This window comes from Acinetobacter sp. I-MWF, from assembly GCF_025433935.1.
Lineage (GTDB): Bacteria > Pseudomonadota > Gammaproteobacteria > Pseudomonadales > Moraxellaceae > Acinetobacter > Acinetobacter guillouiae.
Window position 1 is genome coordinate 564,512 of the sequence record NZ_JAMBAR010000001.1, and the last position, 56,449, is coordinate 620,960.

Below are 56,449 nucleotides of genomic sequence, written 5' to 3' on the forward strand. Positions count from 1 at the left end.
TAACTTTGCGGTTGACCATGTATTAAATGCATTTATTCAGTGGGCACCACAACCAAAAGCGCATCCAACACATGAACGTACTGTTGAAGCAACGGAAGAAGGCTTCAGTGGATTTGTATTTAAAATCCAAGCCAATATGGACCCAAAACACCGTGACCGTATTGCCTTCATGCGTATTTGTTCAGGTAAGTATGAGAAAGGTTTAAAGATGAATCATGTGCGCATTGGTAAAGATGTGCGTATCAGTGATGCATTGACATTCCTTGCGGGTGAACGTGAGCAACTTGAAGAAGCTTGGCCTGGCGATATCATTGGTTTACATAACCACGGTACCATCCAGATTGGTGATACATTCACTTCTGGTGAAAAGCTCCATTTTACGGGGATTCCACACTTTGCACCTGAAATGTTCCGCCGTGTACGCTTAAAAGATCCATTGAAATCTAAACAATTGCAAAAGGGTTTAAAAGAGCTTTCAGAAGAAGGTGCAACGCAGGTGTTTATGCCGCAAATCAACAATGACTTGATTGTTGGGGCTGTAGGTGTACTTCAGTTTGATGTGGTGGCGTATCGTTTGAAAGAAGAATACAAAGTAGATTGTATTTATGAGCCAGTGAACATCAACACAGTGCGTTGGGTTTCTTGTGATGATGAAAAGAAATTTAATGAATTTAAGAAAAAGGCACATGACCAACTTTCTGTCGATGGTGGTGGGCATTTAACTTATCTCGCACCAAGCCGAGTGAATCTACAATTAATGCAAGAGCGTTATCCGGATATTCAATTCCGTTCTACACGTGAGCATTAAGTTCAGCTAACTTATTGCAAAATGTAAAAACAGCTTCCTTGTGAAGCTGTTTTTGTATCAAAATACAATGCTTTTTGTCCAAAGGGATTTATGCAGTGCAATTTTCAAAAAAAATAATTTCAGTGCTTTGCTTAAGTACAATGGTTTTGGTTGCATGTGATTCTAAAAAAGATCAGGACAAAGATGGTTCTGTATTACAACCCAAACAAGAAGCCGCTGAAGTCTTACCTTATTTAAATATTCAAGAAACCAAAGCTGATTATGCCTTACCGTTTTGTGAAAAGAACAATTGCATTGAAATTGATATTCAAACCATTAAAACTCAAGATAATTGGTTAAATCAGTGGATTGCAAATAGTCAGTCCAGCGTGATTCAGGCACAGATTGATTTAAAACAGAATATGACCTTACAACAGGCCATTAATGCTTTTGTCAAAAAGTCAGATACTTGGCAAGAAGAATTCCCGAAAAATAAAGCCTTTGAACTGCATATGCAAACGCGTATGGCTTCACAACGTAATCAGTATGTTTTGTTGCAAGTTTCAGTCAATAGTTTACAAGCGGATGTTAGTATCAAAGAACGACAATACTTTTTTGTTGCTGACCGGAAATTGAAGAAAAGCTTAAGTATTTTAGATGTGATTGATGCCAAACATCAGAACCAACTGAATACTTGGGTCCAAGAAAAATATGCGGAATGGTTGGAAAAGCAAAATAGCGATGTGAAAAAAAATGCGCCTAAAAAGTTATATTGGGGGCAAGCCGATTGGTTCTTTGATGGTGAAGGTGTTGGGTTACATTATCGCGCCAATGAAATTGTCGAAGATGGTACCCAGTTGGATATTTATTTGAGCAAAGAACAGACGCAAAAAATACTCAAGCCTGAAGTGTATCAACGCATGTTCTAAGGTGTATTCTGATCATTCTGCCAATTTTAGCGGGATTCTAAAGTAGAGCGGTTAAGATCAGTTGGTCCTTGTTGAATTGACTCAGCGATCAATAAACTTGAGCCATGTATTGCAATAACGCTTCAATTTTCATACAAATTTTGATTGAGGATTTGTATAGAGAAGAATAGGCTAATGAATATAGAGATTAAAAAAATCTTGGCTTGATTCGTTGGATAGGTTTGTGAAATGTTAAATCAAAAAAGTACTTTAGCGCTTTCAATTCTGGTGATCACTTTAGGGCTAACTGCATGTCAAAAATCTGACTCGAAAAAAGCAGAACCAACAGTTGATCAAAGTGCTGCATCTCAAGTGCCTGATACTTCAATGTTATTACAGGGCGATACAGAAAAAGTAAAATTGACATTACCTGAGTGTAATGGCAATACATGCCCTGAGTTTTCTATAGAAAGACTAAAAAGTAATCAGGCTTTTGTTGATGAAACGATTGATCAAGCGATTTTAGATAATCTGGATAAAATGCTGGATATCGCGCAATTGAGTAAAGCAAAAAAAGATGCAGATCAGCAACAAACGGCCTCACAAGCTTCAGCAAGTGAGGTGCAAGTCAATAAAACCCCTGTTCAGCAATTGCAAGAGCAGGTGCAACCTTATGCAAATTCATTCCTTGAGATGGATAAAGAGCTTAAAACATTAGGGGCAAGTGGCCAGATCACGATTAGTTTAAGTCCTAAAATTTTAAACTCAGATAAACCTTTAGCGACGGTGGTATTAAATACCAGTAGTTATTTAGGCGGTGCGCATGGGGCATCTGCGCAAACCTATTTTAACTTTGATTTGGTGAGTAAAAAACAAGTTGGCTTGGATCAAATCATTGAAGCCAATCAAAAAGCTAAATTTGAAAAATTGGCACATGATGCATTTAAAACTTGGGTTATCGATTCAAAACTTGCTGAAAGCGTCAATGAATATGAACAGGCGTGGAAGTTTACATTATCAGACAATTTCTATTTGGGTAAACAAGGTCTGATTTTACAATATGGTGAATATGATATTGGACCTTATGTTGTTGGCTTACCGCGTTTGATGATTCCTTACGATCAGTTAAAAGGCGTGTTGAAAAGTCAATATTTCCCAGCGGAGATGCAAGTTGATCAGCCAAGCAGTTCTGCACCTGTTGCAAGTGGGAAAGCGAAATCCTAATGCCTTGGCCTTTGTTTGATACACATACGCATTTTGATGTTCCTGATTTTGATCTGGATCGGGAACAATTGGCGTATCAAGCAAAAAAGGTGGGTGTAGAACATTTGATTTTGATTGGGTTTCTATATGAACGCTTTCAAGATTTGATTGACACTCAGCAATTTTTAAATCAGCTAGATAATGCGCCTCGTAGCCATCTTGCGCCGGGGTTGCATCCCTTTTATATCGAACAACACCGTCTAGAGCATTTAAATGCTTTGGAAAATATACTGAAAACTGAAGCGTGTATTGCGGTTGGTGAAATTGGCTTAGACACGTTTCTTAAACAGCATAAACAAGCTGAAATTTTTCAAAAACAACAAGATTTTTTTTCAGCCCAAATTGAACTTGCCCAGCAATACGATAAACCCATTCTTCTACATATTCGTAAGTCACATGCTGACGTGCTTGCAATGTTGAAACAGCACCAGTTTAAACATGGTGGTATTGCACATGCTTTTAGTGGCGGGATAGAGGAAGCAAAAGCCTTTATTAAATTAGGCTTTAAACTGGGTGTCACAGGACAAATTACCAATCCAAATGCCAAAAAATTGCATGCAGTTGTACAAGCGGTTGGTGCAGAACATTTAGTGCTAGAAACCGATTGCCCAGATATGACACCACTGTGTTGCCAGACGTCTGACCAGCAGCATACCCGTAATACACCAGTGAACTTGCCTTTTGTCTTGGCAGGTTTAGCAGAAAGTTTGGCAATGGATCAAGCAACACTGGCAGGGATGTTGTGGAAAAACTCACATGAATGCTTACATATAGCGATGTAAATTTGAATAAAAATAACCAATCAACAACACCTAAAATAAATATTTGTCTTAGATTTAAAGAAGTACTCCAAGTAGCCAATAAGAAAGTTAACGCCAAGCTGGAGGTTCAACCAATGGCAAAATATGGTCATATCAATCGTTTAAATTCTCTACAAGACCTAACTGTAGGGGATACAAGATATAAAATTTTTAATTTAAAACAGGTTCAAGCGAGTTTAGGTGATATTTCAAAATTGCCTAAATCACTCAAAGTATTATTGGAAAATTTACTTAGATTTGAAGATGATCAAACCGTGAGGCAAAGCGATATTCAGGCGATTGTTGATTGGCAAAAGAATAAAACTTCAGATCAAGAAATCCAATATCGCCCTGCACGGGTCTTGATGCAAGATTTTACTGGCGTACCAGCTGTGGTAGATTTGGCTGCGATGCGTGCAGCTGTACAGAAAGCCAATAAAGATCCCAATTTAATTAACCCTTTATCTCCAGTAGATTTGGTCATTGACCACTCTGTGATGGTGGATCACTTTGGGACAGATCATGCCTTCGATGAGAACGTCGAAATTGAGATGCAACGCAATGGAGAACGTTATCAATTTCTCCGTTGGGGACAGTCTTCTTTTGATAATTTTAGTGTGGTACCGCCCGGAACAGGGATTTGCCATCAAGTCAATTTAGAATACCTAGCTCAAGCAGTGTGGCTGGGTGAAAGTGATGGTGAGGTATTTGCCTTTCCCGACACTTTAGTCGGTACAGATTCACATACCACAATGATCAATGGTTTGGGTGTATTGGGTTGGGGTGTGGGGGGAATTGAAGCCGAAGCGGCCATGCTTGGGCAACCGATTTCGATGCTGATTCCAGAAGTGATTGGTTTTAAATTGACAGGAAAATTGCGTGAAGGAATTACCGCAACGGATTTGGTTTTAACCATTACTCAGATGCTACGTAAAAAAGGCGTGGTGGGTAAATTTGTTGAATTTTATGGTGATGGGTTGGCATTTTTACCGCTTGCAGACCGTGCAACCATTGCCAATATGGCACCTGAATATGGTGCAACATGCGGCTTTTTCCCGATTGATGAAATCACTCTAGGCTATATGCGTTTAACGGGTCGTAAAGAAGACCGTATTGCATTGGTTGAGGCTTATTGTAAAGAACAAGGCTTATGGCGTCATACTGGGGATGAACCTGTATTTACCGATGTGCTTGCTTTGGATATGGGAACCGTTGAAGCAAGTGTTGCTGGCCCGAAACGTCCGCAAGATCGAGTGGCATTGCCTGATATCCCACAAACTTTTAGTGCCTTAATGGCGCTGGATCTTAAACCAGCTAAAGGTGAAGAAAAAGAACGTTTAGCCAATGAAGGTGGTGCAGGTACAGCAATTGATTCAAAACAGTCTGCTCTACAAAATGAAGAACCGCATTGTGTGATTGATGGTAAACGCTATCCATTGACGGATGGTGATGTGGTAATTTCAGCGATTACTTCATGTACCAATACCTCTAATCCAAGTGTGATGTTGGCTGCGGGTTTGTTGGCAAAGAAAGCCATCGAAAAAGGCATTCAACGTAAGCCATGGGTGAAAAGCTCTCTAGCACCAGGCTCTAAAGTGGTAACCGATTATTTAGAAGCAGCAGGGCTATTACCTTATTTGGACCAGTTGGGTTATAACCTCGTTGGTTATGGCTGTACCACATGTATTGGTAATTCAGGACCTTTACCTAAACCGATTGAAGACGCTATTCAGTGCCATGACCTGAATGTTGCATCGGTACTTTCAGGCAACCGAAACTTTGAAGGGCGGGTACATCCACTGGTAAAAACCAATTGGCTAGCATCACCGCCTTTGGTGGTTGCGTTTGGTTTATTGGGTACCATTCGTAGTGACATTACCAGCACAGCATTAGGGCACGATCAACAAGGTCAACCGGTATATCTCAAAGACATTTGGCCGAGTCAAATCGAGATTGATGAGGTGCTGCAAAAAGTTAATACAGCGATGTTCCATAAAGAATATGCGGCAGTTTTTGATGGTGATGAAAAATGGCAAGCAATTCAAATCCCTGATTCTGAAACCTATGAATGGGATGAATACTCAACGTATATTCGTCATCCTCCATTCTTTGACGGTATTGATCAACCCGCGAAACCAATTAAAGATATTCTCAATGCAAATATCTTGGCCGTTCTTGGTGACTCAGTCACAACAGATCATATTTCTCCTGCGGGGAATATTAAGAAAGACAGCCCAGCAGGTCGTTATCTAGAAGCGCAAGGTGTCGATCAAAAGGACTTTAACTCTTATGGATCTCGTCGTGGTAATCATGAAGTGATGATGCGAGGAACCTTTGCTAATATTCGTATTAAGAATGAAATGCTCAATGGCGAAGAGGGTGGTAATACCCTCTATATCCCGACAGATGAGAAGTTAGCCATTTACGATGCTGCGATGAAGTATCAGCAAGATGGAACGCCGTTGGTCATCATTGCAGGTAAGGAATATGGTACAGGCTCATCACGTGACTGGGCGGCGAAAGGCACCAACCTTTTAGGAGTAAAAGCGGTGATTACTGAAAGTTTTGAACGAATCCATCGTTCAAATCTGGTTGGTATGGGGGTTTTACCTTTGCAATTTGTGGATGGTCAAACCCGTCAATCACTTAACTTAACTGGGCATGAGCAACTGTCGATTTATGGACTTTCTGATGACATACAACCACATGAAAGTTTAGATGTGGAAGTTAAACGTGTCGATGGTTCAATAGATCGTTTCAAAGTGTTATGCCGTATTGATACTTTGAATGAAGTGGAATATTTTAAAGCAGGTGGTATCTTGCATTATGTGCTGCGTAATTTAATCGCTTCATAGTCTAATCAATAAATCACGATTTATTTCAGTTCTCCAAGCCCTGTATAGAATGCAGGGCTTTTTTTATTGTGTTGGAGCAAGACACGCTATTGATAAATGAGTAAAATAGCGGGGTATTTTTGAGTTGATACTAGACATGACTGAACTTTTCCAAAATGATGAATATGAGCGCCGTTTTGCAGGCGTAGCCAAAATTTATGGAGAAGAGACATTCAATCACTATGAAAAAAGTCATGTCATGGTGATCGGTATTGGTGGAGTCGGCTCATGGGCAGTCGAAGCCTTAGCACGTACAGGGATTGGCGAGTTAACACTGGTCGATATGGATTCAGTGGCTGCTTCAAATATCAACCGACAATTGCCTGCAATGACCTCTACTTTAGGTCATGAGAAAATTGAAGTCATGGCGGAACGTTGCCGTTCAATTAATCCTCGGATCAAGATCAATTTGATTGATGATTATCTCAGCCCTGACAATGTGAAAGAAATTTTAGAAAATGTTCCCGATATTATTCTAGATTGCATCGATGACGTTAAAGCAAAATTTGCACTTATGTTACATTGTCGTTTTAATAAAATTCCTTTGATTGTTTCGGGTGGGGCAGGTGGTAAGCTTGATCCTTTAAAAATTCGTGTTGCTGATTTATCTAAAACAGAACAAGATCCGATGCTTGCAAAATTACGGAGTCAGTTGCGCGCTAAAGGCATTTGTAAGAAACCAAAAGAAAAATTTGGCATTACTTGTGTGTATTCAATTGATAATCCTTTTTCCAGCGCTGATGTATGTGCGAGTGCAGGCTTGCGCTGTGGTGGATATGGCTCGGCTGTGGTGGTGACTTCTAGTTTTGCGATGGTCGCCGTTGCAGAAGTGTTGAAAAAGTTAGATCGGATCAAATAAGCGCTTGGTATTTTTAAGTAAAAGTTTAGATGCATTTAAAAATCATAAAAATTCAGTTAAATTAAACTGAAATAAACGTAATAACAGAGAACAATCAAAATGAGTTTTTTCAAAAAGTTATTTGGAAAGAAAGAACAACAAATACAAATCAATCGAAACCGCTATGCTGAATTTTGGCAATGGTTTGAGCAGCATCAACAGGATTTCCATCGTATTGTGGATGAGTTAAATCAAGATACGATTCAGGCAGATTTCTTTGATAAATTATCGCCTGAATTGGCCAAGGTTCATGGTGGAATTTTTTTCCTTACCGGGATGCTTGACCCACAAACAGCTGAATTGATTTTAACGCCAGATGGTGTTGTGGCAAATATTGTATTTGTAGAGGAGTTGGTGGCAGCAGCCCCTGAAATTCCTGGCTGGAAATTTACCGCACTTAAACCCGCAAGTGATATTCAGCAAACCAGTATTGGTATGCATGGTTATGAATTTAGTCAAAAAACGCTATCATTTTATTTAAAAGACCATGAAGAATATCCAGATGAAACTGATCTGGTGGTTGTGCATGATCAATATAATGAAGCTCAAAAAGCTGAATTCTTACAAGCAGTTTATATCTTTTTGGATAATTATTTGGGCGAATATGATTCGATCACAAAGCTAGATCAAGTTTCGCTACAATTCAGACAAGATGCTGAAAAAGAATTAATGCCTATCGATCGTTTAAAGAATATTTTAATTTTAAAGAACAGTGAAATTTCTCGTTTAGACAAAATAACCCGTTCAAGTACTGATGACGATGAATATATCAGTTTGGAGGGAGAGACCAATGAAGGGTTGCCTTTGGTGGCGATCTTAAACAGTACACTTTTAACATGGGATCAAAAGGCTTCTCATCCGTGGATGATGCTGGTTGAAATACCTTATGCTGGCCAGAATTCAAGTGGTATGCCGTCTGCAACAGATTATGAGTTGCTTAACGCGATTGAAGAAGAATTATTAGATGAGCTCAAGGATTTTGAGGGGTATTTAAATATTGGACGAGAAACCGGTAATAACTTAAGAACCATGTATTTTGCTTGTAAAGAGTTTAGAAAACCCGCCAAAGTTATAGATCAGGTGGTTGAAAAATATCAGAACAATTTTGAAATTGATGTCAGCCTATTTAAAGATAAATATTGGCGTTGTTTAAATAAGTTTGGTCGTTAACTATGCTGAAAAGTCGTTTGAAATGCGCTATAGCATTCAGACCATAAACATGGACAGCTTAGAGAATGAAGCGGCTTTTTAATCGACCTATACCCGATCTTAAAATAACCCTATTGGCGATCCTACTGATTGGTGGGATTGCATATTATCTTTATTCAACGATTCGTCATTTTCAGGCGGTCAACCAATTGGATGAAGCTAAAACAATAATGCGCGATATACAGAACTTGTTGGGATGGTCAATCCTTCAACCTCAAGCGGATGCAATTCAAGTCTGTAATTTGCAAAATATCCAACAGATCAGCAAACAAGAAGAGTTTCAAAAGATCAAGCAACTGTTGGGCTGGAATGTCAATATTCAACAACACAGCAAATATGTTGAAAGCATAAACGTGTATGCTGCGCCTGATTTACACGGCTGTATTATACGTGCTCATTTTCGAAAAGACGCCTTTGTGAGTGATGAGCTTGCTGGCAAGTATATTACTTACCAATATGATTTTAAAAAAAGCACCACAACATGCGTCACCAATATAAAAAAGTATGCTTTAGTGAAATCTTGCACGCGCTTGTAAAAAACATACTTTATCTGTTCCGCTCAATCAGTCCTGTAAATAAATAAACTCAGGCTGTTGGGGCACTTTGCCTGTTTGTTTTGCGATAAAACCATCATAAAGATTGAGTAAAACAACAGCGCAAATAATACAAATAAAAACCAGTAATTGTTTGGATATGCTCATACTATTTCTCTCTGATCTAAGTCGCTTTAAGTAAAGTCTAGTGAAATTAAACAATCTAATCTAATATAGAAAAAAGCAGGATTGATCTAATTTTGAGATGAATATGGCGACGTTCAAACAATTTAATTATTTGATTAGAATCGTAGAGGAAGGTGGTTTTATTGCAGCTTCTGAAAAGCTGTTTATTGCCCAATCAGCTTTAAGTCGTCAGATCAAGCTTTTAGAGGACGAAGTAGGATTTGAAATTTTTGACCGCAGTGATAAAAAAATAAAACTCACTCAAGCAGGGCAGTTCTTTTATGCTCAAATTAAAAATAATTTACTGAACTTAGATCATATTATTGAAAATGCTAAAGATATTGCAGATGGACAAAATCGACTCATTAAAATTGCACACTCAAGTACTATTACCATGAGCTTAGAAAAAGTCAAAGTATTTGATCAAACCTCAAAGCATCTCAATGTTAATTTCGAGATCAACAACTTGTCATCTGAAGACCAAATTCTTGCACTGATGAAAGGAAATATTGATGTTGGTTTTATTCGCCCACCTGTTTTAAATCGCTTAGATGAGTTACATGCAACCACGCTCTACCCTGAACCTTTGTACGTTGCACTTCATCAAAATCATATGCTAGCTTCAGAACGCAGTATTAAAATCCAACAGTTAAGACATGAAAATTTTGTTTCTACACCGCATGCAGAACGGGGCGGATTAAGTTATTTGGTTGCAAACCTTTGCCTAAGTGCTGGTTTTTCTCCAAAGAAAGCGGCGGTTCAGTCCCGTAAAGTTTCACAATTGCAATTGGTGGCTGCTGAAATTGGAATTTGTATTGTTCCTGAGGAATTTAGGCATATTCTACCTAAACAGGTACGACTGATTGCTTTGGACGCTGAAAATGCATGGTCTGATGTTGTGATGGTCTGGAGTAAAAATGCAGATGGTGTCATTCAGCGATGTACTGAATACATGATCAAACAGTTTCAACGATGATCTTTAAAGACCATCGTTTGATTGAAAAGATAGCTATGGATTAAGATTATATTGAGTTGTAGAAATTTTCAGTCGTGATCAGACAGACTGTTCACGAATATAATCTTCTGTACGCTTCATGGCTTCTTTAATATTGATAATGGCATTTTCAACATCTGCAAATGTTTTGGCATTACCGCCACTTAAAGCCTGACGCCATTTACGAGCACCGGGAAGGTTTTGGAATAAGCCTAAAATATGGCGTGTAATAATCGATAGAGGTGCACCTTCTTGCATACGTTTGGCAATATAAGGCAGCATTTGATCGATAATATCAAAACGATCAGGTAAGTCTAAGTTCCAGAGTTGACCTAATTCTGCCAACAGGTAAGGGTTGTGATAAGCCTCACGCCCAATCATGACTCCATCAACATGCTTTAAATGTGTTTGCGTTTCAGCAAAAGTCTTAACCCCACCATTGATCTCGATCAGTAGCTCAGGACGCTCTTGTTTTAAACGATACACATCTTCGTAGCGTAGTGGTGGAACATCGCGGTTTTCTTTTGGTGATAAGCCTTGCAGCAGAGCAATACGGGCATGTACGATAAAATTATCACATCCAGTTTTCGCAACAGTATCGACAAAATGTAGCATCTCTTCATAAGATTGCATGTCATCAATACCGATGCGGTGTTTTACAGTAACTGGAATATCAACTGCATTACGCATTTCAGCAATACATTCTGCAACCAAATCAGGCTCTGCCATTAAGCAGGCACCAATCTTATTGTTTTGCACGCGGTCACTTGGACAGCCCACATTTAAATTGATTTCGTCATAACCCCAGTCTTGCGCCATCTTGCTACAAGTTGCAAGATCTTTCGGATTTGAACCACCGAGCTGTAGAACAATTGGATGTTCTTCATGGTTATAATCCAAATGACGATTTGCTCCACCATAGATGATGGCACCTGTAGTAACCATTTCTGTATAGAGGATAATATTGGGGTTAAACAAACGTGCAAAGAAACGATAGTCACGAGTTGTCCAATCCATCATAGGCGCAACGGATATTCTCGGAAGCCTTGATATATCTGCGTTTTGTTTAAAATCAGCCATTTAGATACCTATTGGAAACTGCAACATTCATGCACATTTAGCAACTTTCTAGTGTTAATTGTATATAACTGCAACTATACTGCTACTAAATTTTTTCATTTAAAAAATAGTAGCAAAATGGGCTATATCACAGAGCTAAAGTCAAAGACTAAAGGTACTCGCTATAAAGCAGTTATAAAAATTCGGAAGAAAGGAGTAGATTTTTTCGAGACTGAAACTTTCAGCACTCGTGCACTTGCGAAAAATTGGATTAAAAAAATTGAAGACAAATTAGAAAAGAATCCAGAGCTTTTGTCAAATAATAAACTGTCTCCCTCTATGTCACTTGGTAGCGCAATTTCAAAATATATGTTGGAAGTAACAGATTATGGCAGAACAAAAAAATCAACTCTTTTACAAATTCAAAAATTTGATATTGCAGATCTGCCATTAAGTAATTTAAAACGATCAGACTTTGGAGATCATGCACAACGAAGGGCACAAGGTTATAGCAATCATAGTTATGAATTAAAGCCTGTAGTTGGAGCAACAATTAACTTTGAATTCCAGTGCATAAAATCTGTATTAGATTATGCAGATCTAGTATGGGGTATAGAAATTGATCTTCATGAATATGAAAAAGCTGTAAAAGGATTACGGAAAGCTCGAATTATTGGTGACTCTGTAGAGCGCAATAGATTACCAACGTCAACAGAACTTCAGGACCTCACAACTACCAGTTACTACGAATTTAACTACGGTAGTCGATATGTTGGTGCACCAATGTACTTGGTAATTTGGTTAAGTATATATACTGGCCGACGATTGAATGAATTAGTCCGTTTAAAAGTGAATGATTACGATCAAGAGCAAAAAAAATGGTTTATAGAAGGTGTAAAACATCCAAATGGATCAAAGGGTAATGATAAATGGTTCGTTATTTCTGATTTTGCAGAATTAGTTATAAAAGAATTATTAAAGCCTGAGGTCAGAAAACGAATGTTACAACGTGGTGGTGGTGAACAATATTTAATCCCATTTGAAACAGATGCAATTGATAAGAACTGGCGTAGGTTACGTGATTTACTTGAAATAGTTGATTTACATTTTCATGATATTAGGCATGAAGCAGCTACACGTTTGGCAGAACAAGGTAAAACAATTCCTCAGATTCAACAGTTTACTTTACATGATGATTGGAACAGCTTAAGAAGATATGTAAATTTAGACATAATTAGAAAAAAAGTATTAGATTTTTCTGAGGCAATTGAAGTTGCTGTTAGTACTCCGATCGGAAAAATTAAAGCCCCAAAGTAGGGGCTTTATTAACTTTAGAATTTAAGTTGAATGCCTGGTCATTGCTTCATGATCTTGTTGAGCTACAGCAACTTGTTTATCTATATATTGAGCGAGATCAGATACGTTCACCATCCAAGTCGCTTTCCCTTTTTCTCCTAATCTCATAACTGGAAATGGTAATTCTTGTTTACTAGCAAGACGTTTTGCATATTCAATAGACATGTTGTTTAAATAATCAATTACAACCGTTTCAAGAGAGATTATAGGTGACATGTAACGTATAAAGAGCATTTGATAAGTATTTAGTTTAGGGACAAATTTAGCCAATTTATGCTGCTCCTTTTAACTGTTCTTCATGTTTTAAATCTTTCTCAAATCTTCTCGCTTCTTGGCGTTCCATTACAGCAATTTTTGCATGAACACCTAAACGATCACGCCCTAGTACTTCAGCAATAAAATGTACTGGATATTTATCTTCAAGCATTGAAATAAGTACTTTTTCTTCACATGGCCACCAACCGCCACGAGCAATTTTAAAAGGGTTATTTTTCATAAGTTATTTCTCCTTAAAAAGAAGTGCAAGCTTCTTTATTTACGCTTTAAAAATTATTTAAAAGATGTTTGTTGGTTGTAGTATGGATTGGTAAAAAGCCAGCATTTGACGACACGTTCACGCATTTCTGATGTCACATTTTTAACTTCATCTGCTGGGAAGTTTTTAGACTTAACCGGTTTATTCATTTCTATGAATTTATAACGTCGACTTGATCGAAGCAGCGTTCGCATTTCATTAATATCAGGTAACGATTGATAGTTACGAGCAGCAACTTTGTAGACTTCATTGAGATTGATAGCGATGCTTTGGGCATCTTGATCATGATGATTCAAACTGAATGCTGCGTTTCTACTGACATTCATATATTCGTAGGCATCCCAAAATTGTTGAACAATAGGGTGGTCGCTACTTAATTGCTCCACACGTTCCCGTGCCATTGCCTCTAAAATACGTTTAGCATCGCAAATTTCTTCTAATTCGATGACTTCTTTTAAAACGTGTTGTTCAAGTGCATCAATCATTGCTGAGACTTGTGCATGACAAAGGGCAATACGGGTATGCGTAATGCCTTTTTGATGGAATTCTTCTTCTAATGTTTGAATATTATCTGAATAGGTTTGCAGAATTTTTGCTTCATTTTTTAAGCAATGCGTCATGTAAGTACACGCATCTTCTAAGGAAATACGAGAAAGACGATCGGCAATTCTTTTCTTGTCAAGGTTATGGCCTTTTGTTGTTACTGTAATATGTAGGGTACGAGATAAAATCGCCTCTGACGCCTGTATAGGCGTATTTTGACTGATCATGATTGCGCCACGGAAAGGTGGCTCATACGTTTCATTGCCTGCTGTTTTTAAGCCCTTGGAGCGGATTGCTCGACCGTTGAATGCATCTTTCAATTCGTCCCAACTAAATTTAGCTTTTTGGACACCACCATTTTGATCATTTCGGTCGCCTTCAATCAAAACGATCGGCATATTCGAGGCTTGGGCAAAGTTACGATAAATTGCCACACTGGTAGATTTATTCGGATCAAAACCTTCATAGGCTTCTCGACCGCTAAATTTCCAAAGCAACTCAAGCAATGTTGATTTACCTGCACCTGCTTGACCAACAAATTCAAAAAAAGGATATGAGGAGTTAAGACCTCGGATCTGCTCGGCAAAATATGTTCCTGTCCACCAAGCAAGAACGATTAAGCCATTGGCGCCATTCAATGTATAAAAATCTTTCCACCAAGTTGCAGAAAATTCCTTTTTAGGATTCAGGGTAATCACTGGTGAATTTGCCAAGCTTTTTAATTCTTTTTTTCCCGTTTTGTAGAAATCATGTTCATTTTTGGGGATAACTTGCCCGTTATGCACAGCATATTTATCAAAGATATAGGCTTGATAATCTTTGCTATAGCCAATGAAATCGATAGTTTTAACTTCACGTAATTTTTCAGTTTTACGCTTAATAAAGGTTTCTAGTTGTTGGTCACTGCCAGTCCACATCGCACCTGAAAGCACGGACATTACACGAGGCTTAAATTTACTGCGTGATGCCATGTGTTCAGCGGTAAAAGTGGTCTTGGTTTCTCCCCATGGGCTTTGAAGATGAAAGTAATACCAAGATTCATCGGTAATTTCGTTTCGTTGAAAATACAACGGCTCAAGCTGTGCATTACAGATTTCTTTCGCAGAAGAACATGTTTTTAATGCCTGTATACGCTTTTCATCTTCTGAAAGCATTTGTTCTTGTTGGCTTTCCTCAACATATTGGACAGCTTTGTTATATTTTTCATAATCTAATTCCCACCAGTAGGTACGGAACTTATGATTGAAAAAGAATTTACTTAGGTTGCTACCATAAAAGTTATAGATCAATAAGCCAGCTTCTTCAGGCGTTTCAACAATTTGAAGCTTGCCAAAATGGAGGTATTTCTCCTGGTCTTTTTCAGTCAATTGTTCACGTTGAAATAGATCATTCCAATCGAGTGATTTTCCATTAATCGGTTTTGGTGGAAGGGCAGCAGTTGAAATCCAACCTTGATCGGTTGCATGTTTATGGTGTTTAGGTAAATACTTCTTGCCTGCGTTGTCATTATCCAAAGCCCAAACTAAACGAGGCTTATCTTTCTTGAGTTCATGACAGCGTTTGCTGATCGAATCTAATAATTGTGTTGGATAATTACCGCTATTCATATTGCTCAAGCTAATTATGCCTGCTTGTGCCAGCGCAATACTGTTAAATATGCCCTCAGTTATCCATATACTACCTGCATTACAGAGTTCATCTAATTCATGTACTGTCCATGCTAAGCCAGTCCATTTACCAATAAAATTGGCTTTCTGACGACCAAAACGATCAGGACGATCAATGATCCGTTCCCAATAGATTCCTTCAGCTAATTTGAAGCGTACAGTTGCACTGACTAAATTTCTATTTTTAGGCGCTTGATATAGTTCCTGTGTGTATCTGCCTTTTAAATTTTTAAGGTTAAAACCTCGACCAACCCTCAAATATGCATCTGCAGCGGCATTTGGATTCTCATGTGTTTTAGGGTGATATTCTGACCAATCTTTAAAAAATTCTTCGCAAATATCTTTGACGTATTCCTCATAACCACACTTATTGATTCGTCCGCATTTCACCATGCGTGGTGTTTCTGCATGTGTGTAAAGTTCTTTCTCATTACAACTTGGACAAAGACCTTGACGATACCATTCACCGACTCTTTTAAAGTTAAATAGTTGGTTAAGTCTGTCATCAATACGACGCTGAAGATCCATCATTAAGGCCTATATAAGTTTCATTTGTAGAAGTCGATTGCGGTAAGTCGTTGCCCTGGTCAAATCAATTGTTGACGAATGGAAGAGCGCAGAAATAAAGCCTTCTACATAATTTTTTTGGTGTTCATCAATTGAGGTTTGGAGTTCTAAACTTTCGATGTGATGTTCAAGTTCTTGCTCCCACTGGCGTTTATGCTGTGGTAATCCCGTTTGAACCTCAGGATTTGGATTGATGCTGTTCTGAATCGGTCGCACCATTTCTAAACTCGCTGCAAAACTGGCAAGGCATTGATCATTGCGACATGAAACAATCAATTCATGTAAGAGTGGTGAAGGTCTTTTTCGACTAGATACATGCATACGCATGCCACAGTGAGGGCAATAAAAACCAATTGATTTACTCATCGTTCAATTCCTTTACTGATTTTATTAAACGACTTGGAGCAATCACATTTGATATTTGAATGTGAAAATGAACCATAGTCATGCATGTCAGCTCCCGACACTCACCTACATAACCTTTGGGATTTTCTAAATAAACAACAGTCCCCAAAATTCTTAATGGCTTGTCACACACAGGACAGCAAATTTTTTCATTAAAAATGTGTCCATATATTTCAGAAAGTGCGCTTGGCATGAATTCCCCAAAACTCGTGACTTATGATGATTCTGAATTTTGAGAAGAAGTGTTTGAAAGATTTTTTTCAACAAGGTGCTTTATCCATTCGTTTAAAGTTTTGTCTTCTTTCGCTGCTTCTATACGTGCAAGTCGTTTGATTTCGGGTGTAGTGCGAAAGCTCACTTGGACTTCTTTTTGAGATTCATTAATAGCCATGTTTTTTTCCTTGTTAAATACAGTTTTGAACTGTGGTTGAGATGGAACTTTGTTAAAATGGTGTTTGTTCAACAAGATAGTATATCAATTGGAATACTATCTAAACAGGTGTATATCAAATGGTATATGAAAATATCGATCAAAAAGGGGATCGCATTCGTATAGAGCGATCAAGACTGGGGTTGTCGCAAAGTGATTTTGCATCTCTCATAAATAAACAAAAAATGGCAGTGTTTCGCTATGAAAAAGGTGAGCGTGTCATGGGACAAGATGATCTAGAGGCTTTAAATAAAGCTGGGGCAGATGTTTGGTATTTAATTACTGGAGAAAGAACTCGTTCAGATTTACTTACTGATGATGCTAAGGAATTACTTAAACTTTGGGATTCTATAGACCCAAGTCAGAGAAATACATTAATTACTTTAGTAAGGAATTTTGCTGAAAGTTTTCCAAATACAAAAATGAAAGGATAAATAATGAATAAGCGTTTGATTGATTTTGAATATGGCAGTCATGAAGATTTATCTGATTATTTACTTATTGTTGCAATGAATATTGAAGATAGTTTAATGACCGCTGGTGCAGTTCCCAACAAAGATTACACATATCTTGATTTAATTAAATTGGCGCAGCCCTTTGCTTTGGAAAAAATGAAGAGTAATGAACCATTAAGTTTGTTATATCCAAAACGAGCAGGATAGTTCCTACTCGCTTTGTATAAATTAATTATTATTCTTGCTGTGGCTGTAATCGGTTTTGTGCAGCCATAGTCATTTTAGGATGAGTCGTTGATAGTTGATCCTGTATAATAATTTGTCGAATCTGTTCCTGAATAATAAATAAAGTCGCAGCTACAGATTCGCCAGTAAGTGAGTTGCAGCTTTCAGTTGATTCAATCAATAAAGCTAAATGCTGATCTAATAAAGATAATCTTGATTGCATATCCATCTAATTCTCCAAATATCGGTTAAAATTATTCTTTATCAGATCGCTCAACTCATTGAAGAATTGGCAACTTTTTTCAGTTTTTTTAAAAAATAAAATGATATGAACAATGAAAATGAGTTTTTGAAAATTCATATGTCGTACCCCAAGCGATAGGACTGCATATAGCAGGCTTTACAACGTGCAGTCCATTTTTGAATACCATTCTTCATGCCATTTTTAAAATAGAATTCTTCGTCAAAAGGAAAATACTCATTGCACATTGGGCAACATTTTTCAGTGCCTAATTCGGTTTGTATATAAATTTTAGGCATGACTTAACCTCGTTTTTTAGAACGAAGGAATTTCAAAATTTGAATACTAAGCTTTTCAGGTTGAGCAAAATCAGGCGCATTTAAGCGTTGAATACAGAGGGTGTCTAGACATGCAGGTGCTGAATGCACACTTTTGTTTTGAGTGTTCATAACGGTTTTCTCAGTGACAAATTATAAAACCTGACAACATCCTTCCTACGGGATGGTGGCAGACTATGCAAGGTGTAGGAATACCGTTCACTGAGTACGGCCAGCACAAGGCTGCCCTGCCTAGCCTACCGTAAAGACTGTCTAAACAGTTGGCAAAAAAAATGCCGCATAAGCGACTTTGTTTTGCGCTCAGTGATAATAAAACAGGTTCCTACGCCCGTTCACAGTTTCGCTGTGATGTTTGCAATATAACGATGATTTTTTTTGAAGTCAACTAATGTAGAAAATTTCATTCTTTTATATCTCTAATACTTAATTCTATTTGTATATAGAAGAAAGTATCATTTTGACACTTTCCATTGGGTCATAATGAACCATATCATTGTGTCAATATGAGCTGATTCATAGTGTCATTTTTTAAGATAAATTAATGGGATATTTTAAAATATATACAATATTGGATTTTAGTTGAATGATATACTTAACTTTGTGAATTTGTGAGAGAATATAGAAAATTTAATATAAAAGTAGTAATTACTTAATAACTTATGACAAAGAAATTTAATTCACGATTAGTGGAATGGATAAATGAGTTTGGACAAGACCGACTCAAAGAAATGAAAATGTTAGAAAAACGAAAATTAAAAGATTCAGAAGTATTTTCTGATGCTCTAAGTTATATCCATCTTCAAAAAGATTTTGGCAATGATGACTATGAGTTAGCAAAGCTGACTTTTAATGGAATCATAAATAACTTCAAAAAATTACCCATAAAAAAATGTCCATTTTGCCAGGGGGAAATGGTCGATAATAGTGATGCTATAACTTTAAAACCATATATGGGGAGCTTTGGGCTTTCTACATTTTCTGATTCATATCTAGCCCAAGGAAGTGAACATATTTGGCTTGGGAATTATACATGGTCTTGTTATGACTGTGAAACCTTAGCTACACATCCACCTAAAGATACAGCCAAGGTTTGGCTAAACACACCAGAAATGCGAAAGAAGAAAATCTTTGCCAGTTCTGTATTTAAAAAATTCCCAGAAGTTGAAGCTATGAGTTTGGAAGGTATGGCAGGGCGTGGGTGGTTAATTAAGTTTAATGATATTTGGTATAGCAACTGTAGAGTAAAGGTTGAGCTGGTGAGTGTGTGGAAGATTTAAGCAATTATTTAATGGACGTAGTAAATTAATATATTAGTTTTTTAAATTTAATAGAGGTAAAAAATGATTTTTCATGTAAATAAAGATTTAATAGAAGAAATTGAATCTGAATTAAAGTATATATGTGTTGAAGGGTTGAATGGATTTTTAAAACATGAAATTCATTTAAAAGAGGAAGGTATAACTATTTTACATGGGCCTAATGGTTGTGGTAAAACAACACTATTGGATATGGTTATGCATTTTTATAATTCTAATTACGCAAAATTGTCGCTTGTTGATTTTGAAAAATTCACATTAATTCATGAAATAAATAATGAAGGAAGAATAGAAGAAAAAACTATAGTATTTAATAAAAATATTATTGAGTATAGTGAGGATATTAAACCAAATACTTTATTAAGTAATTTTGAAAGAAACTGTTTTAAAAATCAAATAGATTTTTATAGGTTAACTGTAAGTATAGATAATAAATCTCCAGAAACTCTATTATCAAGACCTATAGATGATTATCATGATTTTTCTTCAGAAACCAATTTCAGCAGAAAGGTTAAATTTAAATATGCTTTTGACGATGAGTTGCGTAGAGTTAGAATTGGGGAAGATTTATTTGGTGATGAACATAATTTTTATGTGGAAGAAATGGATGATAGTGGAAGACGATTATTAAATAGCAAAAAATATATGGATATAAAGCAATTATCAAGATCCTTGAAATTTTTTATGGTAAAAACACAACGTTTAATTTATATGCCTTCAGAAATTAATGAAAGAGACAAAAAAAATTATGGCAATTTAATGATTGAAAGATATGCTAAAGATATTGCACAGAAAATTGCTACATCTTTAGCAGAATCAAATGAAAAAACAGCATCTCATAATAAATCTTTTCCAGAACGACTCATTCAGAATATCAATATTATTGAAAATACTCATGAATCTGAAAATGATATTAGACTTAAATATAAAGAAACACAGGATAAAATCACTAAAATATTAAATGCAGGACTGTTATTTAGAGAAAAAAATATTGCTTTACCAGATGAAAGTTTAAATAAAGATAATGTAAAAACAGTTTTATCATTATATCTCCAAGATTTGAATGAAAAGCTTTCAGTGTATGATGATCTTCTTGAGAAAATTGAAACATTTCAGGAAATCGTAGGTCAAAAAATACGAAATAAGGATATGAAAATTCATTATGAAAAGGGTTTTTATTTTACGTCGAAACACGGAGATAAGAGAGAGCTCAAGTTATCTGAACTTTCCTCAGGAGAACAACATCAAATCGTATTATTTTATGAATTAATATTTCTTGCAGATAGTGGTACATATTATTTAATTGATGAACCAGAAATTTCACTTCATGTTGATTGGCAAAGAAGTTTTCTCGATGATATATTAAGAGTAGAAAATTTAAGAGGTCATAAGTTTATTATAGCTACGCATTCACCACAAATTATAGGATCTAGAAGAAGCCTTTGTGTTTCACTTGATGGTGGGATTTTATAAGTCATGAGCGCTATTTTTCCAACTACACAAGAATTAATTACTGAAATTGTGTCATTAACTGGAGAGACTAAACCTTGGCTAATTGTAGAAGGTGAGTCGGATGTTCGCTTTTTTGAACAGAGGTTTAATTTAAAGAGACCTATTACTTATGAAGAGAGAAAAGGGTGGGAAGGAGTAGTAGATCTACTAAAAGAGTGGAATATACTTTCTGAACAAGAGAAAAAAGGGCAGAAAGTTATTGGTGTAATTGATCGTGATTATCATGAAGTTATTGGAACAGATATACCTGATAATATTGTTATCGTGGATCATAGAGATCTAGAAATATTTATGTTTGAATGCGATGAAGCATTACATAAGGTAATTTCAGAGCTAGGTTCTTTTGAAAAGTTACCTCATATAAATGGTAAGCTAGATTTAAATCAAGTTAGACAAGTAATTTATAAATTGGCTTATCCTCTTAGTAAGTTAAGATTTTTCAATGCATTAAAATCAGAAGTTAATCTAACTTTTAAGAAGCCCTTTGACTTTAAGAAAATTGTTGATTTAAAACCTTTAAATCTAGATTCTAATGAATTAATTCGTAAGATATCTATTGATAGTTGTTGTCAAATTGAAATTCTTGCAAATTTGATTACTGAAGATGTTGAAAAACCATGGAATAGCCATCAAAAAATCTCTAATGGACATGATGTTATGTGTTTATTAGGTAAAAGCCTTCAAAAGCATTTTGGTACAATCAGTGATTCGAAATTTGTTGAGGGGGATAGGATAGAAGGTTTATTTAGAATGGCTTATCCTAACAATGAATTTGAGAATTCTAAATTTGGTATAGAGCTAATGATGTTATTAGGTTTAATTGAACAGAAAGAAAGTATGGTCGCTTAATAAACTAGATTTAAATATGTCTTTAGTTTTATCACTAAATTGATGTATTTGCCTCTAGATCTAGTAGAGTAGTCAATCCGCCACTTTTAGCATAGCTATGAGTGGCTTTTTCAACAATCCATCTCAATCGATCAATCTCATTTTTAAAACCATCTAGTTTGACAGGACACTCTGTACTGATTTCAGGTATTCCATAGGCCAGACTAATGCTGAATTTGGCCATTTGCCGTTTTATCTCATCCATTTTTGCATCTGCAGCACGTTGAGCATCCTCTTTACTCGCAAATGTCCCTTTAATTACTTTTGTCTTGGTTGTTGGATCATTGCCACCACCACGTTTTTCGGGATTACCTGAAGTTACACGCTGTCGTTTAGCTTTTCCTAAATCTTGATAGCCTGCAGAAACACTGGTGTAATCTGATTTCCGATCTTGCTCGATATAACGGAATTGATCGCCAGTGCTCCTGGTCACAGTAATTGATGACAAATCTTGACCTGAAGCGGATTTAGCTGTGCCAGCCTTAAAAATAAGTAAACGATCTTTTTTGACTGCCATTTCTGCGCCATTGGTCTTTGCTAAACGTGCCAATAGGTTGAGATCCGATTCATTGGTTTGATCGATATGATTTAAATTTATGGCTTTTAAATCGGCAGTCATGATCAGTTCTAATTGATGGTTTTTCGCAATTTCATTTGCAATCTCACCAAAAGATTTGCGGTGATATGATTTTGACTTGGCAACTTTAATGCTGCTCTTGAAATTAGCGCTCGAGGCTTTTAAGGTGATGGCGTCTGCAGGACCTGACCATTCAGCCTCATCGACAATGAAATCACCTTTATCGTGAAGTTCTTCACCAATGAACCCCATTTTACAATTCAGTCTTACTCCTCGTTTTGGTAATTCTAAAGCTCCATCACTATCATCAAGTATAATGCTGAGTTCATCTGCTTCATTGGCTCGATTGTCGGTTACAGTTACGCTAATGATTCGACTTAGAATTAAATCATTTAAGGGCTTATTGTCCGCAATAATCAGGCATGTTGGTGTTTTTATCATGTGATCACCTCATCTGTGTTTTCAGGTGCAGTTTGCTCCTCGATGCGCTCATCATCGGTGCGAGAAAGTTTTAAGGTGAAATCAACTTTTCGGGGGACGCCATTGTCTAAAAGATAAGTCTTGGTTTCATCAATATTGTCGATCACATAGACACCGTATAAATAACCGCTGCCATCCATAAGCACAAAACCTTGGCCAGTACTGGCCATGCTGGCAAGTTCATCAATCGCATAGCGACGCCCGAACCCGTATTCTTCATAAATTAGACCAGGTAAAGTTACGGTATCTGAACCAACACCGGTGTATTGCTTTTTGGCTCTGCCTGCAGCCACTTCATTTTCAGCATATTTCCACGCACGTTGTCGCTGAATTTCGGTAAAACTCAAGGTATCGATTTTAAATAAAAACTGTCCAAGGCTCATTAACATGATGTATTCCTAGTCCTGGTCGCTATAACTGCGGTTTTGAGCTGAAGCGACAGATTGCTGCCATTTATTTAATTCTCTATTGACTACTGCACCAACAGCCTGAGTATCAGAAACCCCTGAGATATGAATCTGTGCCGGTGCAAAATGATTGATTGATGTTTTCGCTTGAGGCAAGCGTAAAGGTACGATCGGCTGCGTTTGAATCGTTTTAGTGGGGATCGTGGTTCCAGTTGCTGCAGTATTACTAAATTGCGGAATTTGAGGAATTTTTGGAATATTCACAAAGGGGATTTTGTTCAGTCCAGTAATGAGCGTATTGACAGCGCCAATCACTAATCGAATCGGCGAAAGTAAATGATCAACAATACTCGCTCCTACGGCCACTACACCGCTTTTAAAGTTTTCCCATGCCGCCATAGCAGCGCCAACAAATATCACGATTTTGGCTGCAGTCTCGCCCAACCATCTGCCAATAGTCATAATGGATTGGATAAATATGCCTGCAAGTAGACCAATAAATTCACCCAATATTTTGCCGTAATTGGTCGCATTTTGAAGCTCTTGATTGGAGGCTTGCATCGGTGTCAGTATTTCACCCAATATGCCTTTAAATGCGGTCCACGCGCCTATCAGCGCATCCCAAACCGGCTGTAAGGGTGCAAGTGAGGTCTTGATGTTATTAAATGCGCTGCGAATTGCATCTATGGCAGGCGTAAGGCCAATTTTTAGACCATCCCAAAACCCTTTAAAGAATGCTTTGATCGGCCCCCAATATTTATAGATGACAAAAGCGACCAGGGCGATTGCTGCAACAATCCAAGTCAAAGGATTAGTAAGTAGGGCAATGCTCATTGCCCGTAAACCTACAAGCAATAAGGGAATCGCACGACTGGCCAAGAAAGTAAAAGCACGACTTACAAGTTGAATGGTTTTTGCTATGAGTGTGAAACGGCTCGGTAGGCCAATGCCCAGTTTGCCTGCAACGGTTCGCAATACAAACATCAAAATAGCAAGCTTGGTAATGCCTGCAATCACTCCAACAATTGCCCCAAAAAATAAGTTGGTGGTGTATCTAATACTTAACATCGCCACTTTAAACATGATCAATTGCATAGCAATTTTAGCAAGGGTACGAACAAGCTCAGGGTTTGCATCTACCCAATTTTTGACTCGATCAATGATTTCTGTGACTTGTTGGATAAAAGTACGTAAGTCGTTTCCAAGCACTTTTTGTATGGAAATACTAAAATCTTGCCAAGCACCACCCATATTTTCGATATCGCCTGAAAGATTGTCTTTTAAAATCGCAGCAGCTCTTGCAGCTGCGCCTTCAGAGTTTTCAAGCTCACTGGTGAGTTGCTTAATCTTATTTACAGTTTTGCCTGTGTTTTCATCAAGTATTGCTGTTTGATCAACCAATACAGCCATTGCTGAAGCAGCTTCGACACCTGAAATATCTGAAATGAGTTCTAAGCGTTTTTGTGAACCCATGCCTGCAGTAGATTTTCGAATATCATCCAAAATATCAGACATATCACGCAGATTGCCTTTTGTATCTACTGTTGTGACATTTAAGGATTCAAGCGCTGCTTTGGCTGCTTTTGGTGGTGATGCTAAACGCAACATGATGCCACGAAGCGAAGTACCGGCTTGGGTATCAAGGATATTATTATTTCCCAATAGGCCAGCCATTGCGGTAGTTTCTTCAATACTTGCACCATATTGCTTGGCAACAGGTGCAACATACTTCATGGTTTCCCCTAAACCTTGAACACTGGTTGCAGTCGCATTGGTGGACTGTAAAAATATATCATTAACTCGGTTGATATCCTTGGCTGCTAAACCGAATCCATTTAGTGTACCTATGGCAATTTGCGCTGCCTCAGCAAGTTCGACTTTGCCTGCTTCAGCCAATTGTAATGTACCGCCTAAAGCCTCATGGATCTGCTTAGGATTAAAACCGCCTGAACCTAAATTGAATTGCGCCTCTGCAGCTTCCTTTGGACTAAATGATGACGCTGCGCCCCACTTACGCGCATCATCCTCAAGCATTTTCATTGTTTTGCTGTGTTTTTCTAAATCTAAAACCGCCTGAACACCACTCATTTGTTTTTCAAACTCAAGGGCAGGTTGAAAAAACTTATAAAGTCCTGCGCCTGCAGCGATACCGCCTATGGCCATGCTTTTAAATTCTTCTCGCATTGCTGCTCTACTTTCAGCAAGTTTGGCATTCCATTGATCTGTTTTATTGAGGATTGCGGATAATGCATGATCTACATGACCATATTCAGTCACCAACATTTTTGTTGCTGATCGAACGGCATGGGAATATTTTTCTGTTTGTTTTAGAGATTGATTATATTGTTGTGCATCTGAACCGCCCATAGTGCGGTTTAAGCGGTCAATACTTCGGGTAAGATCTTCAATAGAATTTTCGGTGTTATCCGAATTCTGACGAATCATTTTAAGAGGACGAGTAGCTTCATCCACGATCATTAAAATTGCACTTAGACTTAGACTACTCATATTTTTACCTGGTCAATGATTGACTTCAGAACGTGCGCGCGCTCGTTCATTCCATTGCATTAATTCTTCTATTTCCCAATGTTCACAATCTTTCGGTGTCCAATGAAAAACTACAGCAAGGTTCGCTATGACGTCATCAACGCTGCTTGGGATTTGGCTTTCGCACTGACTAAAAAACTGGTGAGCTCCACTGTTAAAGTGGTGTAGTCAGATACATCCATTGCGTTTAATTCAGCCACATTAAGGGCAGGTTGAGTAACACGGGTAAGTACAGTATTCACCGCATTAATTTCCCACTTGAGCACATCCTGTAGGCTTAAATTGCGTAATGTACCGACGTTGGGTTTACGAATTTGAATTTCAGTAATTTGAATCTCACCACGAAGGATGGGGTTTTCTAAAATTGCTGTTTTAACATTCGGATCTGTGATGGTTTCTGAATTAAGTGCTTGAGTGGTTTTTTCAGTTGCTTTAGTCATGATTTTCTCTGATTTAAATATAGAAATGGGGGGTAAAACTTGGTCTATTAAAGACCAAGTAATTTTTTGATATCAGCAACGAGATTACTGTCACCGAAGCGTTCAATACCTCGAATGAAATCAAGTTCAACTTCGACTACGCCATCGACTTCCATACGGTAATAGGTGTAGTTGTAAGTAATTTTAATTTCAGTTTTATCGCCATTTTTTGAGGTACCAGGATCAAGCTCCAATGCCTGGCCACGCATATAAATTTCGACATTTTGAATCTTGCAGGTATCTTGATTCTCGTAAATGCCGACAAAGCGCACAGGTAAATCGTTGGTCCCACATACCCCCAATTGTAGGTATTGTTTGACGTCAAAACCTGCATAGGTCACTTCACCCTCAAGCTTTTCATAGCCCATGGCCAAAGCGACATCACCGATCATGCCTGCGCCTCGGAAGTCTTCAGTCTTTTTAGTGATTTTCGGAATGTTGAAGGTTTCGGCTACGGTTGCCCATGAATGCATATTGACGAATACATTAAAATTTTTAAGCGTTCTTGGTAACATGCTTAAACTCCTTCTGTGGTGTTTGCGCCATTGATCAACTGAGCAAAGTCGACCAAGTATCGACCTGTGATACGTTGGTTTAAGCCTAGATTTTCAAGTGGTGGAATAGGGGTGTAGTCATAATCGACCCACATTTGCCCTTGCTGTAATTGTGTTGTTGAGTTCTCATTCGGGTCATACCAAACCGATGCACCCAATAGGTGTTTTTCGCCAACATGCTCCTGAAGCTCTGCATCAATTGAATCAATAATGTCTTTGGCCAAGAAAGGTGTTAAGGGTTCATCAACAAAGGGGAAACAGCCATTAATAATGGTATCAAGTAGAAAATGTGCTGTTCGTGTTGATACCTCAAATGCAAAGTTAGGATCAGCAGAACAGGTACGGTTGCCCCAAAAACGAAGGCCTTGATGTTGAATAAGCGTTGTGATTTCTTTGCTGTTGAGATAGCCAGCGTCAGTGTCAGGATCTTCTAGATCCCAAGTAATAGGGCGACTGATTCCTGTTGGTCCAGTCACTGGAATATTTGAAAGTGATTTATGCCAGCCGACTTTTTTGTCAGTTTCAGCACGTAAAGCAGCAGCAGCCACGACGGCAGAGAGGATGCCTGGTCCGTATAAAAGTTCCATATTAAAGTCCTAAAAAGTTTTGAATACCACAAGAGTGGATTACAAGAGGGCTAACTAATGGTGTCGCAGAATCTTGGCTTCTTAAAAAATCAAAAAAATCATATTCAGCGTTCAAAGATTTTTTTAAAGTTATCGTCGCTGCGCCTTTAAACGCAGATCCATCACCACCCATAATCCAACCATGATAGGATTGAAAATACGCAACTCCACCACCGCCACCTGTAAGTACTTGGCGATCGCTTTCAACAAGTAAAATTCGACGAATAATCGTTTCAAATTCAGCTCTGGTACTGTTGGTTTCATTGTCCAGTTTTAAGACCTGATTTTTAAAATCAATGTTTTCTTCAGGGATTTGTAGATCATAAGTAATCGTATATTGAGCCATAGAAGATAAATCCATCGCGATATCTTGAACTGCAAAATATGATGGATCACATTGGCCTTTCGACTTTCCCAAGAAGACATTTCCACTGGTAAACTCTGGCCAAATCAGCATGATTTCACGATCTGAAAGCGTGTCTCGATAGGCTGTAACGTCTTGCATGGTTTCAAGCATTACCCCGAACATATCCCGTGGGGTAACATAAGAGAAAGCACGAATTTTTTTATTGATGGCTGCCAAGGCTTGGACGACTTCAGGGGTTTCTACATCCGGTGCAATGTTAATTTTTGGCGTGATTCCCAAGATTGATTTTGCAGTCAGCAATGCTTGGATACCTGTGCGCTGTCCTGTAGGCAATGTGGTCCCAACGACCAGGCTTTGATTAAAAACTTCACCTTTAAATGGGTCTTGAATACGAATAACCACCAATGTTGGAGAGGTAATCGCGGACATGGTTTCTAAACAAGCTCTTAAATTACCTTCAGTCCCTGAGGCTGCAAGTGCTCGATTGATTGATGTCACTAAAGTCGGTGTGTCGAGTGGAAAAACATTTTCATCTGCATCATCCGAAAAGGCGATGAGTCCGATGACATTGGTGTCAGCATCTCGCATCGGAATGATGCCTGACGTGGGTTCTCTTTTGGATATCCCGTGATGAAACTCAGCCATGATTACTCCAAATATGTTGTTTTGGCAGATTTGAAGTCATCATGCGGTTTGAGATTTTATAATTCTATAAGTTCGATCCTGTTTAAGTCTTAAACAGGATTTTTGCATTTGGTCAGTTTATTGGTTGAATGAAATTTGCATAAATATCCCAAGCCGATTTATAGGCATCTACTGAAGCAGCAGGTACATATATTGTTTCTAATGGGTTATTTGAAAATGATGCAAAGGTTTTACCAATGGTTGGTGGTATCAGGCTTAATGCAGTCACAGTTTTAATTTGATTATTTGCAAATGCAAAGCTATCGAGTTCGATTAATTTTGTAGGTAAAACTATTTCGCTGATTTGATTATTTGCAAAGGTATTTTGTTTAATCCGTTGTAATGACTCAGGGAAAACGAGTTTTCCTGAAATCTTATTATCGTAAAATGATCCATCACCAAGATATTCAACACCCTCATAAACAACCACATGGGTAATATTTAAAGATTTGAATTGTTCGAATTCTACACCCTTCAAGTATTGAGTATTTACGATTCCATTAATGGTGTAATCGATACTTCCACCACTTGGTTGAGGAATATTATTCCCTTGAAGCACATTGCCACTGGTAAATTCAGGCCAAATCAGCATGATTTCACGGTCTGAAAGGGTATCTCGATAGGCTGTAACATCTTGCATTGTTTCAAGCATTATCCCAAACATATCCCGTGGGGTGACATAAGAGAAAGCACGAATTTTCTTATTTACGGCTGCCAAAGCTTGGACAACTTCAGGGCTTTCAACACCTGGTGCAATATTAATTTTAGGTGTGATTCCCAAGATTGATTTTGCAGTCAGTAAAGCTTGAATACCTGTGCGTTGGCCAGTTGGTAAAGTTGTACCAATGACCAGGCTTTGATTAAAAATCTCACCTATAAATGGATTTTCAATACGAATAACCACAAGTGTTGGTGAAGTAATCGCGGACATGGTTTCTAAGGACGCTCTTAAATTACCCTGAGTTCCTGAAGCTGCTAGTGCGCGATTGATTGATGTCACTAAAGTCGGTGTATCAAGTGGGAAAACATTTTCATCTGCATCATCCGAAAAGGCGATGAGTCCGATGACATTGGTGTCAGCATCTTGCATCGGGATGATGCCTGAAGTGGGTTCACGTTTAGATATACCGTGATGAAACTCAGCCATGATTACTCCAAATATATTGGTTTGGTGGATTTGAAGTCATCATGCTGTGTGAGATTTTAATATTCTATAAGTACAATCCAGTTTAAGTCTTAATCAGGATTTTGCTTTTATGAAGTACGAATCCAAACATCGACCACCATAGATTTTTGTACGATATTATGGGCTTTATCGCCACCAATCTCGTTAGTTTTTAAGTCAGCAGGCTTATCAGTTGAAAAATTAAATGAAGGACGTGCACTACCAGGGCTGTCGGTTGTCGTTGCATCGATATTAATGCGGTGTTTTGGTAATTCTTCAATGCTTAATTTATGGGTATATTCGCCCCCGGTGTTGCCTATTACTTTCATAAAACTAGGCGCAAGTTCATTACTTTCTAGGGCACGGCTGACCAGGGCATGACCATCACCCGACTTTTGCCATTCGCCATATCCTTTATGTTTATTCACTGCATCTGAATTATTGAATAAGATTGTGGTGATGAATGGATCGCCAATGGCAATATCATGTCGGCTTAAAATGGTTTCTTTTAAACTATTAATTTGATCTAAAACCCATTGTTTATTTGCAGTGACAATGTGGGAATCAATTTCGACTAAAACTTGAGCGCCTGAATCTGCTTTAATTTCGGTGACAATTTCAAGTTCACCACCTGCACCTTCAGCAATCACCGGTTTGTATGCGCCATGATAATTACCAATATAAACCAGTTGGCCAGTGGCATCGATAAAGCCATATTCATGCATATTGAAACCACCGATATTTGCTTCAATCGTGGCAGAGACTCGTGCAGTTTGCCCTAGTACTTCAACAGATTGAATAGGAACTCTGGCACGTTCATTGACTAAAGATGTTCGGCTTTTTTGGTCAATAGGTTCATAAGGTTGATTATTTGCATCACCAATCACCATAGCGGTGAGTTGAATGCTGACAACATCATGAGCTTGAGCAATCAATGATGAACCGTACTCAGTCAAAGCGACATAGTATTTTGCAGCCATAATTTAAACCTTATTAAATTGTAGATAGATAAACGGTTGCACCCGTATGTGACGCACCGACAACATTAAAATGACTTTCTGTTTTAACTTTTGCAGTGATTGAATACGCATCTCTTGCCGATTTTGTTGCTTCAATGGCCGTTAATACTTGAAGTAATTGGTCAATCGTTAGCAGGTAACTAGTAGGAATATTCACTATAAAAGTAAATGGCGGTTGTCTCGGATTGAGTGCATGCCAAGGGGTTAATTGGAATTGAGGGACGACAGTTGAAAGTAAACTTTCAATGGAAGATCGGGTGCCACGTTGTGCATTGAAAGCCTTACTTTCTGTGATGGCATTTCGTTTTTGTGATTCGGCCCAGTTAGGCTGCCAATACTCGACACGGTGCTCCCATGCAAGCCAAGGTAAGTGAGCAACAGGGCAAAGATGAATACGATGTAAATCAACAAAAGGGACGGGAAGTGCAGTAATTTTTTCACCAAGCTGCTCAATATTCTTTTCAAGTTTTGTGGCGTTCGGAGGCAAGAGTTTAGACATCGCGAAACTCCGTAATTGTTAGCGTTGTGCCAATACATTTTGCATACCGGCTTTTGGCTAAAATGATGTCACTCGCTGGCGAAGTCAAATTAACATTTTGTACACCTGCCACATGTAGAGCGTGAAAAATTCCGCTGCGAGTGACGTCATACCCCAAAGCATTAACCATTTTAATGTAGGTGTTGAGTGCCTCTTCAGCAGCCGTTTGAACCACTGCAGAATCAGGACCAGGGAATAAAACTAAAGTGGCGTTTACTGCCCATTCAAAAGGTGTGGCTGCTTTTATAGTTACAGCATCTGTAAACGGACGCTTAGTACCAGGATCTAATGCGACATCTATAATATTGAGTAAAGTTTGAGGCGCAACATCATCAATATGACTTTGTACAAATATATCAACGTATCCAGCTGCAGGCGTTTCTACCGCGATATCCTTAACATGGCCATGTGCACCTAAACCCCAAAATTGATATGCACCGACTGAACCTGCAGATTTACTTTCAGGCTCTAATTGAACTCGACGACGCAAATCCTCGTCATCTTCCATAACCGCTTCAATCGGTGGGTTTGCGGTAGGATCTGCTTCAATAATTGTTTTTCGATAAACATTACGGTTAGCTGCTAAATGGTCTAAATCTGCGCCTTTTGCATAGGCCAGCATAAGGGCTTTTGCTTTGGCATTAATCTGAGACGTTTTAAGCAATAAGCGATAAGCAAAAGTTTCAAGTACTTTAACGATTGGCTCACTTTCAAAATTTAATACTGGCGCTAATTCAGGATCTCTTGCGATGAGATCTTGTTTGCATGCATCTAACTCTGCTTCAAAGTCGAGCTGCTCTATTACATTTGGAAAGGGTAAAGCAGAAAGATCGATACGATTTGAACTCATGTAGCTGCCCCGATTAGAAATTCTTGTTTAACTGTTTGATTACCTGTAATGGTCTTGATATTGCCTAGAATGGTAATCAGCCAATAGCCCACAACAGCAGCAGCTTGGCTAACTTGAACTTGACTAATTTTGATACGAGGTTCAAAGCGAATCAGTGCAGTCGCTGAGGCATTCATAATCTGAAGCTTGGTAAAGTCATTACAGGGTTGATCAATCAGATGCGGAACAAGTGAGCCGTAATTTCTTCGACATAATCTAGTGCCGATCAAAGTGCTTAAAATGTCATGCATAGATTGATATAAATGCTCAGGAAATGAATCATTATCAGTAATTGCTTTACCAGTGTTTCGATGCATACCTTTCATTGAGTTGGTCCTCCTGAAGTGTCTGTACCACCTTTCACACCTAAAGTTTTATGTGTAGTTAAGCTAATGTTTTGGGCGATGACATCCGTATCAGAGGTGATATCTTGTTGGGCGTGGATGCCTTCCGTAACGTCCAATTTTTTTTGAATTTTGACCTGACCAGTAAATTCAGTTTCAGGAACATCAAAGGTGCATTTGCTTAATTTAAAAATGGCTTCGCCTGAAGCGACATTGACAACAAACGAATGATCACCTAATTGAATATAAACCTCGTCAGGGTCTACGCTTGGGGGAGGAAAATCTTCAGAAAACAAACTGATTTGCGGTACCGAATTAGTCAGCTCACCGCCTTGTGCTGAAACTGAAAATTGTTCTCCGATCGATGGACAGCGCCAAATTTTAACAACGCCTGCAGCAATGGTCGGAATAGGAATCCAATCAGTCTCATTTTCATCAATTTTTAAGCGAATTTTCCATGCTGAAGCATCGACCGCTATTACAGTTCCAATACTGGAAAGGTTTTGAAATTGACGTAAAAGTTGACTGCTCATGATGATATAAACGTAAAAATGCCCATGCTTACAAGCATGGGCATTTTGTTTTTAAAGTGCGAGGAATTGAATCCTGTTTAGCGCTTAATCAGGAACCTTCTATCTCATCGTTTCATTCAATTATTGTCTAGTCGTTATTTTATATAGGTTATTTTAGACAATTAATCTTTTTTGAAATTGACTAGCATACATAAAATTTGAAAAATTATGTAAAACGATCCTACATAGAATATTTTATCAAATTAACTTTAATGTTTTGTATTTTTAAGAATATTGTTAAACTATATGCTAAGTTAAAGCATATGCTCGTGCAACAAGTCTGTAATTGGCTAATTTTATTTGGAAATTTAAAAAAATATGAAAATCAATAGGTTGAGTATTAAGTATCACCCAACTGGTATTGAAATTGAAGAGGTAGAGTTTGATCAAACACTTTCTTTACTTGTTGGTATTTCAGGGGTTGGTAAAACAACCATATTAACAGCTATTCAAAATTTGAAAAGTGTTGTTAATGGTGCTTCAATAAATGGATTTGAATGGGACATAGAGTTAAGTAATGATAATAATAAATATCATTGGAAAGGTGCATTCGAGTTCGGTGAGGATTCACTAGATCTCATTGAGTTATCAAGAGCTTTTAATTTCGGTTCCGAAAAAAAAATTCCTGAATATAAAATTAAATCTGAATTTTTGATTATCAATGATAATGAAGTAATTTCACGAGAAGATGATAGTATTATTTTTAACGGTCAAAAAACAGTTAAATTAGCCCCTACCAAAAGTGCCATAAATTTATTAAAAGAAGAAGATGATATTTTAATTATCTTTAATAATTTCATGAAAATAACAACAATAGACAATAATGATTACTCAAAAAATACTTTCTCATTAATAAATCCTGATTTTTATCGTTATTTAGAAGATAATCTTGATTTGAATAAAATTAGATCTGTTAAAAATGATATTCAGTCTAAGCTTTACTTATGCCAAGAAATAGTACCTGAAGCTTTCAATGATTTTATTAGTATCTTTAAACAAATCTTTCCTTATGTTGAAGATCTCAAAGTTGAGACATTAAATCTAGGTGGAAAGTTAGAAGAATACTCTCAACTTATCATTAAAATTAAAGAGCATGGTGTTGATCATTGGGTAAGTCAGAATTCAATTTCCACTGGAATGATGAAAACCTTAATACATTTAGCATATGTGTTTTTGAGTCCTAAAGGAACAATATTCTTAGTAGATGAGTTTGAAAATGGTTTTGGTGTAAATTGCATAAACTCAATTTCTGATAGAGTTTTAAATGCAGGTTTAGACTATCAATTTATTGTGACAAGTCATCATCCGTATATCATTAATAAAATTCCGGTTGAGAAATGGAAGATTGTGAATAGAGAGAGAAATGTTATTAAAACTTATAAAGCTAAAAACTATATAGATAATTCTAATCATGATTCTTTTATAAAATTAATAAACTCAAATTTTTATATGAATGGTATTTATAATTTAAATAATGATGATGATTGGACAGAAGAAGATTTTGAATAATGATTTTATATATGTTACTTGAAGGTGAAACTGAACCTCATTTATATCCAGCTTGGCTAACTGTCTTAGCTCCAAATATGCAACAAGAAGATTTTATTGAAAGACTCGATTCTAATAAGTTTTATGTGAAGGGGGGATTGGGTTATCCTGGATTATTAGATAAGGATCATGGTTTAAAAAATACTCTTAAGGATATAAATGACTATAAAAATATTGACCAATTATGGATTGTCTGTGATGCTGATGACCAAACAATTGAGGCTAGAGAAGCTATTATCTATTCTAGGATTCAAAAGATATTAGAAGAAAATAAAACTTTGTCAATAGCTCATTGTGATATTCAAATTATAATTCAAAAGGCATCTATTGAAACTTGGGGCTTAGCAAATAAAAAGGTTTTTCCAAGAAGTAATATAGTTCCACCATTTGATGAGTATGTTGCATATTATGATGTTGGCATTGATGATCCTGAAGAAATGAGAAAGCCTGAAACATTTGAATATTCAATTGGTAGATATCATGAAGGTTATCTGAAACAAATGCTATTTGCAAAAGCGAAACAATCAAATAAAGCAAAAAAAATTTATTCAAAAATTGATCCTACTCCATTAAACAAAGAGTTCTATCTCAGGAACATTATTATTAGAATGGAACAGGACAACCATGTGAATAGTTTTAAAAAGTTTTATACATTGGCATTAAAGTTAAATCAAAGATAAATATATCTTAACTTCTTTTACAATCCATTTCTCATCGTACTTATTAAAACCAACAAGTTCGCGAATAGGGTATTTGGTAGGTTTTGAAGGATTAACAGGATGGATAGTCTTTCCTTCTTGATGTACTTTCGCAATTTGGGCTGTACGTCCACCAAAACCTACTGAAGCTTTGTCGGCTGAATATTCTGTTTTTAATTGTTGGCCAATCTTTTTGAACATGGCACCTTTACGTTTAATACTTCCAATTTGATCTCTTTTTCTTGGCGTAAAACGATTACCATTTGGATCTCTTTGCTGACTAATTCTGTCTTTAGATCGTATTCTCAATCCTTGAGCCAAGCGACGCATCAATTCGCGACGTTGAGATGGTTCTAGATGTTTAAAGAATTGATCAAACCAACGATTTAAGGCAGCAAAAGACTTCATTATTCTGATCCTTTCGAAATGAATTTACCTTGTAAATCACTCCATACTAACTCAGGGCAAATATGATAACCCTGGTCTTCTATTACCACTTTATCGCGCTGAGGAAAGTCAACTTCAAGGTCAAAGGTATCTTTATCAATAATTTCAGAACTAAATGAAATTTGTAGATCATTGCCCGTGGTGTCTAAATGTAGATTTTGAGATTTAAGCCAACTCCGAATTAGCATGATGACTTCTATTGGATCTAAGCGATAATCAAGAAATAAAAGCCGAACGGTATAATCTAGATAACCTTTTGCTTGAGTGCCATTAACAATAAATAAATGGCATTTGTCTGCAGTCATATCCGGCAATTTTTCTTGCAAAAATGTTTTTAAACCGATCAAGGCGATCATGATTTAATTATCCATTGCTGCATAATTTAACTGACTTGCAACACGTAAGGTCCAACCTTTTCCATAACGTGACCAAGTACTTAAACTTGTATAATATTTCAATCGTTCTGCATTGAATTTCAATAAAATATCATTCAAATCAGCTTTATGAATGGCTTGAATTGTTAAGTTACCGATAATGCCATCATCTAACACGCCTACAGCCAATTGTAGTTTACGTTTGGCGGTTCCCATACCTGCATTAATGGCAAAATCCCAAACTTGAAAGACAAGGGCAGAGTCGATCTGATCGGCATTGATCTTGTCCCACCAATCTCGTTTATAAATATTTTTGGCTTGTTCAAGGCTTAAACTTTTAATATCTAAATCAGGATAAGTCATGGCAGAAATACCATACTTTGTGCCGTTGAGTTGACCTTTACCAATTACACCAGTCGTCCAATTGCCACGGTCTTGACGATCATTTGTAAATTTACCTTCATGGCCAATGAGACGATCAAAGGCTTGATCAAATGTAAGAGACATGATGATTTCCTTATTTATTGAACATTGCAGCAAAAGCAGCTTTAACTTCAGCAATGATTTCGCTAAAGGTTTTACCTTTGAGTAACTGCATAGATTGATACCAAATACCAATCAGCAACATGCCAAACACGGCAAAAAGTAACATTACAAAACCTTGAGCCATATGTGAGTATTGCTGTAATTGATAATATTCAATGCAAGCAGCACCACCATATAAACTGATGGTTACGCTAATCGAAAATTTTAAAATGACACCAACGGTGATTTTTATACGACCTTGGGTGTCAATATCACCACTTAAAATCAAGGCGAGAATTGCGCCCATGATCGCTGCAATAATTTTAAAAAGCCATGGTAACCCCTTAATTGACAGCGGATCATTCATCGTTTTCCCCTTGAGGGAAGTTAAGTGTTCAAACATAACTAATCCCATAATTTAATTGTCTGTGGCCGTTGAGCTTGTACCAGTTCAGGTAAATTAATGACTTGATGTTCTTGCAAAATCACTTGTTGCAAATTTGAGTTTGCTTCAAGCAGTGCAGGTAGCATGACTATCGACTGATTGCCGTAATAGCGGTAAGCGAGTGAATCAAAAGTATCATTTTGTATTGCTTTGATCTGATTCATATCAGTTTTACTCGGTTACGTTTTGGTCTGCCTTTACTGATTAATTTACCAATGCTGTAATTCACTGTTCGACGTAAAGCTTGCGTTTTAACTTGTTGATTTTCACCACGGGTTTGTCCCGTTGTTGTGGTATCAAAATCTAAATTATCTTCACAAATCAGTGCAGCTGCTTCATAGCAAACTGCACGTTTGTAATATCGAATTTGAGTATCAGTTTCGATATTAAGTAAAAGTGTTTGATCATTAATGTTATCCATGGCGAGCATGATTTTTTCAGTCAGCAGTACTTCACCTTGGGATTTGTCTAAACGCACCTGACCCAACATATCTAAAATACTGACATTGGGACGCATTGGATCAGGATTTTCGACTTCATTATCAGGCACAGGTGCATTTAGTAACATTTGACCTACTCCACAGCCGTGGTGGAGTCGGTGGACGCAGGTACTGAGGCATCGGCAGTTTGATCTCCAGATGTATCAGCCTGCGAGCCGACAGTGGCGTCGGGAGACGACTCGGTTGTTTGCTTATTCAATCGTTTTTCGAGGGCTGTTAAATATTTTTTACAGCCAACTTTACTATTGAGGCGCAAAGCATTTTTATACGCAATTAGGGCTTCAACAGGCTGAGCCTCGTTTAATGCATCCCCTAACGCACGGAAAATTTTGGCACGGACCTCATCGACCATTTGTTCACCGACACCCAGCTCGATGATTTTTTTAATCAATTCAGCATGAGCGACGGCTAATTCGGAATCATCAATAAAATCACTAGCAGATTGCTCTGTAACGAATTCTGCAATGCCACGGCTGTAGCCTTCAGGCATCACCATTTCATTCAAAATTGCATATTCAGCAATACGAACCGCGAGTTCATATTCACCAGCATCGATGGCCCAAATCATTAAAGTCACTAATGTTGTATTTTGAGCTGAAGGGGAAACAGCTAGGCAACCATCGATGTAACCCAAATATTCTGGCAACCATTGCTTTTTCATTTCAATACGATCTTGAATTGATTTATTTTCTTTCAATTGGTTCATGTGATTGAACAAACGTAATTCAATATTTGCCGTTGGTGATGGTGGAACGATTACGGTTTTATCGCCTTCAGGTGAAGCTGGATCAAAGCCCATAATGACCGATTTACTTTTTAAGCGTGGATCTTGGCTTTTTGCTTGTTGTTGCGCTTTGATTGCGAGCATCTTTTCACGATGCTCACGCATTGAATTCGTTGCCATTAGTCTTGTACCTCAATGTTTTCTAACAAAACACAACGTGTGTAATCTTCGACGACAAAGTCTTCATTCACCGATTGCCAATCTACAGCTCGATCCCATTGGGGCTCTTCCGTGATTGAACGTACCAGTGTGCCTGACTGCAGATATATTGAGAGGTTTTTAGGGTGTGTAATTAAGATTGTTTTGGGTGGGAAACCAGGAACATGCATCGCTTTTAACGTACCCAATTGTTTGTTTGCATAGATTGAACGCGCTGCCAGTTGTTCTGTTGGATCTTGAATGGTATTTAGCAACGGTAAATATTTATCGCTGAGAATGCCACGTCCACAAATTGCAATTAAGCCACTTTCACGATGCTGTTCAGCGATATATTCTTCGACAGCAAACTCGACAAGACCATCAATAGTTTTGAACTCATTGCCTGCACCAACTTTGAGGACTAGTTTTCCTGTCCCATCATCAACACCGGCATAATTTTGCTCAGGCGCATTGTCACGAATTTTTTGCAACCAACCTTTTTTAACATCTTGTAAAAGGGGATTGGCAACACGGTCAGAAGTTGGCGCACGATATAGGCCATTAAAGCCAATACACAACTTATCTAATGCGATGGCGTTAATTACCATTGTTTGGAGTAGTGATTTAAAATTCGGATGATGTTTCCAAGCATTTAACAGCACCCAACGATATGCAACATCATAGTTGGTTTGTGTACATAGATATGTATCTAATAAATCCACTGAACCGACATATCCTGGTTCACGCGCTTTGACACGAGTATCCGTTGTGCCTGCAATTCGGATACCAACATTTAAACCAATTTTTTCACCACTGGCATTATCCACTGGAAACATATTAATTAATTTTAAAAAGTCGGCTTGTTGTTGATAGGCAGCAATGATTTTTTGTTCAGGTACAGGCTGAACGGCAAAATTATTAACGACATTTTCAACCGCATTGGCACGGGCAATAGCAGCCATATAAGCGGTTAATTTTGTACGGGCAAGGGGATTTAGAACGACTGACATAATTGATAAGTTCCTTATTAATAATCAACACGGTCAGCATCACCGCCTGCAGCTGCAGGTGGAAGATTTACTGGAGTCGTTGAAAGTTGAGTAAATGAAGTTTCTAAACCTTTAAGCGATTGCAAAATTGGTTCGAGTGCTTTGCCTAGAGCCTCTGATGGATTTGATAGAAAAGTCTGTGGCGCAGCTGCAGGTTGATCTGTGGTTTGAGTCACAGGCGTTGTAACAGGTGTTGTAGTTGCTACTGGTGCAGGACTCAATGCACTGAATTTCTCATTTAAGTCTTTGATTGATGCGAACACAGCAACAAGACCTTGAGTAACCACCGTTTTAAACTCATCATCACTTTCAGTCGGCTTTGTTGGCGTGATTAATGATTTGAGTTGTTCTAAGAAACCTTTTTGATCGGTTGGAACTGAGTTATTTTCAGTTGGAGCTGTCAGTGACATGTAAATCTCCGAATCGGGTTGAGTGCGTAAAGAAAATTGATTTGATGAAAACTTAATGGCTTGAGTTCCCAGTGATGCAGGTTGATCAGTCATGCCAAGGCCGACTTGATAGGCTTTATTGGTCCCTGCAAAATTGCGATAAAACTCAATTGAGGGAAAGATTTTCTGTCCATTTTTATTCATGGCCACAAAATTTGGTAAGGCAGAAATTGTGTTGTAAAGACAAAGTTTTCCGCCTTCTTCAACTGCTTCAACTTTGATAATGTCGCCATATGCATTAAATGGTGGTTCAGGTGACCATCCAGCAAAATGCTCAATGTTGATGCGCCCTGCATAATGTTCAGGATTGTATGTATCGGCCATGTCTTGAATCTCTTGACGACTCAATTCACGACCATCGACCGTTTGACCTTCACGGGCAACTCGAAAGCGTTTTTCTACACGTCCTTCTCCTGGTAGTCCCATTATTTAAATTTCCATCTATGTTTCTGATGTATGCAGTCTGCTTGTGATGACAGGGAGGTCGCAACGATCTAAATCCTGTTTAACGCTTAATCAGGATTTTGTTATTCGTTGAAAATGAACACATAGCGCTACATTAAGCGCATGAATACATCACATCCTTTGACTTTCGAGAATATAAACCCACGGCAACATGGACGAATCCTATTTGCGATGGGCATGACTGTGTCTGAAATCTCAAAACAATTAGAAGAAAATCGGGCAACGGTAGAAAGTTGGAAGCAACGTGATAGTTGGGAAAAAGCAGATTTATTCGATGATCTAACGATAGGTTTAAAAGTTAGATACTTAGCGCTGACTTTTATGGAAAATAAAAGTAATGCCAACTATAAAGAAATGGATTTTATTGGGATTCAATTTGAACGTTTTGCTCGAATTGAAAAATATCGCGCAGGTGGTACACAAGCAGATCTCAATCCAAAATTAGAAAATCGCAATAACAAACCGAAAAAACGCAAACTTAAAAATCAAATTACTGAAGATGATTTGGCATTGCTTGAACAAGCATTTCAAGATTTTTTATTCGTTTACCAAGAGGAATGGATGGATGCCATATCCTGGTCTCGAATTTTTATTTTATTAAAATCTCGACAGATTGGTGCGACTTTTATCATTGCGTTATGGGCATTTATTGACTTACTAAAAACAGGTAAGAATAAAATTTTTATGTCAGCCTCAAGAGCACAGGCATATCAGTTTATTGAGTACATCAAAGCGTTTTGTTTGGAAGTTGTTGGCATCGAATTGACTGGAGATCCAATTGTTGTCAATGGACCAAATGGACAAGCAACTCTATATTATTTGGGAACAAATGCGCTTACAGCACAAGGTCGCCATGGTGATGTCATCATGGATGAGTTCTTTTGGATTCGTAACTTCTTAAAATTTAAAAAAGTCGCTTCAGCGATGGCTTCACAAAAGATGTATAAGCAAATTTATATGTCGACGCCATCCAGTATTTTGCATGAAGCCTATGCGTTTTGGACGGGTACTGATAGTAAGCGCAAGCTTCCAATTGAGATTGACGTCAGCAAAACAGCACTAAAAATGCCTGTGTTATGTGCGGATCGTAAAACGCGCCAAATTGTGACATTGGATGATGCAGAAGCCAAAGGCTGTGATCTATTTGATCGAGAGGATTTACTTGCAGAATATGGCGATGAAGAATTCGCCAATCTTTTTGATGGTGAGTTTATTGATGATTCAGGCTCATATTTCCCTTTAAAAGATATCACACCGAATATGGTAGATTCTTGGGAAATTTGGAATGACTTTCACCCCAATGATGAAAAACCATACTTGGGTGAAGTTTGGCTTGGTTATGATCCATCGTTTACAGGTGACAATGCAGCACTAGCGGTCATCGCTCCACCACAAACACCTTTATCCCCTTATCGAATCTTAGAAGTAAAACAATTCAAAGGACAGACTGCACAAGAACAAGCGCTATATATCAAAAAAGTTTGTGCAAGATACAACGTCACATTTATCGGGATTGATAACACCGGGAATGGCCTAGCTGTTTCTGAGCATGTTTCTAAATTTTTCCCTGCACTAACAAGATTGAATTATAACCCTGAGTTAAAAATTCGCATGGGTTTACGTGCAAAAGAGTTATTTCAAAAACGCAGACTACATTTTGATGCAGGCTTATTGACTGTAGCAAAAGCATTTTTATCCATCAAAAAAGCCCTGACCAGTGGTGGTGGCAACAAAACTTTAATTACCAGTCGATCAGCAGAAAATGGCCATGGAGATATGGCTTGGGCGATCATGAATGGATTAGAAAGAGCACCGATTGTCGACATCACTGATCAATCTCAACATGGCGCTACACGTAGCCGAATCAAGGTATTTAATTCATGAATTTTAAATCTATGCTATCTCAGCAGTTGGATCGCTTTCGTGTGTTGCCAACACAACAAACAGCAGCTGCTCCAACCAGTAAAATTATATGTAAGAATTTTGGGGAAGCGCAGCCTGTTTTAGACGGGCATGACCTATTCGAATATGGCTATTGTCCTAAGTGGCAAGATTGGTATGAGCTTCCATATGACATGTTGGCCACTGCAAAATTATTTCGTGCAACGAGCCACCATACCAGTGCTTTAATTGTAAAACGTAATATCTTGACCAGCGATTATATTCCTCATCCTTTATTAAGTCGGCATGAGTTTAATGCTTTGGCTTTGAATCTTTTAACCTTTGCAAACTGTTATGCACATATCAAAAGAAATCGATTTAATGGAATTGTTGGAATTGGATCTAGACCAGCACTCAATATTCGTCGGGGTTTAGATTTATCCAGTTATTACCAACTTGATTGGGATCAAAGCAATAATTATCAATTTGCACCACAGGATATAATTCATGTTTATGAATCCGATATTGGTCAAGAAATTTACGGTGTGCCCAATTATTTGAGTAGTGTTAATGCGATTTTATTGAACGAAGCAGCAACGCTATTCCGTCGTCGTTATTATAAAAATGGTGCACACGCAGGTTTTATTTTACACATGACAGATGCACTTCAAAGTCAGCAAGATGTCGATGATTTGGAGGATTCACTGGAAAACTCAAAAGGTGCAGGGAACTTTAAGAACTTACTTGTATATACACCTGGTGGAACGAAAGATGGTGTTAAAGTTATTCCATTGGCTGAAGTAGCAGCTAAGGATGAATTTTATAATATTAAAATAGCCAGTCGAGATGATCAACTTGCAGGGCATCGCATACCACCTCAACTCATTGGAGTCGTTCCTCAAAATGCAGGTGGATTTGGTGATGTTGAAAAAGCAGCTAAAGTTTTTTATTACAATGAGATTGTGTATTACCAAAACTTGCTGAAACAGATTAATGAGCGATTAGGTAGTGAAGTGATTCGTTTCAAAAATTATGAGCTTTTATTACCTAGTAAGTAGCTAAAATTTTTACATGTAGATATTTTTGACGTAGAAATGACCAACATCCTGTTGGGCATTTCTACGTATTTGATACGTTGGTCTGCCTCCTGTCATACCTTTACATTACATTCCTTATATCTTATTACTCTTGTTTGGAGTCTCCTTCTCTTTATATGTTCATGATTAGAAGATGAATTTTTGCTTTTTTTTAGGCAAGATGTATATTTTTGAAGCCATACTTTATTTGTCTGATGTTCAAATATTTTCAGGAGAAAGGTCGAAGTATGAAGTGGGGGATGTTAAATGATCTATTTTTTGTTACAAAATATATATTCTATAATTTTCATCAAATAATGATAATCTATGTCCTTAATAATGTAAGTATATTAAATACTTCTAAATAATTAATTTAAATTAGGTTATGAGTCTTAACATATGGATAAGTCTAATTTTTTTGAAATATTTAAGTCTACAAAAGAAAGTGATTTATTGGACTTATCTCGAGAATTAATTTTCCAAGGTATTCCTTATGTTTTTTCTGGAGATAAGAAAGCCTTTTTCCTTTTCAGAAAGAGAATTTCAGATTTTTGGAACATACACTATCAAGATATCTACATTACTGGTTCTGCTGCTTTAGGCTTTAGCATCTATAAAGATACAGTATTTTCATTGGATTCCGATATTGATGTTGCTATCGTTTCAAATGATTTATTTGAAACGATTTTAAAGGATATTCATTTATGTCAATTAAATTTGAGGTCAAGAAAGGTAATTCTCTCTGAAAGAGATACTAAGGCTTATCATAAGTTCTTAGAATATATTGCAATGGGATGGATCCGTCCTGATTTACTGCCAACTAATTTAGCTGAATGCATTAAGATCTTAAAAGATCAATGGTTCAACTTCTTTTCCTCAATATCTAATGGTAACTCAGAGGTAGGTAATTATGTTGTGGCAGCCGGTGTGTTCAAAAGTCATTTGCATCTGGAGCAATATACTTTATTGGGATTAAAAGCAGTTCATTTAAACTATCAAATAGGAAATTCTAATGACACAGTTAGTCCCTAGTTTATCAAATCCAACTATAGGTAACTTATTCAATCAATGGACATCTTCAGTTTTAGATATACAGCCAGATTTTCAAAGAAAATTTGTTTGGACATATAAACATCAAGAACAGTTTATTGATACTATTCTGAAAGGCTTACCTTTTCCTGAAATATATACTGCTGTAAGTTCTACAGATAGAGAAACTTTACAAACAAAAAGTATAGTCATTGATGGTCAACAAAGATTAACTACAATTTTTAACTACATTAGTGGGAATGAGGATTTTGTTTCTAAAACTGTTCCAACCTTTAAGAATTTAACGGATGATCAATTAGATAGTTTTTTATCTTATAAAGTAGTAGTCAGAGATTTAGGGAAAATAAGCGATAATGAGATTAAAGACATTTTTCATAGAATTAACCTAACTAAGTTTAATCTTGATGATGTAGAAATACATAATGCTGTATACGATGGAGATTTTATTTCAACTGCTAAAGAGAGTTTAAAATTCTTGGATTACTTGAGTGATTTAGATATTTTTAGTGATTCTCAGCTAACACGAATGGCTGACCTTCAATATATTCTGTTAATAATGAGTACAATTGAATACAACGCATATTTTGTACAAAACAAAAAAATTGAAGAATTTATTATTCAATTTAACTCAGAGTACCCCAATAAACATGAAATGTTAGCAAAGCTAGAACTTGTTTTTTCTTACCTAAAGGAATTAGGCATAGAAAGCACAAGTATTTGGACTAGAAAATCGAATTTTTTCACTTTGTTTATTGAGTTGAGTAAAAGAGAAAAGCTTCCTGACCTTTCTGAATTTAAAAGTGTTTTAGATATATTTGAGCAGAATGTTTTGGAAAGTAAAAAGGATCAGAAATCAAACTATTTCAATTATTATAATGCAATGTTTCAGGGTACAAACCATAGAGGAAATCGTATTATTCGAGGGAAATATATAGAAGATCTCTTAAATTCTATTGAATGAGATCTTAGCATACAGAGCTTTAGAGTTAGAATTCTTTCTTTAATGATAGAAAAAGTTAAGAATCTCTAAAATTTACATAATACACCTTATACGAAACCAACAAATGGGAGATTTAGGCTCCCATTTTTATCAATCTTATTACACCTCAAGTTTAATTTTCTCAATTTAAACTTAAAGAGTTTTCAGTTTTAATAGCATTTATCCAACTATCTAAATTTGTTAAACCATCGACATAATGCTTAATATATAGATAATTTTCTGCCTGATTTAATTGATAAATTAGACTGTTTATTGCGAATCCCATCATAAAACCTGTACCAGTTAGACGATTTACAACGAAGTATTGTTTATCTTTTAAATAGTCATTTAAAATAATAAATACTTTATCAAATTCTACTTGGACATAATTTTCTAAAAATAATAATTTAGTGTCGTGCTGGTTCCCAATAGAATTAAATATTTTTAACAACTAGGTAGTCATAGCAGAACATTCTAATAAATGAATTCACTATAAATAATCGACATAATATAAATCATTAAGATCAGGTGCTAGCTGAGGCGCTAATTATTGAATTAATAATTCAATAATTACTTTTCTATTCAATTACTGGAGATTTACCTAACGGGTGAATAATTTTTATAGATTTTGGCGCTTTCTAACAACTAAGTTTTATAAATTTTCCTTAATTTCAATTTTATATATCAAAAAATTTCGGATTAAGTCAAACGCAGTCTCCTCTCCCACCTGCCCACTTACTAAATGTCTCATTTTTGATGCATGCAGAAATTAAGTGTAAAGCTTATGTTTTAAAGGTTTTTAGACGTTTTAATGAATTAATTTTGATGCAAAATGATGCGATTTGATGCAAAGAGAAAGGGCATTGAATAATGTGAAGTATTTTACTGTTTTTATAAGTCCTAAAATAAAAGTCCAATTTAGGTTACCAAGCTTTAAAGTGATATATAAGTTATTAATATTTAATAAAATAGTTGGTAACTTTTATAAGGTTACTTCGGGTTACCAAGACAATTAAAAAATCAATTAATTATTAATAATCATAAGGTTAACGGGTTACTGTTGGTAACCTAAAAAACGGGTTACTGGTAACTCGAAAGTAACCTAAAAGTAACTTTTATAAATAGTATATAATCTTAATATATTCATATAGATAATTGTATATATTGATTTTGGTAACTAAAGTAACCTGTTTTTTTTATGACCTGAAATTTTGAGATAAGGGAACTAGTCTATTTAAATTCTGAGTCAAGTTTAGGTATATTTTTGAATATATTGTTTGTGAATCTTCTATACATATAGCCGTATGATGCTTATTTATTTAATTTTGGCCGAAAAAAATCACTTATATAAGTGATTGATTTATAAAAATACTGATTAATATGATGAGATTCTAAGGTTGTCCAATTTAGTCGTCCAATGTATTTTTTTACAACTAAATTGCTACTATATAAAAAACAAGTTATTTAACTTATTAATAAATAATAATAATTATTATTCTTCTATCCAGTCCATCATCGGAGCGACCGAAATACGAGGCGTTAAAGATTGGAGCTCAGACATACAGTCAACCTGAAAAAAGATAGAAAAAAAGCAAGTGCGGATTATACGTGTTTTATTTTAAAATCAATAACCATACTCAAAAGATAGAATTTGTAAAATTAATGAATATTAATTTTTTGTATTTGCTTAGAACCCCGATATGGCAGAGTTATATGAAATTTGCATAACTCCACCAATATGTTAAAGCTGTACGAGTTAAAACTACAACATCATACCACCAGAGGCTTCTATTCTCTGACCTGTGATCCAGTTAAATCCTTCACTAAAAATCGCAGCGATTGCTTTTCCAACATCATCCGCTTCACCAATACGGCCTAATGCCGTGATAGATGCGATCATCCCCTGAACTTGCTCACTATTGCGGACTGCACCGTCTCTAAAATCAGTCGCAATCGCACCGGGCGCAATCGTGTTGACACGAATCCCTTTGGAGGCGAATTCTTTTGCCATATAACGTGTCATGACTTCTACAGCGCCTTTTGCCATGGCGTATGCAGCTGACCCAGGCATAGAAAAGCGTGTTAGACCAGAGGATATATTTACAATATGACCGCCATTTTCAATGAGTGGTAGCAATTTTTGAGTGAGAAAAAATGGACCTTTCACATGGATATTGAGCATATCATCTAGATCATCAATACTAGTTTCTTCAATACTCGTATGTAAACCTGTCCCAGCATTATTGAGTAGGTAGTCAAAACTTTCACGACCAAATTGCTCTTTTAATACGAAACTCAAGCTTTTTACCAAATCATCAAATAATGTGATATCTCGAATATCAGATTGAATGGCAAATGCGTTTTGACCTTTTTCTTTAATCTTCTCAACCACGTCTAGAGCGGCTTTTTCATTGCGATGATAAGTCAAAATAATGTCAATATTTTGCTCAGCGAGTTTAAGCGCTGCATCTCGACCTATTCCACGACTCCCTCCGGTGATGAATGCGATTTTATTCATGTACTGACCTCATATTATGCTGATTAACTGTTGATAAAATTAAAGTACAGGAATTAATTGTCTTGATAAATGTAAGTAATCAGATAAGACTGTTCATAAATAATGAGCAATTGGAAGTGATGTATGGATAAGATTGAGACGATGAAACGTTTTATCGCTGTTGTACAAAATGGTAGCTTTACCCGTGCTTCAGAACAGCTCAAGATTCCTAAGTCAGCAATCTCTATGTCAATCACTAAGCTTGAAGATCATTTAAAAACTCGTTTACTTTATCGAAATACAAGACACCTTTCTCTTTCAGAAGCAGGTCAGCGCTATTATGTCGAATGCTTAAGATTATTGGATGAGTTAGAAGGCTTAGATAACCAATTTCAACAACAAAGTGAAGAACTCAGTGGTGTGATTAACATCGATATGCCAAGTCGGTTTTTTTCTAGCGTGGTGGCTCCCCATTTACCTGCATGGTTTCAACAATATCCAAAAACACAGATTAAGCTGCTTGGCGTTGATTATCGTATTGATCCTATCAAGGAACGAGTAGATTGCGTAATCCGTGGTGGTCAGCTTGAAAGCAGTAATTTAATAGGACGCCATTTGGGTATTATGGAAATGGTTAATTGTATTAGTCCCAGTTATGCGGAACATTACGGTATACCAACATCATTAGAGGATCTTAAAAATCATTATATTGTTGATTATTCGCATGCGGACACCCAGTCGCAAAATGCTTTTGAATACAATCAAAATAATCAAACCTACCTTGTACCAACTCCAAGTCTAATCAGTGTCGGCACAACGGATGCCTATTTAGCTGCAGGTTTAAATGGACTAGGGATTATTCAAATTCCCAGAATTGGTGTTAGACAACAATTGGCAAATGGTGACCTTATTGAAGTATTAACAGCGTTTACCAGTGCACCGATGTCTTTGTCGATTTTATATGAATCGCGAAATAATCAACCCCGCAGACTAAGTGAATTTATTAATTGGTTGATTCTTCTATTCAAAAAAATGAATCACGATACACTGTAGTTTCACTAAATGAACCCGATGTCGTTTATGCGCAATGTGTAGTCATTGCTCAATTTTGTTTAGGTTTAATATAGCCAAAGGCAGCTTCTTTGAGCTCCCTATCATTTCATACAAAATACTGACGGAATAAGGCTGCGGCCAATATTCCTGCAGCAATCGCCAACAGTGGTTTTTTAAGCAGGAGCATAACGATCAATGTTGTCAGTAACGCCAAACGAGCGCCATGATCACCTTCAACCGCAATAGGAGCCAAAAGTGCAACCAGTACAGATCCTGACATTGCATTAATGAATCGTTGCACACGATCGCTAATAGGTACATAAGACATAATCAAAACACCACCCCAGCGAGTGGCTAATGTCACAATGGCCATAATAAAAATAATAATTAATGGATAAGTGGTGCTAATCTCTAAGTTCATAGCTGTTTCTCTTTCCAGAAAATTCCGACAATTCCGCCAAATAAAGCACCCACAACGACATGACTATTTTCTGGTAAGTACCAATAAGCCAATAATGAGCTACAGGCTGCGATTGTCCAGATGATGAGTATTCTGAGATTTTTTTGTCCACCGACAACCATCGCCAGTAGAAAACAAGCCATGACCATATCTAATCCCAGCAATGCAGGATGATGAATGACATTACCAAAATAGAAACCCAGTCCTGTGCCTAAAACCCACGCGAGCCAAAGCGCAAGGCCTCCTCCAAACAATAAGCCCATCCCTGATTCACCACGATTAAATGCTTGTAGTGAGAGTGCCCAATTGGCATCAGAAATAACCAGCAAGATACTGTATCGTTTGATGGGAGGCAGGTGGCGTAACCAAGGATAAAGAGATGCGCCCATTAAAAGATGCCGAGCATTGATAAAGAAAACTGTGACTATTAAGGGAATCAGTGATATTTGCGCGCCCCATAGTTCTAAAGTCGCAAATTGAGATGCTCCTGCAAAAACAAAGCTACTCATTAACATGATAGAGCTATTGTCTAGTCCTGTTTGCGTTGCAGCTAAGCCGAAAGCAGCTCCAAAAATCACCACGAAAGATGAAATTGGAAGAAGGCTTTTAAAGCCTGACCAAACTTGGGAATAACTTAAACTGTAAATATCTGGGTCAACATTCGACAAAATAATTTCCTTATCTTTTTAAATTTTCTAGTGAGCTATATACCTAATGATCGCTGATGAAAATTAGGGGAAATTTCCTTCTTTTCTTAATAAATTATGGACTTAGAAAGTTAGAATGAAAAGCGCATAATTCTTACATATACTATTCGAAAATCGAATAATTTGGGGGTGATCATGAATCTACAAAATCTACAGATTGATTGGTTAAAATGTTTTGTCGCAGTTGTTGATACAGGTTCTCTTTCAAATGCAGCACCTGAGCTATACCGTTCACAGTCTGCTGTCAGTATGCAGTTAAAAAAACTGGAAGGTGCTTTAAAATGCCAACTTTTAGTTCGAACGCATAGGCAAATTCAACTTACTTCTGAAGGGCAACTTCTTTTAGGTTATGCAAGACGGATACTTGATCTACACCATGAAACACAAATGGCTTTTAATGGAGAAGAGTTAACTGGTCGGATTAGACTAGGTGTACCCGATGATTATGCTGCTAAATATTTAACGCCTGTGCTTAAACGTTTTGCACCGCGTTATAGTGGCGTTGAAATAGAATTTATCTGTGAACAATCGACTTCATTGATCCCACGTATAGAAAATGGCGAGATTGATTTAGCATTGATTTCAAGGGATAACCCCCGTCAAGGCACCTTATTGTTTCATGAGCCAATGGTGTGGGTAGGTTCTCCCCAATTTGAATTATGGCGTGAAGATCCGATACCGATTGCTGTTTATGAAAGTACCAGTTTAGCCAAAAAAAGTGCGATCAATTCGCTCGCATTGCAAGGTCGCCGTTATCGGGTAGTTTATAATAGTTCTAGTTTAATCGGGCAAATTGCAGCAGTTGAAAGTGGTTTGGCCGTCGCAGTTTTTACACAATGTAGCGCGCCTCCGCATTTAGAAATTTTAGGAGCAGAGCATGGACTAGGTCCATTAGCACCCATGGAAGCATCTGTATATAGAAGTCGAGTCTCGCTTAATTCAAAAGCGGTTGATCATTTATATGAGCTGTTAATTAAGACATTAAGGCAATCCATTACCTATTAAAAAGATTTTTATTCGGTACCTCATCTTCTTATGTATCAATATGATGTCTTCGGATGAGATGAGTTGTGCTTTTTATTTAAACATAAACTAAATCTGAAAAAGTTAGAAAAGCACAAAGCGAATTAAATGTGCTTTATTTTAAAATCAAAAGTTGCTCATCTTAAATAACCCAAATTTATACTTTTCTTGAAAATATATTAATGACATTCTGCAAATGCTTCTGCATGGCTTTATATGCCGCAGCACCATCTTGGCTTTGGATCGCTGCCATAATTTCCTGATGTTCATGCTGAGATCTTAAAGGCATATCTTCAGGGGTGTATAAACTACGCATACGACTGAACAGCTCGGTATATTGTTTTCCGAGCAAGTATTTCAGAAAAAAAGAAAAGGCACTGTTTTGGCTGGCTTCGGCAATACGAATATGAAATAAACGATCTCCAATATGCTCACTGGAATGTTCCAAATTATCTCGGACATTCATAAAAAATGCTTCTTTAATCTCTTCTAATTGTTCATCTGTACGATGTTTTGCGGCAAGTTCAGCGAGATACGGTTCAATTTGCAAACGTGCTTCTAAAACTTCAAAAGGTGTAACAGCAGAATCCTCTTTTAAATGAGGGATCAATAACGGATGAATATTGGTATTAAAACCCGTTTGTTCTAAATCCTGATCTTGTTGATCTTTAATGACATACACGCCACTGCCCAGTTTTACTTCAACAATCCCATTGACTTCAAGTGCAATGATTGCTTCACGTACAGAAGTACGACTCACCCCAAGCTGCTGGGCAAGATCGCGCTCAGGCGGTAATTTGGAGCCTAACTGATAAATTCCATTTTTTATATCATCTTGAATTTTATTAAAGATATTTTGATAAAGACGAGTTTGAGTCATAAATTTCAACTTTTACAAAAAATTGGTCTTGCCAAAACCCTTTTGATCAATTAAATTGACTAGACCAATTAATTGGTCTAGTCAATTTGGCATTTACCATAGTATAAAGTAAAAAGCAGGGACGAAGGTATGAGATTGATAAATAAAACGTGTGTGATTACCGCAGCAGCTCAGGGAATTGGTAGAGCCACTGCATTAAGCTTTGCAGAACAAGGTGCAAAAGTAATCGCAACAGACATTAATTTGGAGCTGCTTGAACAACTCAAAAGTCATTCTGACAATATTCAAGTTGAATATTTAGATATTACTAATCCTCAGCAAATTATTGAATTTTCTAAAAAATATCAGAAAGTCGATGTGTTGTTTAATTGTGCAGGTTGGGTTCCAGCGGGTTCAATCTTAGAATGTGATGAAACACAGTGGCAACGTGCTTTTACAATGAATGTAGATTCGATGTACCACATGATTCAGGCTTTTTTACCAGCAATGCTGAAAAGTGCCAATGCCTCAATTATCAATATGTCTTCAGCGGCATCAAGTATCAAAGGTGTGCCGAACCGCTTTTCCTATAGTGTCACTAAAGCGGCAGTCATTGGTATGACCAAATCCATAGCAGCTGATTTTATCGGTCAAGGGATCCGTTGCAATGCGATTTGTCCGGGAACTGTGGATTCTCCTTCACTGCATGATCGTATTGAAGCTCAAGCAAAAGAACAAAACAAAACCATTGATGAAGTCTATGCTCAGTTCGTTGCTCGCCAACCTATGGGACGAGTCGGTAAAGCAGAAGAAATAGCAGCACTCGCACTCTATCTTGCAAGTGATGAATCCTCATTCACAACTGGAACCATCAATATGATCGATGGTGGTTGGTCAAATTAATTTTCAAGCAGATCTAGGATAGAACAATGAAATTATTAAGATATGGTGTAAAAGGACAGGAAAAGCCAGGAATCTTAGATCCACAGGGACAAATTCGGGATTTGTCCTCAGTGATTCAAGACATCAATGGTCAGGTGCTTGCGGCCGAGTTAGATCAAATTCGAAATCTGGATTTATCGAGTCTGCCTTTGGTTGCTGAGGGTGTGCGCCTTGGTGCATGTGTGGGTAATATCGGTAAATTTATCTGCATTGGTTTGAATTATTCTGACCATGCCGCAGAAACAGGTGCAGAAGTTCCCGCTGAACCAGTGGTTTTCAATAAATGGACCAGTGCAGTGGTTGGACCAAATGATAATGTGGAAATTCCAAAGAATTCATTCAAGACAGACTGGGAAGTTGAATTGGGTGTCATCATTGGTAAAGATGGTCGTTACATTAGTAAAGAACAGGCAATGGACTATGTTGCAGGTTATTGCGTGATTAACGATGTTTCTGAACGCACATTTCAGCTTGAAGGCACAGGAACTTGGGATAAAGGAAAAGGCTGCGATACTTTTGGTCCAACCGGTCCATGGTTAGTCACCAAAGATGAAATTGAAAATCCACATAATTTGAAAATTTGGTTAGAGGTCGATGGTCATCGTTATCAGGATGGCAATACCGATACCATGATTTTTGATGTACCAACCATTGTGAGCTATTTAAGTCAGTTTATGAGTTTACAGGCAGGTGATGTAATTTCTACAGGCACACCGCCAGGTGTAGGACTTGGGCAAAAACCACCTGTGTATTTAAAAGCAGGGCAAGTGATGCGGTTAGGTATTGAGGGATTAGGCGAACAACAACAGAAAGTTGTTGATGCTGAATAAGCCAGATTTATCTCAATAGATTTAATTTTTAAGTAATACAAAAGAGGCATTTAAATTCGATGTCTTAGGAAGACTTGTCTTTAAAAAAGCTCAGAATTTAAAAAAGGAATAGGAATGTTAAAAATAACGGATTTAGAAGTATTGGATATTCGTTTCCCTACTTCACAGCAGTTGGATGGTTCAGATGCAATGAATCCAGATCCAGATTATTCAGCTGCTTATGTCATCTTAAAGACGGATCATCCAGCGCTGACAGGACATGGTCTGACATTTACCATTGGTCGTGGTAATGAAATTTGCTGTGCAGCAATTGAGGCGATGCGTCATCTTGTTGTTGGTCTAGATATCGATGAGATTAAGAAAAATCCTGCTTTGATGTGGCGACATTTAACTTCGGATAGTCAATTGCGTTGGATTGGTCCAGACAAAGGGGCGATGCATTTAGCGACAGGTGCAGTAGTCAATGCAATTTGGGATTTATGGGCGAAAAGCGAAGCTAAACCGGTTTGGAAACTGGTTGCAGATATGACTCCTGAACAGTTAGTGAACTGTATTGATTTTCGTTATTTAACCGACTGTATTACGCCTGATGAAGCATTGGATTTATTGAAATCTAATGAGATTGGTAAAGCACAACGTGAGAATACCCTGCGTGTAGAAGGCTATCCTTGTTATACAACTTCAGCCGGCTGGTTAGGTTATAGCGATGAAAAACTTGCACGGCTTTGTCAGGAAGCTGTTGATGAAGGCTTTAACTATATCAAATTAAAAGTGGGTCGCGATATTGAAGAGGATAAGCGCCGTGTCAAGATTGCGCGTGACATTATTGGTCCTGACCGTCATTTAATGATTGACGCCAATCAGATTTGGGAACGTGAACAAGCCATCGACTGGGTTAAACAGTTGGCATTTTCAACCCCATGGTTTATTGAAGAACCCACATCACCTGATGATGTCGAAGCGCATCGTGCTATTCGATTTGCGATTCAGCCGATTCAAGTGGCTACAGGTGAAATGTGCCAGAATCGCATCATGTTTAAACAATTTATTATGCGTGAAGCAATTGATATTGTTCAGATTGATGCTTGTCGAATGGGAGGAATTAACGAGGTATTAGCTGTATTACTGATGGCCGCAAAATACAAACTTAAAGTTTGTCCGCATGCAGGTGGCGTAGGCTTATGTGAATATGTTCAGCATCTTTCTATGATTGATTATTTATGGTTCTCAACTTCCAAAGAAGGTCGTGTCACAGAATACGTTGACCATTTACATGAGCACTTTATCGATCCTTGTGTGATTCAAAATGCAGCTTATATGCCCCCAACACTCGCGGGTTTTTCAATTGAAATGAAACAGGCATCCATAGAGAAATATCGATTTAAGGGTTGATTGACTGAGTTATTGAGGGTCAAGCTCATGCATGCCAAAGGGAAGTGGTATGCAAGTACTATTAGATCAGTCTGATATGCAATACATGGTTGAAATGTCAACAAATTTTAGTACCACAGGACATGATTCATAAAGTAAATCTAACTGATTTGTGGTTTTATCGTGGATGAGTTTTTAAGGGTGATTTTAACGTTCATCCAATCTGGAAAGAATGAAAGTGCATAAAGCCACAAGGAGTATATAAGTGATTGATAGTCATATTCATTTTTGGAAATACAATCCAGTTGAATTCCCGTGGATGACGGGTGATTTAAGTGTCATTGCACAAGATATGTCGCCTGAAGATTTGTTGGCACAATTGCCTGCCAGAATAGAGGGTTTGATCGCTGTTCAGGCAAGACCTTCTTGGGAGGAAAATGAATATCTGAATGGGCTGGCAGAGCAACACTCTATCATCAAAGGCATTGTGGCATGGTTTGATTTTAAAAAAGACGCTGAAATACAGTTGGAAAAATTCAAACAAAATAAGCGGATAAAAGGCTTTCGTCACATGCTTCAAGATGAGCCTGATCCTACAGCCTATATGTTGAACAACCACCAATTTAATCTGGGCGTAGAAAAAATTCAGCAGGCTGAGTTGCTTTATGGCGTTTTGATTCACCAGAAAGATTTGGATGCAGCCGTAAAATTTTCCCAACAGCATGATCAATATGAGTTGGTAATAGATCATTTAGCAAAACCTCAGATGTATTCCAGTGAAGGTTTTACTGTGTGGAAAAAGAGCATGAAAGAATTAGCCGCTTTAGCGCATGTAAATTGCAAAATTTCAGGTTTGGTGACAGAGGCGGGCGCACACTGCAAAGCACAGGATTTTCAAGCCCACCTCGATATTGCTTTAGAACTTTTTGGTCCTGAACGCTTGCTTTGGGGTTCTGATTGGCCTGTGTCTTTTGCGACCCATCGTTATGAAACATTATTGGCATTTTGGGATGAATGGACATGCAAATGGAGTGCCTCAGAA

At 37.3% G+C, this 56,449-nt stretch carries 65 protein-coding genes and 1 pseudogene (2 of these 66 cut by a window edge); 27 read left to right on the forward strand and 39 right to left on the reverse strand.

Going from position 1 to position 56,449, the window contains the following annotated elements:
• The 8 genes from M2R48_RS02710 to M2R48_RS02745 all read left to right on the forward strand — a co-directional run.
• Positions 1-808, forward strand: the 3' portion of a protein-coding gene (locus M2R48_RS02710; protein WP_004723253.1) for a peptide chain release factor 3. It extends 782 nt beyond the left edge of the window; only the last 808 of its 1,590 coding nucleotides appear in the window; its start codon lies off the left edge, out of view; it ends in the stop codon at positions 806-808.
• 140 nt (positions 809-948) lie between these two features.
• Entirely contained in the window at positions 949-1,716 is a 768-nt protein-coding gene (locus M2R48_RS02715; protein ID WP_004818929.1) for a hypothetical protein, read from the forward strand.
• Between the two features lie 228 nt (positions 1,717-1,944).
• Entirely contained in the window at positions 1,945-2,919 is a 975-nt protein-coding gene (locus M2R48_RS02720; RefSeq protein ID WP_262085007.1) for an RsiV family protein, read from the forward strand.
• Positions 2,919-3,740 carry a TatD family hydrolase gene (locus tag M2R48_RS02725; RefSeq protein ID WP_262085008.1) on the forward strand — a complete coding sequence of 274 codons (822 nt, stop codon included), beginning with the start codon at positions 2,919-2,921 and terminating at the stop codon, positions 3,738-3,740. The genes M2R48_RS02720 and M2R48_RS02725 overlap by 1 nt, the downstream gene beginning before the upstream one ends.
• Before the next feature lie 113 nt (positions 3,741-3,853).
• The gene (acnA, locus tag M2R48_RS02730; RefSeq protein ID WP_262085009.1) at positions 3,854-6,613 is read left to right on the forward strand and encodes an aconitate hydratase AcnA; all 2,760 of its coding nucleotides are present in this window, start codon (positions 3,854-3,856) and stop codon (positions 6,611-6,613) included.
• 136 nt (positions 6,614-6,749) lie between these two features.
• Positions 6,750-7,511 (forward strand): ThiF family adenylyltransferase, encoded by a 762-nt coding sequence (locus tag M2R48_RS02735; RefSeq protein ID WP_034609779.1) that lies wholly within the window; start codon positions 6,750-6,752, stop codon positions 7,509-7,511.
• A 99-nt stretch (positions 7,512-7,610) separates the two neighbouring features.
• Positions 7,611-8,720: a DUF695 domain-containing protein gene (locus tag M2R48_RS02740; protein WP_262085010.1), complete on the forward strand. Its 1,110-nt coding sequence runs from the start codon at positions 7,611-7,613 to the stop codon at positions 8,718-8,720.
• Between the two features lie 65 nt (positions 8,721-8,785).
• Positions 8,786-9,295, forward strand: a complete 510-nt coding sequence (locus M2R48_RS02745; RefSeq protein WP_262085011.1) for a hypothetical protein — start codon at positions 8,786-8,788, stop codon at positions 9,293-9,295.
• A gap of 27 nt (positions 9,296-9,322) precedes the next feature.
• Here the strand turns inward: M2R48_RS02745 and M2R48_RS02750 are convergent, their stop codons facing one another.
• Positions 9,323-9,460, reverse strand: coding sequence for a hypothetical protein (locus M2R48_RS02750; protein ID WP_167468923.1), 138 nt, complete (start codon positions 9,458-9,460; stop codon positions 9,323-9,325).
• A gap of 103 nt (positions 9,461-9,563) precedes the next feature.
• Here M2R48_RS02750 and M2R48_RS02755 point away from each other — a divergent pair, with 103 nt between their 5' ends.
• Positions 9,564-10,454 carry a LysR family transcriptional regulator gene (locus M2R48_RS02755; RefSeq protein WP_262085012.1) on the forward strand — a complete coding sequence of 297 codons (891 nt, stop codon included), beginning with the start codon at positions 9,564-9,566 and terminating at the stop codon, positions 10,452-10,454.
• A 78-nt stretch (positions 10,455-10,532) separates the two neighbouring features.
• Here M2R48_RS02755 and dusA read toward each other — a convergent pair whose 3' ends face one another.
• Positions 10,533-11,552: a tRNA dihydrouridine(20/20a) synthase DusA gene (dusA, locus tag M2R48_RS02760; RefSeq protein ID WP_262085013.1), complete on the reverse strand. Its 1,020-nt coding sequence runs from the start codon at positions 11,550-11,552 to the stop codon at positions 10,533-10,535.
• 51 nt (positions 11,553-11,603) lie between these two features.
• Between dusA and M2R48_RS02765 the strand changes: the two genes are divergently transcribed.
• Positions 11,604-12,848, forward strand: coding sequence for a tyrosine-type recombinase/integrase (locus tag M2R48_RS02765; protein WP_262085014.1), 1,245 nt, complete (start codon positions 11,604-11,606; stop codon positions 12,846-12,848).
• A 21-nt stretch (positions 12,849-12,869) separates the two neighbouring features.
• On the opposite strand, the gene M2R48_RS02770 is transcribed toward M2R48_RS02765, so the two are convergent.
• Genes M2R48_RS02770 through M2R48_RS02795 form a run of 6 tightly spaced genes read right to left on the reverse strand, consistent with a single transcriptional unit; the run spans position 12,870 to position 16,995 of the window.
• Positions 12,870-13,157, reverse strand: a complete 288-nt coding sequence (locus tag M2R48_RS02770; protein ID WP_262085015.1) for a pyocin activator PrtN family protein — start codon at positions 13,155-13,157, stop codon at positions 12,870-12,872.
• Between the two features lies 1 nt (position 13,158).
• Positions 13,159-13,383 carry a hypothetical protein gene (locus tag M2R48_RS02775; protein ID WP_262085016.1) on the reverse strand — a complete coding sequence of 75 codons (225 nt, stop codon included), beginning with the start codon at positions 13,381-13,383 and terminating at the stop codon, positions 13,159-13,161.
• A gap of 53 nt (positions 13,384-13,436) precedes the next feature.
• Positions 13,437-16,163: a toprim domain-containing protein gene (locus tag M2R48_RS02780; RefSeq protein ID WP_262085017.1), complete on the reverse strand. Its 2,727-nt coding sequence runs from the start codon at positions 16,161-16,163 to the stop codon at positions 13,437-13,439.
• 6 nt (positions 16,164-16,169) lie between these two features.
• Complete coding sequence (locus M2R48_RS02785; RefSeq protein ID WP_096733050.1) at positions 16,170-16,565, reverse strand: ogr/Delta-like zinc finger family protein; 396 nt, start codon at positions 16,563-16,565, stop codon at positions 16,170-16,172.
• Entirely contained in the window at positions 16,558-16,797 is a 240-nt protein-coding gene (locus tag M2R48_RS02790; protein ID WP_262085018.1) for a hypothetical protein, read from the reverse strand. Before M2R48_RS02790 ends, M2R48_RS02785 begins: the two co-directional genes overlap by 8 nt.
• Before the next feature lie 21 nt (positions 16,798-16,818).
• Positions 16,819-16,995, reverse strand: coding sequence for a toxin-antitoxin system HicB family antitoxin (locus tag M2R48_RS02795; protein WP_262085019.1), 177 nt, complete (start codon positions 16,993-16,995; stop codon positions 16,819-16,821).
• Positions 16,996-17,114: 119 nt separating this feature from the next.
• Here M2R48_RS02795 and M2R48_RS02800 point away from each other — a divergent pair, with 119 nt between their 5' ends.
• Positions 17,115-17,468, forward strand: a complete 354-nt coding sequence (locus tag M2R48_RS02800) for a helix-turn-helix domain-containing protein (RefSeq protein ID WP_262085020.1) — start codon at positions 17,115-17,117, stop codon at positions 17,466-17,468.
• A 3-nt stretch (positions 17,469-17,471) separates the two neighbouring features.
• Positions 17,472-17,696 (forward strand): hypothetical protein, encoded by a 225-nt coding sequence (locus tag M2R48_RS02805; RefSeq protein WP_262085021.1) that lies wholly within the window; start codon positions 17,472-17,474, stop codon positions 17,694-17,696.
• A gap of 28 nt (positions 17,697-17,724) precedes the next feature.
• Here the strand turns inward: M2R48_RS02805 and M2R48_RS02810 are convergent, their stop codons facing one another.
• The 3 genes from M2R48_RS02810 to M2R48_RS02820 all read right to left on the reverse strand — a co-directional run bounded on the left by M2R48_RS02810 (position 17,725) and on the right by M2R48_RS02820 (position 18,404).
• Positions 17,725-17,943: a hypothetical protein gene (locus M2R48_RS02810; protein ID WP_262085022.1), complete on the reverse strand. Its 219-nt coding sequence runs from the start codon at positions 17,941-17,943 to the stop codon at positions 17,725-17,727.
• 128 nt (positions 17,944-18,071) lie between these two features.
• Positions 18,072-18,254 (reverse strand): hypothetical protein, encoded by a 183-nt coding sequence (locus M2R48_RS02815; protein WP_262085024.1) that lies wholly within the window; start codon positions 18,252-18,254, stop codon positions 18,072-18,074.
• A 3-nt stretch (positions 18,255-18,257) separates the two neighbouring features.
• Positions 18,258-18,404, reverse strand: a complete 147-nt coding sequence (locus M2R48_RS02820; RefSeq protein ID WP_262085025.1) for a hypothetical protein — start codon at positions 18,402-18,404, stop codon at positions 18,258-18,260.
• Between the two features lie 623 nt (positions 18,405-19,027).
• On the opposite strand from M2R48_RS02820, the gene M2R48_RS02825 reads away from it, so the two are divergent.
• The 3 genes from M2R48_RS02825 (at position 19,028) to M2R48_RS02835 (ending at position 21,970) form a co-directional block, all read left to right on the forward strand.
• Positions 19,028-19,570: a hypothetical protein gene (locus M2R48_RS02825; RefSeq protein ID WP_262085026.1), complete on the forward strand. Its 543-nt coding sequence runs from the start codon at positions 19,028-19,030 to the stop codon at positions 19,568-19,570.
• 63 nt (positions 19,571-19,633) lie between these two features.
• Complete coding sequence (locus M2R48_RS02830) at positions 19,634-21,082, forward strand: AAA family ATPase (RefSeq protein ID WP_262085027.1); 1,449 nt, start codon at positions 19,634-19,636, stop codon at positions 21,080-21,082.
• 3 nt (positions 21,083-21,085) lie between these two features.
• Positions 21,086-21,970 (forward strand): DUF4435 domain-containing protein, encoded by an 885-nt coding sequence (locus tag M2R48_RS02835; RefSeq protein ID WP_262085028.1) that lies wholly within the window; start codon positions 21,086-21,088, stop codon positions 21,968-21,970.
• Between the two features lie 34 nt (positions 21,971-22,004).
• On the opposite strand, the gene M2R48_RS02840 is transcribed toward M2R48_RS02835, so the two are convergent.
• The 14 genes from M2R48_RS02840 to M2R48_RS02905 form a co-directional block, all read right to left on the reverse strand.
• Positions 22,005-23,027, reverse strand: coding sequence for a contractile injection system protein, VgrG/Pvc8 family (locus M2R48_RS02840; protein WP_262085029.1), 1,023 nt, complete (start codon positions 23,025-23,027; stop codon positions 22,005-22,007).
• On the reverse strand, positions 23,024-23,455 hold the full coding sequence (locus M2R48_RS02845; RefSeq protein WP_224964763.1) for a phage tail protein: 432 nt from the start codon (positions 23,453-23,455) through the stop codon (positions 23,024-23,026). The genes M2R48_RS02840 and M2R48_RS02845 overlap by 4 nt, the downstream gene beginning before the upstream one ends.
• 9 nt (positions 23,456-23,464) lie before the next feature.
• Complete coding sequence (locus M2R48_RS02850; protein ID WP_262085030.1) at positions 23,465-25,981, reverse strand: phage tail tape measure protein; 2,517 nt, start codon at positions 25,979-25,981, stop codon at positions 23,465-23,467.
• Positions 25,982-25,993: 12 nt separating this feature from the next.
• A complete protein-coding gene (locus M2R48_RS02855; RefSeq protein WP_315972851.1) occupies positions 25,994-26,134 on the reverse strand; it encodes a GpE family phage tail protein in 141 nt (46 codons plus the stop codon).
• Positions 26,107-26,460 (reverse strand): phage tail assembly protein, encoded by a 354-nt coding sequence (locus M2R48_RS02860; RefSeq protein ID WP_096733077.1) that lies wholly within the window; start codon positions 26,458-26,460, stop codon positions 26,107-26,109. The genes M2R48_RS02855 and M2R48_RS02860 overlap by 28 nt, the downstream gene beginning before the upstream one ends.
• Before the next feature lie 47 nt (positions 26,461-26,507).
• The gene (locus M2R48_RS02865) at positions 26,508-27,014 is read right to left on the reverse strand and encodes a phage major tail tube protein (RefSeq protein ID WP_262085031.1); all 507 of its coding nucleotides are present in this window, start codon (positions 27,012-27,014) and stop codon (positions 26,508-26,510) included.
• Positions 27,015-27,016: 2 nt separating this feature from the next.
• Positions 27,017-27,640, reverse strand: a complete 624-nt coding sequence (locus M2R48_RS02870) for a phage tail sheath subtilisin-like domain-containing protein (RefSeq protein ID WP_262085032.1) — start codon at positions 27,638-27,640, stop codon at positions 27,017-27,019.
• A 1-nt stretch (position 27,641) separates the two neighbouring features.
• On the reverse strand, positions 27,642-28,691 hold the full coding sequence (locus tag M2R48_RS02875) for a hypothetical protein (RefSeq protein WP_262085034.1): 1,050 nt from the start codon (positions 28,689-28,691) through the stop codon (positions 27,642-27,644).
• A gap of 112 nt (positions 28,692-28,803) precedes the next feature.
• Complete coding sequence (locus tag M2R48_RS02880; protein ID WP_262085035.1) at positions 28,804-29,877, reverse strand: leucine-rich repeat protein; 1,074 nt, start codon at positions 29,875-29,877, stop codon at positions 28,804-28,806.
• 107 nt (positions 29,878-29,984) lie between these two features.
• Complete coding sequence (locus tag M2R48_RS02885; RefSeq protein ID WP_262085036.1) at positions 29,985-30,875, reverse strand: phage tail protein; 891 nt, start codon at positions 30,873-30,875, stop codon at positions 29,985-29,987.
• A gap of 13 nt (positions 30,876-30,888) precedes the next feature.
• Positions 30,889-31,413: a phage tail protein I gene (locus M2R48_RS02890; RefSeq protein ID WP_096733089.1), complete on the reverse strand. Its 525-nt coding sequence runs from the start codon at positions 31,411-31,413 to the stop codon at positions 30,889-30,891.
• Positions 31,406-32,302 carry a baseplate J/gp47 family protein gene (locus M2R48_RS02895; protein WP_262085037.1) on the reverse strand — a complete coding sequence of 299 codons (897 nt, stop codon included), beginning with the start codon at positions 32,300-32,302 and terminating at the stop codon, positions 31,406-31,408. Before M2R48_RS02895 ends, M2R48_RS02890 begins: the two co-directional genes overlap by 8 nt.
• Positions 32,299-32,667 (reverse strand): GPW/gp25 family protein, encoded by a 369-nt coding sequence (locus tag M2R48_RS02900; RefSeq protein WP_262085038.1) that lies wholly within the window; start codon positions 32,665-32,667, stop codon positions 32,299-32,301. Before M2R48_RS02900 ends, M2R48_RS02895 begins: the two co-directional genes overlap by 4 nt.
• Positions 32,664-33,218 carry a phage baseplate assembly protein V gene (locus tag M2R48_RS02905; protein WP_262085039.1) on the reverse strand — a complete coding sequence of 185 codons (555 nt, stop codon included), beginning with the start codon at positions 33,216-33,218 and terminating at the stop codon, positions 32,664-32,666. Before M2R48_RS02905 ends, M2R48_RS02900 begins: the two co-directional genes overlap by 4 nt.
• 357 nt (positions 33,219-33,575) lie before the next feature.
• Between M2R48_RS02905 and M2R48_RS02910 the strand changes: the two genes are divergently transcribed.
• Together M2R48_RS02910 and M2R48_RS02915 are read left to right on the forward strand one after the other, a co-directional pair.
• The gene (locus tag M2R48_RS02910) at positions 33,576-34,766 is read left to right on the forward strand and encodes an ATP-binding protein (RefSeq protein ID WP_262085040.1); all 1,191 of its coding nucleotides are present in this window, start codon (positions 33,576-33,578) and stop codon (positions 34,764-34,766) included.
• An 11-nt stretch (positions 34,767-34,777) separates the two neighbouring features.
• A complete protein-coding gene (locus tag M2R48_RS02915) occupies positions 34,778-35,485 on the forward strand; it encodes a hypothetical protein (RefSeq protein WP_262085041.1) in 708 nt (235 codons plus the stop codon).
• Here the strand turns inward: M2R48_RS02915 and M2R48_RS02920 are convergent.
• The 9 genes from M2R48_RS02920 to M2R48_RS02960 are packed head-to-tail and all read right to left on the reverse strand — an operon-like array spanning position 35,471 to position 40,640.
• Entirely contained in the window at positions 35,471-35,911 is a 441-nt protein-coding gene (locus M2R48_RS02920; protein ID WP_262085042.1) for a phage virion morphogenesis protein, read from the reverse strand. The two genes, M2R48_RS02915 and M2R48_RS02920, sit on opposite strands and share 15 nt — an antisense overlap.
• The gene (locus M2R48_RS02925; protein ID WP_262085043.1) at positions 35,911-36,306 is read right to left on the reverse strand and encodes a phage tail protein; all 396 of its coding nucleotides are present in this window, start codon (positions 36,304-36,306) and stop codon (positions 35,911-35,913) included. The genes M2R48_RS02920 and M2R48_RS02925 overlap by 1 nt, the downstream gene beginning before the upstream one ends.
• A 3-nt stretch (positions 36,307-36,309) precedes the next feature.
• Positions 36,310-36,831, reverse strand: coding sequence for a glycoside hydrolase family 108 protein (locus M2R48_RS02930; protein ID WP_224964778.1), 522 nt, complete (start codon positions 36,829-36,831; stop codon positions 36,310-36,312).
• 10 nt (positions 36,832-36,841) lie between these two features.
• The gene (locus M2R48_RS02935; RefSeq protein ID WP_096733105.1) at positions 36,842-37,216 is read right to left on the reverse strand and encodes a hypothetical protein; all 375 of its coding nucleotides are present in this window, start codon (positions 37,214-37,216) and stop codon (positions 36,842-36,844) included.
• 38 nt (positions 37,217-37,254) lie between these two features.
• Positions 37,255-37,458: a tail protein X gene (locus M2R48_RS02940; RefSeq protein ID WP_262085044.1), complete on the reverse strand. Its 204-nt coding sequence runs from the start codon at positions 37,456-37,458 to the stop codon at positions 37,255-37,257.
• Positions 37,455-37,862 carry a head completion/stabilization protein gene (locus M2R48_RS02945; RefSeq protein ID WP_262085045.1) on the reverse strand — a complete coding sequence of 136 codons (408 nt, stop codon included), beginning with the start codon at positions 37,860-37,862 and terminating at the stop codon, positions 37,455-37,457. The genes M2R48_RS02940 and M2R48_RS02945 overlap by 4 nt, the downstream gene beginning before the upstream one ends.
• Before the next feature lie 5 nt (positions 37,863-37,867).
• Positions 37,868-38,698 carry a phage terminase small subunit gene (gpM, locus tag M2R48_RS02950; RefSeq protein WP_262085046.1) on the reverse strand — a complete coding sequence of 277 codons (831 nt, stop codon included), beginning with the start codon at positions 38,696-38,698 and terminating at the stop codon, positions 37,868-37,870.
• The gene (locus tag M2R48_RS02955) at positions 38,698-39,726 is read right to left on the reverse strand and encodes a phage major capsid protein, P2 family (protein ID WP_262085047.1); all 1,029 of its coding nucleotides are present in this window, start codon (positions 39,724-39,726) and stop codon (positions 38,698-38,700) included. Before M2R48_RS02955 ends, gpM begins: the two co-directional genes overlap by 1 nt.
• 17 nt (positions 39,727-39,743) lie before the next feature.
• A complete protein-coding gene (locus tag M2R48_RS02960) occupies positions 39,744-40,640 on the reverse strand; it encodes a GPO family capsid scaffolding protein (protein ID WP_262085048.1) in 897 nt (298 codons plus the stop codon).
• Between the two features lie 141 nt (positions 40,641-40,781).
• Between M2R48_RS02960 and M2R48_RS02965 the strand changes: the two genes are divergently transcribed.
• The 4 genes from M2R48_RS02965 (at position 40,782) to M2R48_RS02980 (ending at position 45,647) form a co-directional block, all read left to right on the forward strand.
• Positions 40,782-42,563, forward strand: a complete 1,782-nt coding sequence (locus tag M2R48_RS02965) for a terminase large subunit domain-containing protein (RefSeq protein ID WP_262085049.1) — start codon at positions 40,782-40,784, stop codon at positions 42,561-42,563.
• Positions 42,560-43,618 (forward strand): phage portal protein, encoded by a 1,059-nt coding sequence (locus M2R48_RS02970; protein ID WP_262085050.1) that lies wholly within the window; start codon positions 42,560-42,562, stop codon positions 43,616-43,618. The genes M2R48_RS02965 and M2R48_RS02970 overlap by 4 nt, the downstream gene beginning before the upstream one ends.
• Before the next feature lie 417 nt (positions 43,619-44,035).
• A complete protein-coding gene (locus tag M2R48_RS02975) occupies positions 44,036-44,668 on the forward strand; it encodes a hypothetical protein (RefSeq protein WP_262085051.1) in 633 nt (210 codons plus the stop codon).
• Complete coding sequence (locus M2R48_RS02980) at positions 44,649-45,647, forward strand: DUF262 domain-containing protein (RefSeq protein WP_262085052.1); 999 nt, start codon at positions 44,649-44,651, stop codon at positions 45,645-45,647. Before M2R48_RS02975 ends, M2R48_RS02980 begins: the two co-directional genes overlap by 20 nt.
• A gap of 160 nt (positions 45,648-45,807) precedes the next feature.
• Here the strand turns inward: M2R48_RS02980 and M2R48_RS21600 are convergent.
• Together M2R48_RS21600 and M2R48_RS02990 are read right to left on the reverse strand one after the other, a co-directional pair.
• Positions 45,808-46,300, reverse strand: a pseudogene (locus M2R48_RS21600) (glutathione S-transferase); the annotation flags it as partial.
• Between the two features lie 1,127 nt (positions 46,301-47,427).
• On the reverse strand, positions 47,428-48,183 hold the full coding sequence (locus M2R48_RS02990) for an SDR family NAD(P)-dependent oxidoreductase (RefSeq protein ID WP_262085053.1): 756 nt from the start codon (positions 48,181-48,183) through the stop codon (positions 47,428-47,430).
• A 123-nt stretch (positions 48,184-48,306) separates the two neighbouring features.
• Here M2R48_RS02990 and M2R48_RS02995 point away from each other — a divergent pair, with 123 nt between their 5' ends.
• Positions 48,307-49,215 carry a LysR family transcriptional regulator gene (locus tag M2R48_RS02995; protein WP_262085054.1) on the forward strand — a complete coding sequence of 303 codons (909 nt, stop codon included), beginning with the start codon at positions 48,307-48,309 and terminating at the stop codon, positions 49,213-49,215.
• Between the two features lie 106 nt (positions 49,216-49,321).
• Here M2R48_RS02995 and M2R48_RS03000 read toward each other — a convergent pair whose 3' ends face one another.
• Both M2R48_RS03000 and M2R48_RS03005 read right to left on the reverse strand, forming a co-directional pair.
• Positions 49,322-49,636, reverse strand: coding sequence for an AzlD family protein (locus M2R48_RS03000; protein ID WP_004723188.1), 315 nt, complete (start codon positions 49,634-49,636; stop codon positions 49,322-49,324).
• Positions 49,633-50,343 (reverse strand): AzlC family ABC transporter permease, encoded by a 711-nt coding sequence (locus tag M2R48_RS03005; protein WP_004818982.1) that lies wholly within the window; start codon positions 50,341-50,343, stop codon positions 49,633-49,635. The genes M2R48_RS03000 and M2R48_RS03005 overlap by 4 nt, the downstream gene beginning before the upstream one ends.
• 174 nt (positions 50,344-50,517) lie before the next feature.
• Between M2R48_RS03005 and M2R48_RS03010 the strand changes: the two genes are divergently transcribed.
• A complete protein-coding gene (locus M2R48_RS03010) occupies positions 50,518-51,387 on the forward strand; it encodes a LysR family transcriptional regulator (protein WP_244014959.1) in 870 nt (289 codons plus the stop codon).
• Between the two features lie 175 nt (positions 51,388-51,562).
• On the opposite strand, the gene M2R48_RS03015 is transcribed toward M2R48_RS03010, so the two are convergent.
• Positions 51,563-52,285, reverse strand: a complete 723-nt coding sequence (locus M2R48_RS03015; protein WP_004818986.1) for a FadR/GntR family transcriptional regulator — start codon at positions 52,283-52,285, stop codon at positions 51,563-51,565.
• Between the two features lie 129 nt (positions 52,286-52,414).
• On the opposite strand from M2R48_RS03015, the gene M2R48_RS03020 reads away from it, so the two are divergent.
• The 4 genes from M2R48_RS03020 to M2R48_RS03035 all read left to right on the forward strand — a co-directional run.
• Positions 52,415-53,167: an SDR family oxidoreductase gene (locus M2R48_RS03020; RefSeq protein ID WP_004818987.1), complete on the forward strand. Its 753-nt coding sequence runs from the start codon at positions 52,415-52,417 to the stop codon at positions 53,165-53,167.
• 26 nt (positions 53,168-53,193) lie between these two features.
• Positions 53,194-54,036, forward strand: a complete 843-nt coding sequence (locus M2R48_RS03025) for a fumarylacetoacetate hydrolase family protein (RefSeq protein ID WP_004818989.1) — start codon at positions 53,194-53,196, stop codon at positions 54,034-54,036.
• A gap of 114 nt (positions 54,037-54,150) precedes the next feature.
• Complete coding sequence (locus tag M2R48_RS03030; RefSeq protein ID WP_262085055.1) at positions 54,151-55,428, forward strand: L-fuconate dehydratase; 1,278 nt, start codon at positions 54,151-54,153, stop codon at positions 55,426-55,428.
• Positions 55,429-55,672: 244 nt separating this feature from the next.
• A protein-coding gene (locus M2R48_RS03035; protein WP_262085057.1) for an amidohydrolase family protein crosses the window boundary here: on the forward strand, positions 55,673-56,449 show its 5' portion. It continues 48 nt past the right edge of the window; 777 of the gene's 825 nt are visible here — the first part of the coding sequence; the start codon lies at positions 55,673-55,675; its stop codon lies beyond the right edge, outside the window.

Bases quoted from the DNA above. Each gene is read 5' to 3' on its own strand.
- M2R48_RS02715 (WP_004818929.1), top strand. From the start codon at position 949: ATGGTTTTGGTTGCATGTGATTCTAAAAAAGATCAGGACAAAGATGGT.
- M2R48_RS02720 (WP_262085007.1), top strand. From the start codon at position 1,945: ATGTTAAATCAAAAAAGTACTTTAGCGCTTTCAATTCTGGTGATCACT.
- M2R48_RS02725 (WP_262085008.1), top strand. From the start codon at position 2,919: ATGCCTTGGCCTTTGTTTGATACACATACGCATTTTGATGTTCCTGAT.
- acnA (WP_262085009.1), top strand. From the start codon at position 3,854: ATGGCAAAATATGGTCATATCAATCGTTTAAATTCTCTACAAGACCTA.
- M2R48_RS02735 (WP_034609779.1), top strand. From the start codon at position 6,750: ATGACTGAACTTTTCCAAAATGATGAATATGAGCGCCGTTTTGCAGGC.
- M2R48_RS02740 (WP_262085010.1), top strand. From the start codon at position 7,611: ATGAGTTTTTTCAAAAAGTTATTTGGAAAGAAAGAACAACAAATACAA.
- M2R48_RS02745 (WP_262085011.1), top strand. From the start codon at position 8,786: ATGAAGCGGCTTTTTAATCGACCTATACCCGATCTTAAAATAACCCTA.
- M2R48_RS02750 (WP_167468923.1), bottom strand. From the start codon at position 9,460: ATGAGCATATCCAAACAATTACTGGTTTTTATTTGTATTATTTGCGCT.
- M2R48_RS02755 (WP_262085012.1), top strand. From the start codon at position 9,564: ATGGCGACGTTCAAACAATTTAATTATTTGATTAGAATCGTAGAGGAA.
- dusA (WP_262085013.1), bottom strand. From the start codon at position 11,552: ATGGCTGATTTTAAACAAAACGCAGATATATCAAGGCTTCCGAGAATA.
- M2R48_RS02775 (WP_262085016.1), bottom strand. From the start codon at position 13,383: ATGAAAAATAACCCTTTTAAAATTGCTCGTGGCGGTTGGTGGCCATGT.
- M2R48_RS02780 (WP_262085017.1), bottom strand. From the start codon at position 16,163: ATGATGGATCTTCAGCGTCGTATTGATGACAGACTTAACCAACTATTT.
- M2R48_RS02785 (WP_096733050.1), bottom strand. From the start codon at position 16,565: ATGAGTAAATCAATTGGTTTTTATTGCCCTCACTGTGGCATGCGTATG.
- M2R48_RS02790 (WP_262085018.1), bottom strand. From the start codon at position 16,797: ATGCCAAGCGCACTTTCTGAAATATATGGACACATTTTTAATGAAAAA.
- M2R48_RS02795 (WP_262085019.1), bottom strand. From the start codon at position 16,995: ATGGCTATTAATGAATCTCAAAAAGAAGTCCAAGTGAGCTTTCGCACT.
- M2R48_RS02800 (WP_262085020.1), top strand. From the start codon at position 17,115: ATGGTATATGAAAATATCGATCAAAAAGGGGATCGCATTCGTATAGAG.
- M2R48_RS02805 (WP_262085021.1), top strand. From the start codon at position 17,472: ATGAATAAGCGTTTGATTGATTTTGAATATGGCAGTCATGAAGATTTA.
- M2R48_RS02810 (WP_262085022.1), bottom strand. From the start codon at position 17,943: ATGGATATGCAATCAAGATTATCTTTATTAGATCAGCATTTAGCTTTA.
- M2R48_RS02815 (WP_262085024.1), bottom strand. From the start codon at position 18,254: ATGCCTAAAATTTATATACAAACCGAATTAGGCACTGAAAAATGTTGC.
- M2R48_RS02820 (WP_262085025.1), bottom strand. From the start codon at position 18,404: ATGAACACTCAAAACAAAAGTGTGCATTCAGCACCTGCATGTCTAGAC.
- M2R48_RS02825 (WP_262085026.1), top strand. From the start codon at position 19,028: ATGTTAGAAAAACGAAAATTAAAAGATTCAGAAGTATTTTCTGATGCT.
- M2R48_RS02830 (WP_262085027.1), top strand. From the start codon at position 19,634: ATGATTTTTCATGTAAATAAAGATTTAATAGAAGAAATTGAATCTGAA.
- M2R48_RS02835 (WP_262085028.1), top strand. From the start codon at position 21,086: ATGAGCGCTATTTTTCCAACTACACAAGAATTAATTACTGAAATTGTG.
- M2R48_RS02840 (WP_262085029.1), bottom strand. From the start codon at position 23,027: ATGATAAAAACACCAACATGCCTGATTATTGCGGACAATAAGCCCTTA.
- M2R48_RS02845 (WP_224964763.1), bottom strand. From the start codon at position 23,455: ATGTTAATGAGCCTTGGACAGTTTTTATTTAAAATCGATACCTTGAGT.
- M2R48_RS02850 (WP_262085030.1), bottom strand. From the start codon at position 25,981: ATGAGTAGTCTAAGTCTAAGTGCAATTTTAATGATCGTGGATGAAGCT.
- M2R48_RS02860 (WP_096733077.1), bottom strand. From the start codon at position 26,460: ATGACTAAAGCAACTGAAAAAACCACTCAAGCACTTAATTCAGAAACC.
- M2R48_RS02865 (WP_262085031.1), bottom strand. From the start codon at position 27,014: ATGTTACCAAGAACGCTTAAAAATTTTAATGTATTCGTCAATATGCAT.
- M2R48_RS02870 (WP_262085032.1), bottom strand. From the start codon at position 27,640: ATGGAACTTTTATACGGACCAGGCATCCTCTCTGCCGTCGTGGCTGCT.
- M2R48_RS02875 (WP_262085034.1), bottom strand. From the start codon at position 28,691: ATGGCTGAGTTTCATCACGGGATATCCAAAAGAGAACCCACGTCAGGC.
- M2R48_RS02880 (WP_262085035.1), bottom strand. From the start codon at position 29,877: ATGGCTGAGTTTCATCACGGTATATCTAAACGTGAACCCACTTCAGGC.
- M2R48_RS02885 (WP_262085036.1), bottom strand. From the start codon at position 30,875: ATGGCTGCAAAATACTATGTCGCTTTGACTGAGTACGGTTCATCATTG.
- M2R48_RS02890 (WP_096733089.1), bottom strand. From the start codon at position 31,413: ATGTCTAAACTCTTGCCTCCGAACGCCACAAAACTTGAAAAGAATATT.
- M2R48_RS02895 (WP_262085037.1), bottom strand. From the start codon at position 32,302: ATGAGTTCAAATCGTATCGATCTTTCTGCTTTACCCTTTCCAAATGTA.
- M2R48_RS02900 (WP_262085038.1), bottom strand. From the start codon at position 32,667: ATGAAAGGTATGCATCGAAACACTGGTAAAGCAATTACTGATAATGAT.
- M2R48_RS02905 (WP_262085039.1), bottom strand. From the start codon at position 33,218: ATGAGCAGTCAACTTTTACGTCAATTTCAAAACCTTTCCAGTATTGGA.
- M2R48_RS02910 (WP_262085040.1), top strand. From the start codon at position 33,576: ATGAAAATCAATAGGTTGAGTATTAAGTATCACCCAACTGGTATTGAA.
- M2R48_RS02915 (WP_262085041.1), top strand. From the start codon at position 34,778: ATGTTACTTGAAGGTGAAACTGAACCTCATTTATATCCAGCTTGGCTA.
- M2R48_RS02920 (WP_262085042.1), bottom strand. From the start codon at position 35,911: ATGAAGTCTTTTGCTGCCTTAAATCGTTGGTTTGATCAATTCTTTAAA.
- M2R48_RS02925 (WP_262085043.1), bottom strand. From the start codon at position 36,306: ATGATCGCCTTGATCGGTTTAAAAACATTTTTGCAAGAAAAATTGCCG.
- M2R48_RS02930 (WP_224964778.1), bottom strand. From the start codon at position 36,831: ATGTCTCTTACATTTGATCAAGCCTTTGATCGTCTCATTGGCCATGAA.
- M2R48_RS02935 (WP_096733105.1), bottom strand. From the start codon at position 37,216: ATGAATGATCCGCTGTCAATTAAGGGGTTACCATGGCTTTTTAAAATT.
- M2R48_RS02940 (WP_262085044.1), bottom strand. From the start codon at position 37,458: ATGAATCAGATCAAAGCAATACAAAATGATACTTTTGATTCACTCGCT.
- M2R48_RS02945 (WP_262085045.1), bottom strand. From the start codon at position 37,862: ATGTTACTAAATGCACCTGTGCCTGATAATGAAGTCGAAAATCCTGAT.
- gpM (WP_262085046.1), bottom strand. From the start codon at position 38,698: ATGGCAACGAATTCAATGCGTGAGCATCGTGAAAAGATGCTCGCAATC.
- M2R48_RS02955 (WP_262085047.1), bottom strand. From the start codon at position 39,726: ATGTCAGTCGTTCTAAATCCCCTTGCCCGTACAAAATTAACCGCTTAT.
- M2R48_RS02960 (WP_262085048.1), bottom strand. From the start codon at position 40,640: ATGGGACTACCAGGAGAAGGACGTGTAGAAAAACGCTTTCGAGTTGCC.
- M2R48_RS02965 (WP_262085049.1), top strand. From the start codon at position 40,782: ATGAATACATCACATCCTTTGACTTTCGAGAATATAAACCCACGGCAA.
- M2R48_RS02970 (WP_262085050.1), top strand. From the start codon at position 42,560: ATGAATTTTAAATCTATGCTATCTCAGCAGTTGGATCGCTTTCGTGTG.
- M2R48_RS02975 (WP_262085051.1), top strand. From the start codon at position 44,036: ATGGATAAGTCTAATTTTTTTGAAATATTTAAGTCTACAAAAGAAAGT.
- M2R48_RS02980 (WP_262085052.1), top strand. From the start codon at position 44,649: ATGACACAGTTAGTCCCTAGTTTATCAAATCCAACTATAGGTAACTTA.
- M2R48_RS02990 (WP_262085053.1), bottom strand. From the start codon at position 48,183: ATGAATAAAATCGCATTCATCACCGGAGGGAGTCGTGGAATAGGTCGA.
- M2R48_RS02995 (WP_262085054.1), top strand. From the start codon at position 48,307: ATGGATAAGATTGAGACGATGAAACGTTTTATCGCTGTTGTACAAAAT.
- M2R48_RS03000 (WP_004723188.1), bottom strand. From the start codon at position 49,636: ATGAACTTAGAGATTAGCACCACTTATCCATTAATTATTATTTTTATT.
- M2R48_RS03010 (WP_244014959.1), top strand. From the start codon at position 50,518: ATGAATCTACAAAATCTACAGATTGATTGGTTAAAATGTTTTGTCGCA.
- M2R48_RS03015 (WP_004818986.1), bottom strand. From the start codon at position 52,285: ATGACTCAAACTCGTCTTTATCAAAATATCTTTAATAAAATTCAAGAT.
- M2R48_RS03020 (WP_004818987.1), top strand. From the start codon at position 52,415: ATGAGATTGATAAATAAAACGTGTGTGATTACCGCAGCAGCTCAGGGA.
- M2R48_RS03025 (WP_004818989.1), top strand. From the start codon at position 53,194: ATGAAATTATTAAGATATGGTGTAAAAGGACAGGAAAAGCCAGGAATC.
- M2R48_RS03030 (WP_262085055.1), top strand. From the start codon at position 54,151: ATGTTAAAAATAACGGATTTAGAAGTATTGGATATTCGTTTCCCTACT.